This is a genomic window from Streptomyces sp. AM25 (genome assembly GCF_058146165.1).
Window position 1 is genome coordinate 392,881 of sequence record NZ_JBKIWN010000002.1, and the last position, 56,750, is coordinate 449,630.

Below are 56,750 nucleotides of genomic sequence, written 5' to 3' on the forward strand. Positions count from 1 at the left end.
CAGCCCGGTCAGGGCGCCGAGCCCCGCCCCGGCCAGGCCGGCCCTGGCCGGCTGCACCGCCTCGGCGTCCCGTGGCAGTTCCGGGCCGGCGGGCCGCAGCATCCTGACGGCCGCGAGCGCGGCGACGGCGGCGAAGGCGCCGGTCAGCACCGGCTGCGGCAGCCGGCCCGCGGCCGCCCCGGCGGCCGCCGCCGGCACCAGCCCGGCCGCCGCGAACAACGCCCCTGCCTTCCAGCGGACGTTGCCGGCCCGGGCATGGGCGTACAGGGCGGTCGCCGAGGTGGCCGTGACGATCAGCAGGCTGGCGGTGGTGGCCGTCCCCGGCGCGAAGCCGAGCAGGTAGATCAGCGCGGGAACGGCCAGCACACTGCCGCCCCCGCCCAGCGCCCCGAGCGCCAGACCGACCACGGCACCGGCGGCCAGGGCCAGGATCAGCGCGCTCATGCCGTGAGCGGGCCGACGAGGACGAGGCCCGCCCCGGCGGCGGTGCCGAAGTCGTCGTCGACGGCGACCACTTCACGGCCGGCGGCGTCGAGCAGCGATGCGGCGATCGCCGCGCGCATGCCGGCCGAGCAGTGCACCCACACCACCCCCTCCGGGACCTCGCCGAGACGCTCGCGCAGGTGGTGGAGCGGGATGTGCACCGCCCCGTCGACGAAACCGCCGCCGCGCTCGGACGCGCGTCGCACGTCCAGCACGACCACGTCCTCACCGCGCCGCCGCGCCCCGGCGAGATCGGCGAACCGGGCACGCGGGAAGGAACGGAGACGTTCCTGCGCACGGATCCAGGTACGCGGGTCTCCCGTGGCGGCGGCCGCCGGGCGGTCGATGCCCACCCGGACCAACTCCCGCTGCGCGGCGGCTATCCGCTCCGGTGTGTCCGCGAGCAGGGTGACCGGCCTGCCCCACGGGATCAGCCAGGCCAGGTAGGTGGCGAGCCGGCCGTCGCCCTCGAAGTTGAACGATCCGGCGACATGGCCCGCGGCGAACGCCGCACGGTGGCGCAGGTCCACCACCCATTCGCCGCCGGCCAGCCGGGCCGCGATGGCGGCGGCGTCCGCAGGCCGCGGAGGGGTGAGGTCGACCGGCGCGGGGCCTGCGGCGTTCACCGGTCCCATATGCGCGTAATAGGCGGGCACATCGTCCAGCCCGGCCAGCAACTCGGCGACGAAGACGTCCACTTCCTTGGTCAGCGCATCGTTCCTGCGGCGCTCCGCACCGATCGTGGTCGCCTCCCCCCGGGCCTGCGCGCCGGAGCCGGAGCAGAAGCTGCCGAAGCCGTGCGTGGGCAGCACCTGCACGGCGTCGTCCAGCTCCCGCGCCAGGCGGCGGGCGGAGGCGTGCTGGGCGCGGGCCAGCTGCCCGGTCAGGCGCGGTTCGACCAGGTCCGGCCGCCCCACCGTGCCGATCAGCAGCGAACCGCCGGTGAACGCCACCGTGGCCCGGCCGTTCTCCTCCAGGACGTAGGAGAGATGGTGCGGGGTGTGGCCCGGGGTGGCGACCGCCCGCAGGGCCAGGCCCTCGTCCACGGGCACGGTGTCGCCGTCCGCGACCGGCACCCGCTCGAAGGCGACCGACGCCCCGGCCGGCACCGCATAGTGCGCACCGGTGAGACGCGCCAGCTCCAGGCCGCCGGAGACGTAGTCGTTGTGCACGTGGGTCTCCACCACGGCGACGAGGCGCACCCCGCGCCGGGCGGCCGCCGCGACGACCTGGTCGACGTCCCTCGGCGGATACACCGCCACCGCGGTACGGGGCCCGCCGGCCAGGTAGCTGCGGTTGCCCAGTCCTTCGAACTCCAGGGTGTCGACGAAGAACACGGCCTCGACTCCTTCCGGTTGCCTGTCTCCACAGGTGGGTGCACCCACCCTTACCGAACATATCTTCGGGGGTATGGTGTCCGGCAGTGGCACCAGGGCCTGTCCGATGGGTCAGCACAGGCCCTGGGGAAGGAGCCGGATCGTGATCCACATGACCGAGACCCTGGCCGTTCAGACCGTCGAGGGCTTCCTCGACCCCGACGAGACCGCCCGGCTCACCGCGATGCTGGACGAACACCTGCTGGCCACCGGCTGGGCACCGGCGCGCCCCAGCGAGGGCATCACCCCGCCCGAGGACGTCCAGGCGCTCCTGGAGAAGGCGATGAAGCGGGCCCTGCCCGCCGTCCGCCGGGTCTTTCCGTCGGCGGCCCGGGTCGCGCCGTGGCTGTACCACGACCTCAAACCGGGCGACAAGATCCGTCCGCACGTCCACGGGGTGGGGGACCCGGAAGCACGCCCGCAGATGATCGCGCGTGTGGCGTTCAACCTCCAGGACGCGGACAGCGGAGGCGAGTTCTACCTCGACACCTGTTCCTCCGACGCCGTGTGGTCCGACCGCACCGCGGGACCGGAGAGCGGGTTCGCGCCGGAGGCGCGCTTCGTGCACGAGATCACGGCGCGTACGGGACCGGTCGACCTCAATGACATTCCGCGGACGCGGTGGATCTGCATGCCGCCCGCCGGCACCACCGTCGTCTACGGCAGCCAGCTCGTCCACGGGGTGCGGCCCGTCCTTGCGGGACGGGTCCGCAAGCTCATCACCAATCTGCTGGCGGAGAGTTGAGCAGGGTCTTCAAGGCGGACAGCCCGCGATTGAGCTGGGCGACGGCCGCGTCGGGACTGCCGAGGAGGGTCCCCGACGGCAGTCTGCGCAGCCATGCGCGGGCTTCTTCCGCCGCGTCCTCGCCGAAGCCGAGCACGGCACGGTAGTACCCGCCGACGTACGGGCCCTGGTTGGCCGGGTTCCCGGTGAAGGGCTGCAGGGTCGTTCCCGGGGGAGCGGGCGGAAGCATCGTGCCGTTCTCCACCGGAAGTTCGAGCGCGATCCGCTCGGGCCGGGGCGATGGGAGGGGCCGGCCGAATACGGCTGCGACATGGGCGACATGCGGATCGCACCGCGTCGCTACCCAGCTCATGTTGGACACGCCGCCGAAGCGGCCGTTCACTTCGAGGAGGCGCAGCTGTCCGTCGCGGTCCACGGCGAGGTCGATCTGCCAGGGGCCCTCCGGCCCGGACGCGGCCACGATGTCCCGGACCGTGGCGGCGAGTTGCGTCATCGCCCGACGGGGAAGGAGCGCCGGTGCCACGCGCATGCGCCGCCCCGGCGCGCAGTCGCCGTCCAGCGTGTCGAGCGAGGCGACGGGCCAGATGAGAGTCCTGCGCGAGGGGAGCGTGAGGAGCTCGACCGCGAATTCCTCTCCCTCGACGGCCTGTTGGACGAGGGCGGGGTACACCACCTCACGGCAGACCCCGTCGAGAGCCCCCTCGGCGGACACATGGTGCCGTCCGGCGTGGAACTCGCTGCGGGCCTCCTTGACCAGCACCGGGAGGCCGAGCGCGGCGACGGCGGCCCGCAGCGCACCCGGATCGTCGCAGATCGTCCCGCGGGGGACGGGCCAGTGCCGCGCCTCCGCGGTCCGGTGGAATGCCACCTTGTCGCTGGCCAGCACGGCGAACTCCTCCGAGTGCACCGGCACCTTGCGGCCCGCCGCCCGTCGGCGGGCCCCGACGCGGGCGTAGACGGGAAGCATCTGCTCCTGACCGAGCCGGCCCATGTTGGGGATCGCGACATCGGCGCCGCAGTCGTCGAGGAGCGTCTCGAGACCCTGCTCGGTGAGGCGGTCCGGGAGTCTCCCGCAGGTGACGTCCGGCCCCAGGAACGAGGCCAGGTCGGCGAACCCCAGGACGACGACATCGGCGCCCGCTCGCCGCAGCGGTGGAACCAGTCGGTCCGCACGGAACTCGCCCAGGACTACGACCCGCATTCCGTACCCCTTCCGCCTCGGTCCTCGCCGGCCCAGCGTGCCAGGGTCCGGCGCCGGTCCGCCCGGAGGACGCCCCCGTCCGTGGTCCGTGCCGCCCACGCGATGTGACCGTCAGGGCGGATCAGGACCTCGCTCACCCCGGCGAGGGCGGGGTGCTCCTCGTACGCGGCGGCGGTCACCGCACGGACCCTGGGGTGCACGGGAGCCGGTGCGCTGCGGGCGGTGCGGGGGAGGTGCAGCAGGACGAAGCGGCCGTCGTGCAGAAGCTCGTACACGCGCGTCGCTTCCAGGCCCGTGGCGGTCAGCCCGGCGTCCGGCATGCGCTGCCCGGTCAGCGGATCGGCCTCCGGATCGGCGGACGGATAGACGGTGTCGAGGGCGGAGATCCGTCCGGCGAGGTACCGGTTGACGTCCTGCAGGCCCAGCAGCGTGTCCATCAGTTCGCACAGGAGGGTCGCCGATTCCCGGTACCGCTCGACCAGGGGCAGCTCCACCAGCAGGGTCTGGGCCCTGGTGAGCGTGGTGACGGACCGGCCGGCCGGGTGGCGCTCGTCGTGGTAGGAGTCAAGCAGCCCCGGCGGTGCCCAGCCCCGGACGGCGGCCGCGAGCTTCCAGCCGAGGTTCATCGCGTCCTGCAGCCCGGTGTTGAGCCCCTGGGCGCCGACGGGAAAGTGGACGTGCGCGGCGTCGCCCGCCACCAGCACCCGGCCGCACCGGTAACGGTCCGCGAGACGCGTGGCGTTGCCGAACCGGGACAGCCACCGCGGCCGGCCGATACCGCAGTCGGTGCCGCAGACCCGGACCAGCGAGGCCCGGAACTCCTCGGGCGTCACGGGCACGGTGGAGGGCACCCTGATCCGCAGCGGGTCCATGATCACGAACCGGGTCAGGCCGTGCTCCAGCCGTGCCACGAGCACGCCGTGCTGCCGGGCCCGGCCGATCCCGGCGTGGTCCGCGACGGCGAAGTCGCCCACCACCGCGGTCATCGACTCGTCCGTGCCCGGAAAGCCGATGCCGGCCGCCTGCCGCACGAGGCTCCGCCCGCCGTCGCACCCGACCGCGTACCCGGCACGGACGGTGACCGGGCCGCCGGGGCCGCGCAGGTCCACCTCGACGCCGGAAGCGTCCTGCCGCAGGGCCACGGCCTCGTATCCGCGGTGGACGGACACGCCCAGTTCCGCGGCCCGTTCCTCCAGCAGGGTCTCGGTACGGGCCTGGGACAGCAGCAGGGCGTACGGGTGCCGGGTGTCCAGCCCGGCGAAGTCGAGACGCGTGCCGAGGGAGGCGGCGAACTGCCAGCCGGGCACCGTCCGGCCGGCGGCCAGGAAGCGGCCGGCCAGGCCGCGTTGGTCCATCAGCTCCATGCTGCGCGGGTGCAGGTTCAGGGCCCGGGAGTCGCGGTGGGGCGCAGGGCGTTTCTCGACGACCTGCGTGCGTATGCCGGCCAGCGCCAGTTCGCAGGCGAGCAGCAGACCGGTCGGGCCGGCGCCGACGACGACCACCTCGGGGTGCACGCCGGGCGGCGGGCAGGGAGCGATGCTCGGCAGAGTCATGGCCGCATCCTGCCCGCGAGGGAACGCAGGCGACCCCCGTCTCTGGCGGCGGACCGGTGCCGGTGCTCCACTGCGACCATGCCCCCTGTGCCCCCGGCTCCCTGGCTGCTCGCCACCCCGCGCGCCGTCCTGTACGCCGAGCATCTGTGGCCGCTGCCCGCCGCCGCCCGACCCCGGACCGGACCCGGGCAGTTCGCCCGCCTCGCGCGCACGGCGGACGATGTGCTCCGCCACGCGCCCGCCGGCTGTGTCCTCGTCGGGGCCCTCCCGTTCGACGAACGCACGGCGGCGGTAGTGGCGTTGGCGCACCTGAGACGCAGACCGCGCCCTCCGGCGAGCTGTTGTGCGCCTTGTCCTGCCGCCGCGGGGCTCCCGGGCGACCCCGGATACCTCGGAGCGGTCAGTGCGGCGATCGACCGGTGCCGGGACCGTACCGTGCAGAAGGTCGTCCTGGCGCGCAGCCTGCTGGTTCCCGGCCCCACCCCGGACGACGCCCCCGCCCTGGTCGGCCGCCTGCTGCGGCAGCAGCCCGACGCGTACGTCTTCTGCGTCGACCTGGCACCGGCCGGGGTGCTGATCGGGGCCTCACCCGAGCTCCTGCTCTCCCGCACCGGGGACCGGCTGCTCCTCAACCCCCTGGCCGGCAGCGCTCCGCGCCACGCCGACCCGGACCGGGACGCCGCAGCCGCACGCGCCCTGCTCGGCTCGCCGAAGGACCGGGGCGAACACGGCATCGTCGTCACGGAGCTCCGACGTCAACTCGGTCCTTTGTGCGTGGAATTGGATATACCGGCCCGGCCCTCGCTCAAGGCCACCGGCCAGTTGTGGCACCTGTCCACGACGATCCGCGCCCGGCTCCGCCGGCCCGCCCCCAGCGCCCTCGGCCTCGCCGCCCTCCTGCACCCCACCCCTGCGGTGTGCGGAGCGCCGCGCAACGCCGCCCGGCGCCTCATCGAGGCGCTGGAAGCCGGGCCGCGGCGCTACTACACCGGCCTGGTGGGGTGGACGGACCGGCACGGGGACGGGCAATGGGTCATCGCCCTGCGCTGCGGGGAGCTCTCGCCGCAGGGACTCCTCCTGCACGCCGGGGCGGGCATCCTTGCCGCATCGGACCCCGAGGCCGAACTCGCCGAGACGGATGCCAAACTCGCCACGTTGCTGGGGGCGCTGGCGCCGATCTGAGGCTTGTCCGGTGGATCGGTGCGGGGGCCTCGTTCCTCCACGGACAAGTCCTGGCGCGATCCCCGAAACCGGGTGACCCGCTCCTGGCTCCCTGGCGCCCTGTCGGCCCGCAGGCTCGGAAACACGGCTGTGACCTGCAGAATCGGGGAATTGCAACGGGAGTACCAGGGCCAATGGCGGTGGCGGTCCTGGTCTTGCGGAGGATGCGCGGTGCGGAGTCGGAGGCCTAACGTGCGGTATGTCCCCAGATGTCGCATCAAGCAGGCACATATAGCACTGCATCGCACCCGAAGGATGGCCGTATGCACCTCGTCGAACCAGTCTCGCAACCGTCGGGCCTCGCCTTCTGCTCCGGATACGCCCTGGACGCGGGAGCCCAGCTGGTCTTCCTCAGCCTGATCACGCCGGAACGGCACGGCCGGGTGGCGGTGTCGAGCCACGGCCAGATGCATGCTTGCCTCGACAACCTCGACGCCGCAATGGATTTGGTGGACGACGGTGCCGCTCCGGTGAAACTCAACTACTTTGCGACCGAGGGCCGCGAGATCGCCGTGGCGGGACAGGCATGGGACGAACGCTACGGTCGGCAGCTGGCCGCAGCCTGGCTCGAAGGACCCGCAACTCCCGTGTACGGGGCCCGGATCACCATGGACCTGTGGGCAGTGGCGCCTCCCGCTGCCGCGCCGCAGGGACTGCGCCGGGTATGGGGCGACGGACCGGTGCCGGTGGCGACCGTGGCCGACAGCGCGGTGACCCTGCACACCTTCACCGTCTCCGCCGAGAGCCCGGGCCACGAGGACGGCGCGGTCCAGGACATGACGCAGTGCCTGGACGAACTCGACCGCCGCCTCTCGGCCCTGCTCACCTCGCCGGCCGGCCTGGCGAAGCTGGTCGTGTACGTGCGCGACGCACGGTCCTGGCCGGCCCTGCGCGACCTCGTGATCGCCCGCTACGGCCGGGACTGCCCCGCGCTCAGCCCGGTCGTGGTGGCCAAGACAAGCCATCCCGAACGCTGGGTGGAGCTCGCGGCGTGGGTCGCGACGGACCACGGCGTCCGACCGGGCCCGGAGCTGAATGCGGGGACGGTCGACCTGCGGGGGCGGATCCTGGCTTCGGCCGGCACCGGCTCGATCCCGATCTTCATCGGCGGTACGGCCGAGGAGATGTACGCCGGCTATGCACCTCCGTCCACCATCGAGGAGCACACGCACATCTCCCTGCGCAATCAGATCGCCATCCTCGAGGCGGCCGGAACCTCCCTCGATCACGTCTTCAAGTCGACGTGGTACCTGTCCGACCTGCGGGAACGCGCCGGCGTCGAAGCCGTCGCCCGCGAGTACTTCGGCCGCGACCTGCCCGCCCCCACCTTCGTGGAGATCTCCCGCTTCGCCCCGGTGGGTGCCAGGCTGGAGCCGGACCTGTGGGCTCGCATCCCCGACTGAACGGGCCACGGTTGGGTGCTCGCAGCGGCCGTGATGCGGGTGGCGCAGACCCCGTGGGCCTTGCGCTCGGGGGCCCGGCCGTGTCGGCGGCGGGGGCGGCGCTCTGCTGCAGTGCGGTGCGGTGGGGTTCGAGCGGGGCGGTGATCCGGAGCGAGTGGCCTTGGCCGCGGCGGATGGTCCGTCCGGAGGCGAGCGCCTGGCGGACGGTCTCGTCGCCGATGGTGGCGAGGTGGTCGGCGAGCCCGCCGCTGCGGTCCATGCCCCGGTGTGGGCCGGCCGGGTGGCTCTGTCGATATCTGTCCGTGCTCGGCCCGGTGGAACGGCTGGACGGGGGCTCGAGGTGGTGCGCTGGAGGTGTCCAGAGAGAGCTTCCTTCGGAATTCGGATCGGACGGTGTGGCGTATGCCCACGGACCTCCTTGCCAAGCCCCTGACCGGCCGCGTGGCGGTGGTCACCGGCGCCTCCAGCGGTATCGGTGAGGCCTCGGCCGAGCACTTGGCGCGCCTGGGTGCCCGGGTCGCCGTGCTGGCCCGGCGCGCGGATCGACTGGACGGGCTGGTCGCCCGGATCGAGCGCGGCGGCGGCACCGCTCTGGCGCTGGCCGTCGATGTGACCGATGCCGCGGCGGTACGCGCGGCCGCCGGCCGGGTGGCGGCCGAACTGGGCACCGCCGACCTGGTGTTCAACAACGCGGGGGTCGGGCTGCCCGCCCCGATCGAGGCGGCCGTCGATCAGTGGCAGCGGGAGATCGATGTCAACATCACCGGGCTGATGAACGTCATCGGGGCGTTCACCCCGCAGTTGGTGAAGGCCGCCGCCGAGGGCGCGGTGGCCGATCTGATCAACACCTCCTCGATCGCGGCGCAGAACATCTACCCCCACTTCGCCGTCTACTCCGCCACCAAGGCGTACGTGAGCCACCTCTCACGTCATCTGCGGGCGGAGCTGGGCGCGAAGAAGGTACGGGTGTCGGCGCTGGAGCCGGGCATCGTCGACACCGAGATTCAGAGCCATGTGACGGACGAGGCGGCGCTGCAGTGGCTGGCGAGCACCAAGGAGACGATGGAGTACCTCACGCCGCAGGACATCGCCGAGACCATCGGTTTCCTGGCCGCGCTGCCGGCGCGGGTGAACCTCCAGCAGGTCACGATCATGCCTACCGGGCAGCCCAGCTGACCCGCTGAGCGGGGAGATCACGGGGCCCGGGCCGGCAGCGGTCCGGGCCCCGGGTATGGGGATGCCGTCAACGATCCCGTCAGGAGCCCCAGATGGGCCGACGGCTACTCGGCGGCCGTGATGCGGGTGGCGTAGACCCGAGGCCCCCAGAGCCATGATCAATCTCAGCGCCAACCACGGTTCCGTTGATCCCCGAGGTCGAACTCCTGTGCCGCGCACGTCACTTCGCCGCCACATCGTCGCGCGGCGGTCGATGGTCTGGTGTTCGGATCGAATCGAAAGTGTGATTTGACTGTCGGTCACGGAATTTCGGCACAGCCCCGTGCGACTCTCCTCCCGCAGGAGCACAGACAACCCCAAGGGGGGCCCATTGAATGTGGAGATAACCCGCGGCAGGCCGCTCGCCCGGCTGCTGGCCGTGCTGCTCGCACTGACGCTCGGACTGGGAGCCGGCCTCGCCGCCCCCAGCCACGCCAGGGCCGACACGGCCGACGGCCGCATCACCAACGCGACGATGACCGTCACGCACGCCGGCCCTGAGCAGGCGCAGGATTACGTCAGGTTCATCCGGGAGGTGCAGGACCGGGCCGGCCACTACTGGGCCAGTCGAATCCAGGAGACGCAGCACAACAGAGCCGCGCTGCTGCGTGCCGACATCGACTACGCAGGGCAGCGGCTGCAGCTGTGGATCACACCCGACAACATGTACCTGCGCGGCTTCACCAACGCCGTCGGCGAGACCTTCGCCTTCAACGATTATCCGCTCGAAGCGGAGATGCAGGCGTTCGTGAACCGCCACTCCCCGGACGTCGGCCTGCTGCCGAGGGGGCGTTTCAGGACGCTCCCGTACGCATCCACCTACGGCGCAATCGCCCATGCCGCCGGGCGTAATCGGGAGGACACTCCGCTGACCCACCAGAACCTGGTGGGCTCGACGGTCAACCTGCTGGAGCCGAGAAACCCCGACGCGAACACCGCCAGGGCGCTCCTCTTCTTCATCCAGTTCGTCCCGGAGGCCGCACGCTTCCGCCTCGTGGCGGAAGACATCGGCCGGGACATCGTGGGCGACAACACGGCCTCGCACCGCTCGTTCGCCGTCCGGAAGACGCCCTCAGACCCAGCGCCGTTGCCGCTAGACCAGCGTGTCGATGTGCCCGCTGCACGCCGCCCGGATCACCCGGAGGCGCGAGAGCGCGACGCGGTGCTTCACGGCATCGAACTCCGGCGCGTCGACCGCGGCCATGACGGCCGTTTCGAGACTCCTTATCGCCGGACCCGGCAGGACGAACGTACCCTGGAGATGGAATCCCGTCTCTATCCGGTTGCGCAGAACCACGTGCAGCGTGTCCCAGGACCGGCGCGCGCCCGGCCGCAGGCTGCGTCTCTCGTCCGGCCCCGCGGCATCCCGGATCTCCTCCAGCGAGCGGATCACGTCCTGGGCGCGCCGGTGGAGTTCGGTCGACAGCTTCCGCACCCGGGCGAAGATCTTCAGTGAGGCCGCCGTTCCGGCCACCAGCAGCGTCGTGCTGGCGGCGAACATGGAGGGCCGGTACGTATGGGCCGTGTGGCTGCTGGATGTCAGCAGGAGCAGCCCGCCCAGTCCGCACCACAGGGCGAAGACCCGCGCACCGGCCGCCCGTACCAGTCGGCCCCGCAGGCGGTGCAGCGGGAAGTCGGTCGGCTCCGCCAGCCCGGCACCGGAGAAGTTGAACGCCCAGACGCCGAACAGGGAGAAGGCCGCCAGCGTCTGGTCGGTGGTGCCCGCGCACAGCACCGCGACCGTCGCCACGACGGCGAAGAGCACGCCGACCACGACGACCGGAAGAGAAGTGAGGCGCCAGCGCCACGCGGCGGGCAGTGCTGCCAACCAAGGGCGGGTCAAGAGTTGCTGCCGCATGGTCAAAAACCGCAGGCGTTCGAGCAGAAGAGTCATTCGGATCCGGTCCTTCCTTACCGGACCGGATTCCTACCAGATCGGACCGTCATCGCGGCAACGCCCCTTCGTTGCCGTCGGGGCTGGACAGGGGGCGGGTCGGGCGGGGACCATCTGTCGGTCGCGCATGGCTACATGGGCTCTGATCTGGGCAAAGTTGTCATGTAGCGTTCACGTCGCGTTCACCCCGCCATCGGAGAGTACGGAGCACTCACATGTCAGCTTCCCCACGCCGCCGTTGGCCGGCAGCCGGGACGTTCAGAGTGGCTGCGGCGGCCGCCGCAGCCGCAGCGCTGGCCTTCGCCGGTCCCGGAGCGTCGCCCGCGTCCGCACACGACACGCACGCGAACGGCCCGAAGAAGCCGGGCCATGTGTGGACGATCATCCTGGAGAACAAGTCCTACGAGGCCGCGTTCACCGGACTGAACCAGAACAGCTACCTGTGGAAGACCCTGCCCAGCTACGGGGAATTGCTGCGGCAGTACTACGGCACCGGCCACTACAGCCTCGACAACTACATCAGTGCCGTCTCCGGCCAGTCCCCGGCCCCCGACAACATGGACGACTGCCCGCAGTACAAGGACGTCACCCCGGGCACGCCGGCCGCCGACGGGCAGACCCTCGCCTCGCACGGATGCGTCTACCCGCAGCGGGTCAAGACCCTGTTCAACCAGCTCGACGACCACCGCATCCCGTGGAAGGTCTACGCCCAGGACATGGGCAACGACGACAAGCGCGAAATGCCCTACCAGTGCGGCATTCCCGGCAACCCGGCCGGATCCGGCGTGCCCGACCCCGGCGGCGCCACGCCGAAGGACCAGTACGTGGCCAAGCACAACCCGGCCGTCTGGTTCCACTCGGTGATCGACAACCCGAAGGACTGCGCCCGCGTCGCCCCGCTGGACGGCAGGCCCGCGCAGGCCGGGCACCGGGCCGTGAGCGGACTGGCGCAGGACCTGAAGAAGGAGTCCACCACTCCGCGCTTCAACTGGATCACGCCCAACAACTGTTCCGACGCCCACGACGCCACGTGCAAGGGCGACAACCTCTCCGGCGACCCGAAGAGCCACCAGGGCGGCCTGTACGCCGCGGACAAGTTCCTGGAGAAGGTCGTCCCGCAGATCATGTCCTCGCCGGCCTTCCAGCGCGACGGCATGATCCAGATCATCTTCGACGAGGCGGTCCCGCCCTACAAGATGTACGGCGACTCCATCGGCGACTACACCGGCAACAGCGACCCCAAGCTCAACGTGCCCACCGACACCGCCCAGTCGATCGTGGCCTGCTGCAACGAGCTGCCCGGTCCCAACACCGCCCAGCCCGGTCACCAGCTGTACGGTCAGGACACCACGCCCGGCGGCGGCATCACCGGCTCGGTCGTCATCTCCCGCTTCGTCAAGCCCGGTTCGATCAGCGACCAGCCGTACAACCACTACAGCTGGCTGCGCAGCATGGAGGATCTCTTCGGCATCCGCCACGGCGGCACCGACGGGCACGGACACCTCGGCTACGCCGCGGCCGACGGGCTGCGGCCCTTCGGCGCCGACGTCTACAACAACCCTTCCGGCCGCGCCCTGCCGCCCGCACTCTCGGGCAGCATCGTCTACCCGGCCGTCGCGAGGGCCGGCGAACCGGAGCACCCGATCGTGAACCCGTCCCCGGCCGGGAGCACTCCGAAGCGATGAACACCCCGCGCTGCACGGCGCCGAGCCGGGCGGGCCTCGGCCTGCCCGGCCTCCGCCGCCTCACCCGTACGATCGGCCGTCTCGCGCTGGCGGCGGCCGTCCTCACCGCCGCGACCGGCTGCGGCGGCGGTCACGCCTCGTCCTCCCGGACCGCCGACGACGGCTCCCGCACCGTCCGCGACCTGGGCGCCGTCCCGATCCCCTCGCCGCCGACCGCCCAGGCCACGCCCACCGCCGGCGAGAAGCACCTGCAACTGGTCGCCGTGGGATCACCCGTCCGTGCCGAACTCCCCGAAGCCACCGCGGTGGTCCGCGCGTCCGGCCCCACGGAGGACCTCCCCACCCCCATCCCCGGCAGCAGGCCCCCCGAGCGCGTCACCGGCACCCTCACCGTCACGCTTGACCAGGCCACGGCACCGCTCACCGTCCAGGCCGGGGACTTCAGTTCGCGCGACGAGGACGGCAGGGACATCGCCCTGACCCCGGCCGGAGCAGGGACCGTCACCGCCGCCCCCGGGCACCCGGCCACCCTCGCGCTCAACGGCACCTTCGAAGCGGGCTCCGCGCAGTTGACCTGGCGGCACGACGGAAAGACCGTGGCCGTCTGGGACTTCAGCATCGAACTCGACTGAGGACTCGGCTGAGGACCCGACCGGGAACCCGGCCTACGAGGCCGGGGCGGCGGCGTTCCCGGCGGGCGGGACGACCATGACCGGGCAGGTGCAGTGGCGCAGGCAGTAGCGGCTCACCGAGCCCTTTATGAGGCGGTGCAGCACACCGTGCGTGCCGCCGCCCACGACGAGGAGGTCCCCGTCGTCGCCGGACGCCTGCACCAGCAGCTGCGCGGGCTCGCCGAACGCGGTGATCGGGGAGAACCGCACGTCGGCGGGGAGGCCGCCGAGGGCGCGCTCGCAGGCGCTGATGAGCTGCCGGTACGCCGCACGGTCCAGCTCCCCGGCCGTCCGCTCGTCCGGCGGCCAGAGCATGTCGACGTAGTCGCCCATGGGGGACGAGTAGGCGATCACCGGCTGGAGCGTGGCGTTGTGGCGCAGCGCCTCCTCCGCGGCCTTCCGCAGTGCGGCGAGACTGTTCTCCGATCCGTCGACCCCGACGACGACGCGGCGTACCTTGCAGCTCATTTCTCCTCCGTTTCCGCCCGCCGGCCGTATTGCGGCGCGTGAATTCCTTGCGCATCACGCATTTCGTCCGTACGGCGCGGGCCGAATTCCGTGGTTCCAGCCTGCGGGACGTGCCGGGTGCGGAGCATCGGCCGATCGGTCATCGGGGCGGGGGATGCTTCCGTCCATCGGCCGGGGGACGGGGCCATAGGCCACGCCTATTCCACTGTCGAGGAATTCTTCTTGACCTGCCCTGCGGATCGGGATTGTCTTTCGGCAGCGGAAGGGCGAAGTCCGCCGGTTCCGCAGTTCATTCCTCTCGCACTCCGAAAGATCACGGGTGATCAACGTGTCGAAATTCCGGAAGACGCACGGCAGGAGAATCCTTCTCGTGGGGGCGGCCGTGGCCGTCTCGGCCGGTGCCACCGCACTGCCCGCCGCAGCGGCCGACAAGCCGACCATCGGCCAGCTCATGGCGGACTGCGCCAGCGGCACGGGCAACTGCACCTTCAACGACCCCCAGGTGAAGAAGGCCTACCTCGGCGCCTACCACCAGGTCTCCGACACCCTCTACAACTGCAGCACCTCGGATGCCACACAAGGCCTGAGCTGGTCGGACTCCGTGGGGTCGACCGACACGGCCGAGTTCTCCATCACCAGCGGCGGAAAGATCGCGGGAATCGTCGACCTGAGCGTCACCGCGAAGTACGGGCACACCTGGAAGACCGAGCACAGCGACGGCGGCAGCATGGGGATGACGGTCAAGCCCGGCGAGGTCGGCTGGATATCCCGGGCCCAGGTGATGCACCAGGTCTCGGGCATGTGGCAGACCCACTACGACAACCCGCACTGGGGCCACTACTACTGGTACTGGAAGGACACCATCAACAGCCCCGCGCCGAACGACACCGACGGGGTCAAGAGCGCCGTCGTCATCAAGTCGCGCCCCATGACCGCCGACGAGAAGGCGTCCTGCGGCGCCCGCAACGCGCGTGTCTTCACCTCGACCAAGAAGGTGGAGGTTCCCCCGCCGGCGCAGCACGGTCCCGCGGCGGGCTCCGGCGGGTCCGCTCCGCGACCGGGCGACGACAAGACGCCACCGCCCGCGGTCGAGGAGAAGAAGGACAAGGACAAGGGAGCCGGCGCGTAACCGCCGCGGAGGGCTGTGGGCGTCCTCCGATCGGAGCCGGGGGCGGCCGACCGGAGGAACGCCGCCAGGGCCGCACCGTCGTCCCCGCGGCCGAAGCTGGAATCCGCGGGGCCCGGCCAGTCTGGCATGACGCACTCTTTTGTCCCGTCTCCAAGGAGTGGCTCATGAACAGGACTTGGCGTGCAGCCCACCCGCACCAGGGGCGGGCACGGTGCCCGGCGGATGCGGCCCTGGCCCTGCCCTGGCTGCTGATGGCCGCCATCGTGGTCGTCGACGTCCTGCTGCCGGTCTGGATGATCCTCTCGCCCGCGTTGGCGGCGGTGCCCGCCCTGGCAGCGGCCGTGGGGCGCCGCTCCGGATACCCGCTGCAGGTCGGCGCCGTCACCCTGGCCGCCAGCTTCATCAACGCCTGCCGCAACCACGACGTCCTGGCCGACACCCACGTGGCCACCCTGATCGGCATCACCCTGACCAGCTTCATCGGCTGGGCCATCGCGCTCTCCCGGACGCGCCGGCAGACCGAACTGGCGCAGGTCCGCTCGACGGCCGACGTGGCCCAGCGCGTTCTGCTGCGTCCGGTGCCCGCACGCCTCGGCCCCGTGAGCATCGCCGTCGACTACACGGCGGCGGCCGCGAACGCGCGCATCGGCGGCGACCTCTACGACGTGCGCATGACCCGGTGGGGGCTGCGCGCGCTGATCGGGGACGTACGGGGCAAGGGGCTGCCCGCGGTGGCCACGGCGGCCGCCGTGCTCGGGGCGTTCCGCGAAGCGGCCCACGACGAGCGGCAGTTGACCGGTGTCGTGCACCGCATCGCCGTCGCGCTCGACCGCGATCTGCCCGCCGGGACCGAGGAGTTCGTCACCCTGGCCGTGATCGGCCTCACCGGGACGCCCCGGGCCGGCGTCTCCTGCGCCGAGGTCGTCAACTGCGGACATCCCGCACCGCTCCTGCTGCGGCCCGGCCGTGCCCCGCTGGCCCTCGCACCGCCCGAGACGGTCCCGCCGCTGGGCGTGCTCCGGCCCGAGGACGTCCGTCCTCCACTGTTGCGGCACCTCGTGCGGGAGGGAGACGGCCTGCTGCTCTACACGGACGGCATCACCGAAGCACGTGACGCCGAAGGGGAGTTCTACCCCCTGGCCCGGCGCCTGGCGGCACTGGACACCGGTACGGGCGGGCCCGCGGACGTCCTGGAGCGTCTGCGCGCGGACGTGCGCGCCTACGCCGGGCACGCGCCGGACGACGATGCGGCCGCACTGTTCCTGCGTTACGACGGCGGGTGAGCGGCCGGGGCGGCGCCGTGCTCCCGCTGCAGGTTACCGTCGCAGGAGCGCCACTTGTGCCCGGGGGAGTCGGGCCAGGACCGCGGGCTGCACCTGAAGGGTGCGGTCCGCGGTTCCGGCACCGCAGAAGACCGGCTGTCCCGATGCCATGACGGCGGTGTCGATCAGGCACGGCACGCCGGGGCGGTGGCTGACCGGCGGGATGCCTCCCGGGACCAGGCCTTCCGTGCCGAGCAGATCGGGGCCGGCGACGCACAGCCGTGAGCGGCTGGTGCCGACGGCGGCCGCGACGCGGGCGAAGTCGAGGCGGTCCTGCGCGCGCAGCACCACCAGGAGCAGCGGGACCTCCGGGACGCTGAAGGCGAGTGTCTTGACCGCCTGTGACCAGGGGAAGGGCAGCGCCTGGCGCTCGGCGACACTGTGCGCGGGGACGTGCTCGTGGACGGTGTACGCGCCGCCGTCCGCGTCGAGCACGGCTTGCCAGGATGCTTCACGGAAACTCATGGGGGAAGGCTGAAGGAGCCGGAGAGGCCCGATCAACTGATTGTGAAATCCTGCAATCGTGATCACGATGCGCTTCGCCGAGACGGCCGAGGAGGACCTCGCCTTCTCCGTCTCCCCTCTGCTCGAAGCCGTCCACTCCTGGCACGTCCTCACCGACCCCGGACACCACGCCCTGCACGTCCCTTGGGTGCGCCGGTGCCGCCGGCTGCCCGCCACGCTGCGCCGGCACCTGCGCGAGCACGGTTTCGTGGTGGCCGACTACATCCCGGCCTTCTTCGAGAGCCGGGCGAACGATCACGATGCGGACTTCGCCGGGCAGCTCGCCGCCGTGCGCGCGCTGCCGCCCGCGCAGCTGGCCGCCGAACTCGCCCGGACCCTCGTCGACACCACCCGCTACCACGGGCACGAACTGGTCGAGAACGCCGCCACCCGGGACGCGGCCATCGCCGATCTCCACAAGGCCGACCCCGCCCGGGCCGCACGACTGAGCGACATCCTCACCGACCCCCTCCCCACCCTGGAGGGCGCGCTCACCGCGCTGGAGGACTACTGGAGTGCCGCCTTCGCCCACGAATGGGACCGCGTCGAACCCACCCTGCACGAGGCGATCACCCACGCGGGACAACGCATCGCCCACCAGGGCGTCTTCCCGATGCTCCGCACCCTCGTACCGCAGATCCGCATCGACCCCGCACACCGCACACTGCGCCTGGACCGCCCGCACCACCACGACATCACCGTCACCTCGGCACGCCCGGTCACCTTCACCGCCAGCCACTACGTGTGGCCCCACGTGCGCGTCACCTGCGATGCCCCCTGGCCCCTCCGGGTCACCTACCCCGCGCTGCCCCTCGCGCCCGCGTCCGCACCCCGCCCCGCGAGCCGGACGGAGATCCTCACCGCGCTCCAGGCCCTGGCTGCCGCTCCACGCCTTGAGATCGTCAACTGCCTCGCCGCACAGAGCCGCAGCACCCGGGAACTCGCCACTCTCCTCGGTCTGTCGGAGCCGGCCGTCTCCCGTCATCTGCAGCAACTGACCCGGGCGGGACTGACCACCGCCCGGCGCGAGGGCTACTACGTCCTCTACTCCCTCGACCCCACCCGCCTCGACCGGATCGCCGCAGCACTCACCGGACTCACCACCCGGGACTGACGCTCCGCCTACCCGTCGTCCTCCACGGCCCACAGCCAGCGGCTGGCCAGTACCGCGAGGGTCCCCCCGGCCAGGACCATCGCCGCCCTGACCACCGCCGCCCACCAGGGCAGGGGCCGGCCGTAGTCGCTGAGCAGGAGGAGCAGGACGGGCGAAGCCAGCGACCAGTAGGCGTAGTTGGCCGGCCGGAACGTGTAGGCCACCGCGCCGGAGACGCCGACGATGACGGCGACGGCCGCCGGACTCGGGCGGCAGAGCAGCAGCGCGGCCGCCACCACTCCGCCCAGCGCGTTGCCGACCAGCCGTTTGAGGGCCTTCGTGCGGGTCTCCCCGTGCGTGGGCCGGAGGCTGAGCAGGAGCGAGGTGACCAGCCAGTGGCCCTGGCCCCACAGCGAACCCTCCCAGCCGGTGGCCGCCGTGGCCGCGCCGGTCAGGAGACCGGTACGGCCCGCGTGCCGGAGCGCGGCGCCGGAGGGATGCGGGCGCTGCTGCCGGTCCTCCGCCGCCCTCCGCGGGCGCGGCAGCAGCAGGAGAGCCGTCCAGGCGCAGGCCGCCGCCTCGGTGACCCCCGGCCACGGCAGCGGGCTCCCGCCGTCGCCGGTGATGCCGAGGAGCAGGACGGCCAGCGCCGCCGTCGTCCCCACCCGGGGCAGCAGCGCCCCGGCGAAGGCGGCCACGGCCACACCGGGAGCGAGCGCCGCCACGGACCGGCCCGCCAGGGCCACGTAGACCCCGGCCGCCGTCGTCCACAGGCCACGGGCGGCCAGATGCCGTGCCCGCTCGGCGGTCCCGGCCCCCGGCGGCAGCGGCATGGCCATGAGCACCGCGCACAGCGCAGCCGTGGCACCGATGTCGGACCGGCCGGTGCGGATGCCGAACGCCAGGGGACCGGCCAGCGCCACGCCCGCGGCGATGCCGTCGGCGTATGCGGGCCTCCCCTCAGGGCGCAGGAGCGCGGCGAACGCGCCCGCGCAGCGGCCGGTCATCCGCCGTAGGCGGCGCCTGCACAGAGTCACGGCCACGGTGCGACAGTACCCGGCGTACAGGCCGACTCGTCCGTCGGTCGACTGAAGCAGGGCCCTCTGACCAGCAAATTTGCAGGTCAGAGGGTCTTTTGCTTCCTCGGGGCCGCGTAGCCGCTTGCTGACTCTTCGTGTCTATTGCGGCCTGTTTCTCGGTGCTGTGTGGCGATTGTGCGGCGGCGAGAAGGGGCTCCGCGGGCACCTCGACCTGGCAGATCTACGGTTGAGACGTGGACTTCAAAATCGACGCGGATGAGGAGCGGGTGCTCTTCCTCGTCCTTGGACACCTGAATGCAGGTGACACCCCGTCCGTGGGTGAACTGTCCGAGGTTGCAGGCCGGGCCTGCGATGTGGACGGCTGCCCGTCGGTCACAGGGCTATCACCCGTGGCGATAGCCGCCGCACGCGGCCATCGTGTGAACTTCCTGGTATAGACCGGCACTTCGACCACAAGCGCGAGCGTTCGGGTATCTCCAGCCTGCTGGGTGGTTTGCGGTCCGCGGTTCGCGATACCTCTCTGTCGAGGACGGCGTATCTACGCAAAATGAGATGAGAGCTGCGGGTGCGTCACCTCCGGACTCGGATCGTGACGCCCGGCCCATGAAAGCTTCTTACCCAACCCCGGCTGCCACGCCGGGCCATCGGGAAACGATCTCGAAAAACGAGAGGGGCGATCAATGTCAGCCAGTCGTAGCGCCCGACCGCCCATCGTGTCGCTATCCCTGAGGAGAACACTGTCGTGATCGGAACATCGCCTGCCGGGCGGGTAGCCGACACTCTGGTCCTGCTGGGAGCACTGATGATCGGCACCGCAAGTCCGGCTGCGGCTGCTGCCGGCCCGGCTCAGGTTTCCAGTCCGGCTCAGATCAGCCAGCTTCTGCCATCCCTTCCGCAACCAGTCAGGGATGCCCTCATGGCACTCAAGGGTGGATGTGACGAGACAAAGCTTGGCGAACTCAAAGCCGCGGCGAGCCGCACCCGGGTGATCGGTCCGGCCCTCAGCAGGATCCCTGACTGCGCGACCTTTGAGAGGCTGGCGAACCGCGGAGGGGGGAGTTGATCTACTCGTAGCAGACAGCTGAGAGCACGTCACAACATGCTGGCAGGATGGCTATTCGCAAGAGTGCAGCATGCTCTGGTTCCGGACTTCGCTCATCTGAAGACGGTGGATCATGTGGCCGCAGGGGACGGCCGTCCGACGGCTGTGGGTCTCTCGCCCGTGGCGGGAGCCACGGTGCGCAACCTTCGATTCGGGCGGCGCGGGGGCCCGGAGTGACCATCGGACCTCCCGGAGAGGCCTTGGACATGCCGTTGGGCCTCTCCCCAGAGCCGCTTCCGGACAGCTCTTCCTGCGCCGTCAATGCCGACTGGGCAAGGCGCAGTTGTGGAGGCGGAGCCGGGTCCGGCCGCGGCCATCGTTCCGCCTGCCGCGTCGAGCAGGGTGTCAGTCACTCAGGCTCTCTTCCTGGCGCAGTCGGTGCCGGTACGTGCGGATAGTGGATGCGGATACATGGTGTCCGTAGCGGTGGAGGATCCAGACGAGTTCCTCGGCCGAGGTGCCGGCCAGAAGATGCCCCTCGAACGTCGTGCGCTTACGGTCGTCGAGGGCTTCCCAGATCGCCAGTTGTCGGGGGCCGGGCCGTCCCAGCAGGGCATCGCTCATAAGGAAGGCGCGGCCCCGCTCCGAGGCCAGGCCCTGGGTCGGCCACGCGAACGAGGAGGAGACGGAAGGCACCTACAAGCACCAGGCGGCCGGCTCGGCTTCCGAAGGCCGTACCGCCGTCCCACGGGCGGACCTCTCCGCGCGTACGCCCGTGACGAGGACGCCTGCCGCCGCCACCGCCGCACCGCACCCGGTGATGATCCACCACACGGGGTGTGCTGCGGCCGTGAACCCCGCCGCGCCGGCGGCGGCCGCGGAGCCGTGCAGTCCGGAGGAGAGCACCGCGCCGAGCACCGCCACCCCCATCGCCACGCCCACCCGGCACGTCGCCATGGTGATGCCCGAGGCCACCCCGGCCTGGGAACGCGGCATGCCGGAGACCGCGAGGGCGGTCGCGGGGACGTCCACGAGCCCGATTCCGGCACCGAACAGCCCGTACGCCACGAGCAGCAGGACGGCGGAGTGCTCCGCGTGGAAGACGGCGCACGTCAGCCCGCTCAGCGCCATGGCGGAGCCGGCGAGGACCAGCGGCAGCCGGGCTCCGCGGGCGCCGGTCAGCCGCCCCGCCACCGGGGCCAGGAGCATGGTCATGACCGGCATCGGCAGCATCCACAGCCCGGCGGGCAGGGCGGACAGCCCGCGCACGTCCTGGAGGTAGAGGGTGCTGATGAACAGGAAGCCGCCCAGCGCCGCGAAGGAGACCAGGGAGACGGCCACCGAGCCGCTGAAGGGGATGCTGCGGAAGAACCGCGGATCGACCAGAGGATCACGGCGGCGGCGTTCGCAGGGGACCAGGCAGAGCAGGGCCAGCGCGGCAGCCGTCAGGCAGCCGTACACCGCAGGGGCGTCCCAGCCCAGGCGGGGCGCCCGGATGACGGCGAACGTCAGACAGCCCAGGAGCACGACGACCAGGGCCTGGCCCGGCGGATCGGCCCGGCGGGGCGTCGCCGTGCGCGACTCCGGCAGGCAGCACGCGGTGAGCACCAGAGCAGCGAGCCCGATCGGCACGTTGACCCAGAAGACCGACCGCCAGCCGTCACCCGCCACCAGCACACCGCCGAGCAGCGGACCGGCGGCCAGGCCGATCCCGAACGAGCTGCTCCAGGCGCCGATCGCCCGGTCGCGCTGCGCCTTGTCGGTGAAGGTGTGTGTGAGGACCGAGAGCGAGACGGGGCCGACCAGCGCACCGCCGAGCCCCTGCAGCACCCTGAAGCCGACGAGACCGTCCAGGCCGGAGGCGAGGCCGCACAGCGCCGAGCCGAGGACGAAGACGGCGGAGCCGGCCAGGAACATACGCCGGCGGCCGAAGCGGTCGCCCAGGGAGCCCGCGAGCAGCATCAGCGAGGCCACGGTCAGGTTGTAGGCGTCGATCACCCACTGCATGCCGCCCACGGAGGCGTGCAGGTCCCTCTCCAGCGCGGGCAGCGCGATGCCGACCGCGGTGCTGTCGATCCCCACCATGAGCGTCACCAGGCAGCTGACCGTCAGCACCAGCCTGCCCCGGGCGGAATTCAGCGTGATCACGTGCGGACCTCCCGTCCGGCTGCGGATTCGGCGGACGAAGCCCTGATCCGGGCCTCGTCGTCGACCGTAGGCAGCCGCACCGCGCCTCCTGTGTCCACCGACCGGTGGACGGACCGGGGGAATCGCGGCTACGTGCCGGGCAGCCGCACCTCGACCGTCGTGGACCGCCCCGGGGCGCTGTCCACCGTGAACCGGCCGCCGGCGCTCTCGATCCGCACGTAGTGGCTGGCCAGCCCGATGTGGCCGGACGCCATCCGCTGCCGGACGACGGCCGGGTCGAACCCGCGGCCGTCGTCGCGCACCGTCAGGACGGTGTCGCCTCCGTCCCGCGCCAGGGACACCCGTACCCGGGTCGCACCGGCGTGTTTGACGACGTTGTTCAGGAGCTCCCTGGCCGTGGAGTACAGCAGCGCCTGGCCCGGCACCGGGCCGTCCAGCCGCAGGTCGTAGTGGACGGTGAAACCGCCGCGGCGCGCGGCGTGCTCGCCGGCCGACTCGAGGGCGGCCGCGAGTCCCACCGAGGTCAGGACCTGCGGGTGCAGGTCGAAGATGACCTCGCGCAATTCGCGGACCGTGCCCCGGACTTCGGCCGCGGCGCGCGCGAGGGTCTCCGACGGGGCCCGTTCCGCCTCCTCCTCCACGTCCTGCAGGGCCGCCAGCAGGTTCTGCACGGCGCTGTCGTGCAGCGCATCCGCCAGATCCGCACGCTCCCGCTCCTCGGCGTCGAGGGCGTTCCGCAGCAACGCCTCCCGGGTGTCCAGGAGTTCGGACACCCGGCTGCTCCGGTGCTTCAGCAGCGCGGCGATCAGCACACCGGCCCCGACGTCCCACAGCAGGTACGCCTCGTCGACGACGACCGGCCAGACGGCCGGCGCGGCGTCGGAGAACAGGTGGGGGAGGGCCATGGCGGCGTAGGCGGCCATGCAGGCCGCGCCGAGCCAGGCCGTCACCACCGGCAGCTGCCACAGGCCACTGGCCATGGGCAGCACGAAGTAGGCGTAGCGCACCGCGGATTGGGGGCCGCCGGACAGGGCCGAGAGGACGCCGACGGCCACCACGTCGATCGCGGCCGCCCGGACCGCGCCGTGCACTCCGGCCAGCGGATGCCGGTGCACTCCCACCAGCCGGGCGACGCTCCAGCAGGCGTACGCCGCCAGGGCGCCGTAGAACCAGGGGACCGTCACGGGCGCCGACGGTTCCAGGGCCGCGAGCAGGACCGGGACCAGCAGGGGCAGCCGCAGCCATGCCACGTAGCGCGTCGTCAGCTCCGCCACGTCGCCGAACTGCTGCTCACGCCACCGAGTCGTCATCGCACCATCCGGAACGGCACGCAGGGGCACCACACCACACATGCGGCACGGGCGACGCTACCCGTCCGGACCTTTCTCCGCCGTGCAGCGGCGCAGGGCGGCGGCGTGCGCGAGCGTTCCGGCCGGGGCGTCCGGGGCCGCGAAGAGGACGATGTCCGCCGTGGCCCGCGGGACGAGGGCCACGGTCTGCGAGCGCAGCCCGGGCGGCAGGGAGCCGAGCGGGACGGCGGTGAGGCCGGCGCCGGACGCGGCGAGGGCGACCGCGGCGTCCGCGGTGGGCACGGAGAGCGTCGCCGGGCGGGGAACCGGGCTGTCCGGGCGGCTCTGCCCGAGGAGCGACAGCGGTGCCCCTCCGTCGCCCGGGTAGTGGATCCAGCGGCGGCCGAGCAGATCCCGCACCGGCACGGTCTCCCCGCGCAGGGGGTCGTCCTCGCCGCACACCACGACGATCTCCTCCACCTGCCAGGGCCACACCTGCCCGTGCCACCTGGCCGGCCGGGGGCCGACGGCCAGGTCGGCGGTGCCCGAGGCGAGGGACTCCTGCAGCAGCCGCCGGCTCCCGTGCACGCCGACGGCGAGGCGGGTGCCCGGGTGCGCGAGCGCCCAGGAACGCAGCGCGGGGAGCAGACCGGTGAGGAGCGAGGGCAGGGTGGCGACCCGCAGGGTCTCCCCGTCGCCGCCGGCCGCGGCCAGGGCCGCCGCCCGCCCCTGCCCGGCGCTGCGCAGCGCCGTCCGGGCGTGCGGCAGGAGTGCCTCGCCCGCGGGGGTCGGCCGCACGCCGTCGGGGCCGCGGACGAGCAGGGGAGTGCCCACCGCGCCTTCCAGGGCCTTGAGCTGCTGCGACACCGTCGGTTCGGTCACGTGCAGGCGGCGCGCGGCGCGCGTCAGACGGCCCTCGCCGACGGTGACGACCAGGTATTCGAGCTGGCGCAGGGAGAGGCTGCCGGCGCCTTCGGGTTCACGCACCGCGGTCCACCTCCTCCTCGCACGGCACCCGGCCAGCCTGCCGCCGCCCGCCGCGCAGGGATGTCCGCCGATCGGCGGAGGGGCCGTACGGCCCGCCCCTCCCTCGTGCGGCGCAGCGGGAATCTGCCTATCGTCGAAACGGGGGCGAAAGGGAAGGCGGTGTCGGCGTGCCCGATTCCGACGCGCGCGTGACGGTGGTCGTGGCCGACGATCACCCCGTCTTCCGTGAGGGCATCACCCGGGGGCTGGAGCAGAGCGGACAGGTGCAGGTCGTGGCCGAGGTCGCCGACGGCGAGGCCGCGCTCGAAGCGATCCGCGCACACGAGCCGGATGTCGCGCTCATCGACTACCGGATCCCCAGACTGGACGGCATCGCCGTCGTCCACGCGGTGGTCCGCGATCAACTGCGCACCCGCACGCTCCTGTTGTCCGCCACCACGGACAGTGCCGTGGTCTACAAGGCGATCGAGGAGGGGGCCTGCGGCTACCTTGCGAAGGACGCCAAGCGTTCCGAGATCGTCGACGCCGTGCTGAAGGTGGCGCGCGGCAAGCGGGTGGTGGCCGAGGAGCTGACGAACGGCCTGGCGGACGAGATCCGGCTCCGCGCCGACCGCGGCACCGTGGTGCTGTCCGAGCGCGAACGCCAGGTCCTTCGCGGTTTCGCGAAGGGGCAGAGCATTCCGGAACTGGCCGCGGAGCTGTACCTGGGGGTGAGCACGGTGAAGACGCACGCGCAGCGGCTCTACGAGAAGCTGGGGGTCTCGGACCGTGCCGCCGCCGTGGCGGAGGCGATGCGGCACGGTCTGCTGGAGTGAGGTCGCAAGCGCACGACGTGCTGCCACGCACCGCGTGGGCCGCTCAGAATCCCGCCGGAGCGTCCTCGATGTCGGAGATGAGCTTGGTGCTCAGGTCGCTCTGCACGGCCAGTTGGGTGTGCCCGGCGTCCGGGCCGGTGCCCCAGGTGAGGGTGACCGTGGTGAACAGGTGCCCGGCGCCGGAGTCGTGGTACTGCACCTCCCAGCGGGTGGGCACGTCCTGGGCGCGCAGGACGCCGTCGGCGTGGTTGGCCTCTTCCCACGCGGCCAGCCGCTGTTGGAGGTCCTCCGTCAGGTAGTGGGCGCGCAGTCGGTCGGACAGGTCGTCGGTTCCGTCGTCGACGGCGTCGATGTACGCCCCGTAGAAGTCGGCCACCCGGTCCACCGCGGAGTCCGGGCTTCCGCTGCGGCTCGGGGCGCCCTGGGCCGTGGTCGTGTCGTCGTCCGGCATGAAATCCCCCCTGGAGCAATGTGGTTCAGGTCCTGCTCTTGGCGACATACTTCCCTGTTCCGGAGGAACTAGTCCTGTACGCCAGCTCTCCTCACCATCCGGGACAAGGCGGCCACAGATCATCACCCCCTCCCGTCCCACCCCCAAACTCGGCCACGATTGCTTCACTTGATCCTCACCGCAACCGGACGGAGCACCCGTGGCCACCACCCCCACCGACCTGAGCAGACGCACCGCCCTCGTCACCGGCGCCGCCAGCGGCATCGGCCACGCCATCGCCCTGCGCCTCGCCGAGGCCGGAGCGCACGTCCGCGCGCTCGACCTCGATGCCGATGCGGTGCGCGACGTCGCCGCGCTCACCGGCGGCGAGGCACTCGTCGCGGACCTGTCCGACCTCGGCCGTCTCGACACGCTGGACCTGCGCGCCGACATCGTGGTCAACAACGCCGGACTCCAACACGTCTGCCCCGTGGAGGAATTCGACCCCGAGCGCTTCTCGCTCATGCTGCGCATCATGCTGGAGGCACCGTTCCGGATCATCCGCGCCGCGCTGCCGGGCATGTATGCCCAAGGCTGGGGCCGGATCGTCAACATCTCCTCCGTGCACGGCCTGCGCGCCTCCGCGTACAAGAGCGCCTACGTCGCGGCCAAGCACGGCCTGGAGGGCCTGTCCAAGGTCGTCGCCCTGGAAGGCGGCCCGCGCGGGGTGACCTCCAACTGCGTCAACCCCGGCTACGTTCGGACCCCGCTCGTCGACGGCCAGATCGCCGCGCAGGCCCGCGTCCACGGCATCGGCGAGGACGAGGTCCTCAGCGCCGTGTTGCTGGAGGGCGCGGCGGTCAAACGGCTCGTGGAGCCCGAGGAGGTCGCCGAAGCGGTGCTGTTCCTGTGCGGCCCGCACTCCGCCGCCATGACCGGCTCCTCCCTGGTCATCGACGGCGGCCACACGGCACGGTGACTTGTGGTCAGAAATGTCGGGCAGTAACTGGCGCCTCTTAAAACCTTCTTAGAAGCACTCCGTATCACTGTGTCATGCACACCGTCACCCGGAACTCGCCCGCCGCAGGACCGTCCCGTCGGTACGGCCGGCGCACCGTCCTCGCCCTCGCCATCGCGACCGCTCTGGCGGCCACCACCATGGAGGCCGCCAACGGCCTGATGCCCGCCTCCGGCTCCTCCGCCGGGGCGGAGGTGCGCATCCACGACGGCCAGGTCGCCGTTCCGGTGGCCGGCGGCACCGCCACCATCGATCCGGCCACCCTGCGGGCCGAGGCCCGCACCGGGGACGGCCGCACCGTCCTGCTGTCCGCCCCCGCGCCCAAGGCTCCCGGCGAGCCGGCGGGCCTGGCGGCGACGGAGCACGGCGCCACCTGGTCGTACCCGGGCAACGGGCTGAAGGCGGAGGCCCGCGCGGACCACGGACGGCTGCTGGTCACCTTCACCGCCACCGGCGGCGACACCTCCCTGCAGTGGCCGGTGACCGCCACCGACCCGGCCGCCGAGAGCATCCAGTTCCCGCGCGGCGAGGGGCTGAACCTCCCCGTCACCGACGCGTTCTGGAACTCCGCCGACGGCGGCCTCGTCGGCGAAGAGCAGGACATCGGCTCACAGCTCTCCATGCCCATGTGGGGCCATTCGCTCCGCTCCGGTCACGGCGGCGTCAGCTACATCACCCCGACCGACATCGGCAGTTCGCTGACCTTCACCTCCCAGGAGGGACGCCTGCGGGCCACCGCCAAGCACGAGTTCTCCGCGCGCAGCGGCACCCGCACCTACACCGTGGCCCTCTCCCTCACCGACGGCTCCCCGGTGGCACCGGCCGTGGACTACCGCAACTGGCTCTCCGAGCACGGGCAGCTGGGCAGCCTGAGCGAAAAGATCAAGAAGAACCCCGAGACCGGGAAGCTGCTGGGCGCCTTCCACGCCTACGCCTGGGGCGGCGCCCGGCGGCCCGACTACCTCAAGCGGCTCAAGGAGCTGGGGGTTTCGCGCCTCTGGCTCGGCTACGACTCGGACGACGCCCCGATGACGAAGCAGGACATCGAGGCAGCCAAGGCGGCGGGCTACCTGGCGGGCCCGTACGACTCCTTCGCCGACGGCCAGCAGAAGACCCCCGACTCCTCGCCCAACACCGTCTGGCCGGACGACGTCTACCCCACGTTCTGCGTGCAGAAGGCCGACGGGAAGCCGCAGCCCGGCTTCCGCAAGAAGGGCTGCTACCTCAGCTCGCAGGCCTTCGAACAGGCCGAGCCGCACAAGCACTACCTGGCCGACCGCACCCGCCCGCTGGTCGCCAACGGGGCCGACAGCTATTTCCTCGACGTGGACGCGGCCGGCGAGCTCTTCCAGGACTTCGACGCCAAGCACCCCATGACCAAGGCCGAGGACCGCACCAACCGGCTCGCCCGGATGAAGCGCCTGGCGGACGGCACCTACGACCCGTCCGCGAAGAAGCCCCACCCGCTCGTCCTCGGTTCGGAGTCCGCCGGCTCCTGGGCGAACGAGGTGCTCGCCTTCAGCCACGGCTCGGCCACACCGGTGGACGGCCGGCTGTGGGGCATGGAGACGGGCCACTTCGACTCCAGGCTGACCGACCCCAAGGACGACGACGCCTGGGGCGGCTACATGCCGGCAGGGGCCGTCGCCACCTTCTTCAAGCCGGTGCGCACCGGCGACTTCAAACCGGAGCACCGGGCCAGGGTGGCCGACACGCTGAAGGCCATGTACGACCCGCAGTACCGCGTCCCGCTGTACGAAACGGCGCTGCACGGCTCGCTCGTCAACGTGGAACGCTGGGAACTGCCCTTCGGCAAGCTCCCCGACCAGAAGCAGCCCCGGGCCCTGCTGGCGATGCTCTACAACACCCCGCTGAACTTCGTGCTCAGCGACAAGGACCAGCGCAACGAGCAGAATCTGCACGAACTGGCTGCACTGCAGAAGTACTTCGCCCCGCTGCACCAGGCCGCGGGAACCCGGCAGCTGACCTCCTTCCGCCGGCTGACCGACGACCACCTCGTCCAGCGGACCGTCTTCGGCGACGGCACCCTGACCGTCACCGCGAACTTCGGCACCCAGGCCCACGACGGACTGCCCGGCGGCTGCGTGGACGCGAAGCTGCAGGGGAAGCCGGCCCAGCGGCTGTGCCCCGGCAAGGTGACCTCGTAGCCCGCCGACCGTTGGAGCCCGGCCGACCGGTGGAGGCGGCCGTCCTCCCGCACATCCTCCAGCCGGCCGACCGCCGCGGGCCGGCGCCCGTCCCACCGTGAAAAGGGGGATCCGAACCGGAGGAGGGCGAGAGCGATGGCGCAGACGGTGCAGCGCGTCGTGGTCGGAGTCGACGGATCGGCCGGCAGCGTCGAGGCGCTCCGGCAGGGCGCGCGGGAAGCGGAACGCCACGGCGCGGTGCTGTGCCCGACGTACGCCTGGGCGCCCCCGGGCGGGGAGGCGGCGGACGCCCGCTGCCCCGCCCCGCCGGACGTGTGCGCGTACTGGGAGAGGGAGGCCGACGGCGTCCTGGCGGACGCGTGCCGGGAAGCGTTCGGCACGGCGTCGTACGGTGCACGTGTCCTGCCCATGACCATCCGGGCCCGGGCCGGCGCAGCCCTGGTGGCCTGCGCCGGCCACGACACGGACCTGCTCGTCATGGGGACCGGCCGCCACGGGGCCCTGGGCCGCCTCTTCCACGGCGCGGTGATCCGCTACTGCCTCAGGCACGCGCGCTGCCCCGTCCTCGTGGTGCGGCCCGGCGAGGAGGACCGCCCGCGGATGCGGCAGGGGCCGGCTCGCCGGACCCTGGACAGTGGGCCTCGGCACCGTTCCCGCCACGCAACCCACCAGTAGGTCGCAACATGTCGGAACTCGTTCTCGGACAACGGCAACGACGCCTGGTACTCGTGGTGTGCTGCGGCGCCCTGCTGCCGCTCGGCATCGACATCACCGCGCTCAACGTCGCCCTGCCGGCGATGGAGCGGGAGCTGGGCGCGACGATCTCGGGCATGCAGTGGGTCCTGGACGCCTACAGCCTGGCGATGGCGGCGCTGATGCTGCTGGCCGGCTCGGTCGGCGACCGGGTGGGGCGGCGGCTGGTGATGCAGGCGGGATTCGCGGTGTTCACGACGGGATCGGTGCTGTGTGCGCTCGCCCCGTCCCTGGAGCTGCTCGTGCTGTTCCGGGTGGTGCAGGGCATCGGCGCGGCGAGCCTCAGCCCGGTGTCCCTGTCGATCGTCGCCCAGGCGTTCCCGGGGAAGACGGAGCGGTCCCGTGCCATGGGCGTGTGGATGTGCGCCTACGGGCTGGGCCTGGCCGTGGGGCCGCTGCTGGGCGGCGTGTTCGTGGACAGCATCGGATGGCGTCCGCTGTTCTGGCTGAACCTGCCGCTGGGCCTGCTGGCGATGGCGGTCACGGCCCGCTCCGTGCCCGAGTCACGGGCGGCGCGGCCCCGGCGCCTGGACGTCACCGGGCAGCTGCTGGTGATCCTCTTCCTCGGGTCCCTGACCTACACCGTCATCGAGGCGGCCCACCGGGGCTGGACGGACCCGGCAGTCCTCGTCTGCGCGGCGGCTGCCGTCGCCTCCTTCGGCGCCCTCCTGCTCTGGGAGCACCGCTGCCCGGAGCCGCTGATGGAACTGGGCCTCTTCCGTGACCTGCGGTTCAGCGGGGCCATCGTCGCGGGGATGTGCGTCTTCGGGACGTTCGGCGGGTTCTTCTTCCTCACCTCGCTCTACCTCCAGCACCCGCTGGGCCTGTCCGCCCTGCAGGCGGGGCTGTGGATGCTGCCGCCGTCCGTCGTGCTCGGCGTCTGCTCACCGCTCGCGGGGCGCCTGGCCGCGCGGTACGGCACCCGGCGGCTGCTCGTACCGGCCGGGCTGGCCCTGACCGCGAGCGCGGTCATGCTGGCCGTCCTGAGCACCGACGCGTCCAGGATCCTGTTGTTCGTCGAGTACGTGCTCTTCGGCCTCGGCGTCGGCCTGGCCGCCCCCCTGCTCATCAGCACGGCGGTCTCCGGCATGCCGGACGACCGGGCGGGCTTCGCCTCCGGGCTGTTCACCACGGCGGGCCGGGCCGGCTTCGCCCTGGGCGTCGCCGTGCTCGGCGCGGTCCTCGCCGCGGGGCTGGACCACCGGCCGCTGAGGGACGCCGCCGCCTTCGAGGCGGCGGCGCGCCCGGCCTGGTGCCTGGTCGCGGTCGGCGGTCTGGCGGTGACCCTGCTCGGCCTGCTGATCACCGGGCGGCGGCCGGCGGGGAGGGACGTGCGGTGAGGGGCTCCGCGCAGCGCATGCGCCTCGCGGTGGTCGTGCTGGTGGCCGCCTCCGGCGCTGTGGAAGCCCTGTCCTTCACCGCGCTCGACCACGTCTTCGCCGGCGTGATGACCAGCAACCTCGCGCTGCTGGGCATGGCGGCCGGCCAGGCGCGCGGCGCCGGGGTGACCGCGGCCCTGCTGGCCCTGGGCGGCTTCGGTGCCGGCACGGCGGCGGGTGCCTGGGTCACCCGGGGCGGGGAGGAGACCGAAGACGGCTGGTCCGCACCGGTGTTGTCCTGCCTCGTCGGCGAGGCGGTGCTGCTCGCGGCGGGCGCGGGCGTGTGGGCCGCCTCGGACGGCGCGCCCGGCGGCGTGACCCGGGACGTGCTGCAGTGCGGGGCGGCAGCGGCGATGGGCGCCCAGTGCGCGGCGATGGTCGCGGCGGGCCGGGCCGCGGCCCCCACGACGTACCTCACCGGCACGCTCGCCACGTACATCGTGCGCGCACCGGGCGGCGCCCCGGCGCGCTCCGGCCCGTGGGTGCCCCTCCGCCTCGCCGCACTGATCGTGGGTGCGGCGGCGGCCGTGGTCCTGCACCGGGCCGCCCCGGCCTGGGCGGGTGCGCTGCCTCCTCTGCTCGTCACGGTGGCCGTGCTGACCGCGGGGCGGCGCCGTGAGAGGTGAGGTCAACTGCCCTTCGGGGCCGCCTCGGTGCGGTGGACGTGGCCGGCGATCAGGGAGGTGAGCCGGGGCCACGCCCCGCGGGGGAAGTTGTGGCCCAGGCCGTCGACGACGACCAGTTCGGCACCGGGAACGGCGGCCGCCGTGGCCCGCCCGCCGCTGACGTCGCACATGATGTCGGCGCTGCCGTGGACGACGAGGGTGGGGACGTCCAGCGCCCGCAGCCGTTCCGTGCGGTCCCCACTGGCCAGGGTGGCGACGGCCTGGCGGGCCATGGCCAGGGGGTCGTGGCCCCGGTCGTGGGCGAGGGCCGCCCGCTCGGCCACGGCGTCCTCGTCGAAGGCGAACCCGGGGGACCCGATCGTCCGGATGGCCTTCACCTGCCAGTCGATGTAGCCCTGGCGGTCCTCCGGCGGCGCCCCCAGGCTCCCCAGCGCGGCGAAGTCCGGCCGGCCCACGCCCGGGTCCCCGGTGGAGGACATCATCGACGTCAACGACCGCACCCGGCCGGGGTGTTCGATCGCGACCGTCTGCGCGACCATGCCGCCCAGGGACGCGCCGACGAAGTGGGCACTGCCGGTCCCGAGGGCGTCGAGCAGGCCGACGGTGTCGGCGGCCATGTCGGAGAGCGTGTAGGACGCCGACGAGAAGTCGCCCGCCATCGCCGCCGGGATGTCGGGCGCCGGTGCGTCGTGGAAGTGTGTCGACCGCCCGGCGTCGCGGTTGTCGAACCGGGTCACGTGCAGGCCGCGGCCGGCGAGTTCGGTGCAGAAGCCGTCCGGCCAGTTGATCATCTGGGCGCCGCCGCCCATCACCAGCAGCACCGGCGGTGCCCCCGGGTCGCCGAAACTCTCGTAGGCCATCTCGATCCCCGACGGGCCGACGCCGAAGGCCTTCTTTTCGTCCACCGTCACACCAACTCCTCACCCTTGTCAGAGGCGTAGCACCGCGACCCCGAGACTCATTCCGCTGCCCACGCCGATCAGCGCCACCAGGTCACCCTGCCGGACCCGGCCGAGGGCCCGGGCGCGGGCCAGTTGCAGGGGCAGCGTCGCGGCGGCGAGGTTGCCGTGTTCGGCGATGGTGGAGAGGGCCAGATGCTCGGGTATCCCCAGGGTCCGGTGCACCTCCTCGCGGTAGGGGGACGACACCTGGTGGACGCCGACCAGGGCGAAGGCCGACCAGCCCGGCCGGCTCAGCCAGTCCTCCGCCAGCATGACGGCCAGGATGCCCGGGGCGGTCCGGCGGACCAGGCGCCGGCAGGCGTCGTACAGTGCGCGGCTGTCGGCCTGGAAGTACCACTCGTCGTCGTCCGCCGAGGACTTCTCGCGCCGCCAGCGCGAGCCCCCGCCGACCGTGGCGAGGGGCCAGGCGGTGGAGTCCGCCCGGAACACGGTGCGCAGCACGCCCGCGTCCTGGGGCCCGTCGGGGCCGGCCGTCAGGACCAGGGCGGCCCCGGCGTCGGAGCAGGTGTAGCCGGCCAGTGAGCGGTTCAGCGCCCGCTGTGCGGGCAGCGTCCAGCGGACCGCCCGGGAGGAGGCCTCGCCGCAGGTCACCAGGATGGTGCGGTAGGCGCCGACGGTGATGAACGCGGCCGCCACCTCGAGGGCGTTGAGGACGCTGTTGCAGGCGTTCTTGACGTCGAAGACCGGGCAGTCCAGGCCCAGTTTGGCGGCGACGACGTGTGCGGTGGCGGGTTCGAGCAGGTCCTGTCCGGTCGCCGCGAACAGCATCAGGTCGACGTCCCCGGGGGCCGTGGCCGACTCTGTCAGGGCCTGGCGGGCGGCGATCACGGCGAGGTCGGAGGACTCCTGGTCGTCCTCCATCACATGGACCCCGCGCACCCCGGTGGCCCGGGCCAGGAAGCCCGGGCGGAAGGAGATGCGCGCGCCCGACATCCGGGCGATCTTCTCCTCGGTCTCCTCGGACGACCGCCACCGGGCGGGCAGATGGACGCCCAGCCCGGCCAGGCGGGCACGGCACCCGGTCACCGGCCCGGTCCGTCGGCAGCCGGGCCGGCCGCCGTCTGCGGGGCGTGGCCGAGGCGTTGGAGGAGCCGTCGGCCCAGTTCCGGCAGGCCGGTGAGGCCGACGAGTTCCATGGCGGGGAGCCGGCAGCCCAGCCGCCTGCTGATGAGCGAGGCGAATTCGGTGCCCATCAGCGAGTCCAGGCCGAGCTGGTCCAGCCGCCGGGTGCGGTCGATGCGCTCGGGCGTCGTCTGCAGCACCTGGGCCAGCAGGCCCACCAGCGCGTCCAGCATGACCCGTTGGGCCTCCCCGGGCGTACGGGCCGATGCCAGGGCCACCCGCAGCCGTTCGTCGGCGTCCACTTCGTCCTGGTCCGGCAGCAGCCCGGCCGAGCGCGGGGCCGCCAGGGTGGGCAGAACGCGGCCCAGCCTGCGCCAGTCGACACGGCCGACGAGGGCGACTGCCGTGTCCTGCCGGACCAGCAGCCGGTCCAGAGTGCTCAGCGCCTCCTCGGTGGACATGCCCTGCAGCCCGGCCGCGGCCAACTCGGCGAGCCGGCCGGTGCGGTGGACGTACCCGGTGTCGGCGATCACCCCCCACTGCACGGCCAGCCCGGGAAGCCCGGCCCGCCGGCGGTCGCGCACCAGGGCCTCCAGGGCCACGTTGGCCGCGACGTACGGGGCCTGGTAGACGTTGCCGACCAGTGCGGCGACCGAGCTGTGGACCACGAAGACGTCCAGGTCCCGGTCGCGGGTGAGCTCGTCCAGCAGGTGACCGGCCGTCAGTTTCAGGGCCAGGACGGCGTGCAGGCGCTCGTCGGTGAGCTCGGTGAGGGGTGCGTCGTCGAGCACCATCGCCGTGTGGAACACCCCGGCCAGCCGGCGGCCGGTGGCGTCCACCTCGGCCAGCAGGCTCCGCAGGGCCGCCGGATCGGTGGCGTCCGCCGGCCGCGCCAGCACCTCCGCCCCCGCCGCCCGCAAATCGTCCAACAGGGCCTGTGCGCCGGGGGTGTCCGGTCCGCGGCGGCCGACCAGGGTCAGGTGCCGGGCGCCGTGCGCGGCCAGGTGGCGGGCCGTTGCCGCACCCAGCCCGCCGAACCCGCCGGTGATCAGGTAACTGCCGTCGGCGGTCACGGGCGGCCGCTGCGGCCGGGGCTCCACGGCCGGCGGTTCGTCCTGGCTGACGACGACCTTGCCGATGTGGCGGGAGTGCCGCAGCTGGGTGAAGGCCTCCGCGATGTCGGCGGCCGGATAGGTGCGGTGGGGGAGCGGCCGGGCGGCGCCGGAGGACAGCGCCTCGCGCAGTGGCGAGAACCAGTCCGGGTCGGGCGAAGCAGCCGTCAGCAGTGCGGTCGGGTCGACGCTGAAGAACGCGATGCCCCGCAGGAACGGCTCGCCGGGCAGCGCACGGCCGGCCAGGAAGTCGCGCTTGCCCAGCTCCACGAACCGCCCGCCGCTCGCGAGCAGGCCCAGGCTGCGGGTCAGGGCCTCTCCCGCAAGGGAGTTGAGCACCACGTCCACGCCCCGGCCCCCGGTCAGATCGAGGACCTGGTCGGCGAAGTGCAGGCTGCGCGAGTCCAGGACGTGCGCCACGCCCAGCAGGCGCAGCAGGTCGCGCTTGGACGGGCTGCCCGCGGTGGCGACGACCCGGGCGCCGGCGGTACGGGCCAACTGCAGTGCCGCCAGCCCCACTCCGCCCGCGCCGCCGTGGATCAGCAGCGTCTCGCCCTCGGTCAGCCGGGCCAGCCGGTGCAGACAGTGCCAGGCCGTCAGGAACGCCACCGGAAGAGTGGCCGCCTCGGTGCAGGACAGGGAATCGGGCAGCGGTACCGCCCACGCGGCGCTGACGACCGCGTGCGAGGCGAAGCACCCGAGCACCGGAGCCACCACGCGGGTGCCCACAGGAAGACCGGTGACACCCGGACCCACGGCCGCCACCGTCCCCGAGCACTCCAGCCCCAGCGGCGCGACGTCCGGCCGCAACCCGGCGGCCATCGGCGGCACCAGCCCGGTGACCGTGGTGATGTCCCGGTAGTTCAGGGCCGTTGCGGCCACCTTCAGTACCACCTGGCCGTCCTGCGGCTCCGGGACGGGCGCCGGCCGCCAGGCCAGCCGGTAGTGCAGACCGGCTTCGGCCAGGGACAGGGCATGCCCGGACTCCCGTCCCGGAGAGGGCAGTACGCGCTCCGGAGGCAGCGGCCGGATGCGGGAGACGAACCGGCCTGCGTCGGTGAGCACGACCTCGTCGTCCTCCGGCCGGGTCCGCAGCTCCTCGGCCAACCGGGCAGCAGCAACGCCGAGTTGCTCCGGAGACGATCCTGTCCCGGCCAGGGCCACCCTGCGCACCGTCAGCGCCGGGTGCTCCTGGGCGAGACTGCGCGCCGCGCCCCAGGCCGCCGCCCCGGCGCCTGCGGACACCGGCGGACAGTCCCCACCGCACTCCGCAGAGGTGACGGTCACCAGCCACACCGTCGGCGGAACCGCCTTCGCGCAGGCGGCGGCCAGGTCCCGCAGCACCGCCAGGTGCCCCACGGCCCGTTCGGTGGTCGCCCCGGCAGCGGCACGGCCGTCCGCGACGATCAACACCACGTCGCACCCGTCCGGTTCCGCGGACAGCACGTCGCCCCACGGCACCGGCCCGTCCGCCGCCGTCAGCGTACGCACCGGACGGTCCGGTGCGTTCGAGCGCAGCGCGGCCGCCACGGTCGACGCGGCCACGGAACCGGCCTCGTCGAGGCCCACCACGATCCGGCGCGCAGGGCCTTCGCCCTCGGCGGCAGGCTCCGGCCCGGCCTGCCTCGGCTGTCGCGCGGCGAGCAGCACCGAGACGTCGCCGCGGGCCGGCTCCCGGTCGTCCCCCACCTGCACCGTGCCCGTGAACCCGCACTCGTGCAGCAGCGGCGGCCAGGCCTGCCGCGGCAGCAGCGGCCCGTCCGGACGCAACGTGGTGTTGGCGGAGGCCCAGTAGGAGTCGTCGACCCCGAACACCGGCGAGAACAGATGGAGGTTGTGGGACTCCAGCGCCAGCAGCTGCCCGCCGTCCGCCAGCAGACCGGCCACCCGCCGCAGCGCGGCGGCCAGGTCCCGGGCGGTGTGCAGCGCGTCGGAGGCGACCACGAGGTCGTACGAACCCGGCGTGAGCCCTTGTCCGGCGGGGTCCGCATCGAGGTCGAACTGCCGGAACTCGACGAAGTCCCGGTCGGCGAACCGGCTCCGGGCCGGGGGCAGCAGGGCGGGGTCGAGGTCGGTGACGGTGTAATGCGTGCGCTCCGGCGGGAGTTCGGGCAGCAGCACGGCCGTGAGGGCGCCGGCCCCGGCGCCGACCTCCAGCACGCGCAACGGGCGCTCTTGCGGCCACCCCGCCACCAGGCCCCGCACCAGGGCCCGGACGATCCGGTGGTGGAAGCGCAGCACCGACGCGCCCTCGGACAACTGGGCGGCCAGTGACTCGGGTTCGGCGAAGAGCACCGCCGACGGCCCGCCCTCCCCGCGCAGCACCTCCGCCAGTCGGCGGGCCACCACACCGTAGGCCCGCAGGGCGACGGCCTCGGCGGGAACGTCCCCCAGCACCTCGGTGAACACCCGCTCCGGGCACGGGTCAACCAGCGGCCGCCAGCTCCGGGAATCCGGACAGGCACCCAACACCCCCTGTTCCACGGCCAGGTCCAGCAGGGTCCGCAGCAGCCGCAGGCGGCGGGGCGAGAGCCCGGCGATCATCAGGTCGTCCAGGGTGAAGGACGCTGTGCCGGGCAGGAACTCCCGCACTGCGGCGAGGGTGGCGTGTGCCATCAGCTCCAGGATCCGCCCGCGGGCTACGGGGTAGGGGCAGCTGTCGTGCCAGTGCCGGACCAGGCCGGCCAGCTCCTCCCGGCAGGCCTCGACGACGGCGGCGGGAGACGGCAGCGGTGACGGACGGGCCGGCAGGCCGGGCAGCGGGGCGGCGCGCAGCACCTCGGTCAGCACGGCCGGCCCGGCAGGCCGCCCTGCGTCGAACCGCCGGGCCCGGCAGCCCAGCAGCTCCAGGGCCACCTCGCCGTCCTCACCGGTGATCGTCAGGTCCCACACCACCTCCAGCACGGACCGCGACGCACAGCGCGCATGGAAGTACCCTGCGGCCGGCAACGGCCCCCAGCAGCGCACCACTTCGAACCGCACCGGCAGATAGGGCGCCTCGGTCTCCGCGACGCCGCGCACCAGCGGCATAGCGGTCTGCACGGCCGTGTCCAGCACTGCGGGGTGCGCCACGTGCTCCCGGCCCATGTCCACCGCGGCGCTGTACTGCGCCAGCACCTCGTCCTCGCCGGCCAGCAGCCGGGTGAGCGAGCGGAAGGCCGGACCGTAGAACAGACCGGCACGGGCCATCGTGCGGTAGTGCTCCTCGCCGGTGAACGCCGTGGTCGGCCGGGACCGGAGGGCGTCCGGCGAAACGCGCGGCGGGCGCTCGCGCAGCAGCCGCCGGGCCCGGCACCGTGCATGCTCCGCCCAGACCGAACCGATCCCGTTGCCGGCGGCGACAGTCAGTGCGCCGTCCTCCGTCATGGCCGTGTGCAGCAGCACGTCCATCCCCGGGTCGTCCGGCTCCAGCGCCAGCGCCCGCCCGATCGTCAACCCGGTCAGCTCCGCCGGGCCGTCGAACACCTGCTGCGCGGCGGCGAGCGCCATGTCCACGAAGGCGGCCGCCGGCATGACCACCGTGGTGCCCACGACGTGGTCGCGCAGCCAGGGAGCCCTGGCCGGCTCCAGCCGCTGCTGCCAGGACGGCCGGTCGGCACACTGCCGGGGCCCCAGCAGCGGGTGCGGCGCCTCGTCCGTCTCGTCGACCACCGCGGTGCGCCACCAGGTGTGGTGGCCGTGCCAGTACCGTTCGCGCTGCCAGGGGTAGCGCGGCAGCGAGACCACCCGGCCGCGCTGCGGGAAGAACCGGTTCTCCTCGATGCGTCCGCCGACCGCCAGCACCTGGCACAGCGCAGAGTCGACGGCGTCCGGCCCGGCGGCCTCGCGGGTCATGGTCCGCACCACGGCGGCCCGTTCCGCCCCCCGGCGCAGATAGCCGGCCAGCACCGGGCGCGGGCCGACCTCCACCAGCACATCGCATCCGGCCCCGCCCGTCAGCGCCGCCAGGGCCTCGGCGAAGCGGACGGGCTCGCGGACGTTGCGCCACCAGTACCCGGCGTCCAGCGCCGCCCCGTCCAGCGGCCCGCCCGTGACCGTGGAGACCATCGGAATCCGTCCCGGGCCGGACTCCAGCCCGGCCAGCGCCCGTTCCAGGGGGACCTGTACGGCGTCCATCGCAGGGCTGTGGAAGGCGTAGTCCAGCCCCAGGTCCCGGAAGAACACGTCCTGGGAGGTCAACTCCTCGCCCAGTTCCGCCAGTTCCGCCGCCTGCCCGGCAACCGTCACATCCCGCTCACTGTTGACCCCCGCGATCAGCAGACGGTTCCGGTACCGGGGCTCCGCCAGCAGCCGTCCCGCGTCCGCCGGGCCCAGGCCGACGGCGGCCATCCGGCCCTGCCCGGCCATCGGCGCCTGTGCGGCACCCCGCGCCGCGATCACCCGGCACGCGGCGGCCCGGTCCAGCCGCCCGGCGCAGTAGGCGGCCGCCACCTCGCCCACGCTGTGCCCCGCCACCGCGGCGGGCACGACACCGCGCGCGGCCAGCGCCGCGACCAGCCCAGCCTGCAGCGCGAACAGCATCGGCTGGGCGACCTCCGTACGTCCCCACCGCTCCTCGCCGCCCGGCTTGCCCATCTCCTCCAGCACCGACCAGCCCAGCAGCGGCCTCAGCTCCCCGTCGACCGCCGTGACCTCCGCACGGAACACGGCGTCCGCCTCCAGGAGTTCGGCGCCCATGCCCGGCCACTGGGACCCGTTGCCGTCGAAGACGAACGCCACGCGCCCGTGCTGCACGGCCCGCCCCACCGCCCACCGCGCGCCCGGCCCGCCCTCGGACCCGGCGGACGCCTCCAGCGCCCCGGCGGCCTCGGCGGCATCCGCCGCCAGCACCACCAGACGGTGCTCGTACCGGGCCCGGCGCCGGAACGCCGTGAACGCCACGTCGTGGAACGTCCCGTACTCCTGCGCGCCGTCGCGCAGAAAGGCCGCCCAGTCCCGAGCGGCCCCGGCCAGGGCCTGCGCGCTGCGGGCGGAGACCAGCAGCGGCTGCCGCCCGCCCAACGGGCCGTCCGGAAGCGGCTTTTGAGGAGCGTGCTGCTGCTCCCCGGGCGGCGAGGCCAGCACCGCATGGGCGTTGGCGCCGCCGAAGCCGAACGAGCTCACCCCCACCACCACCCGGCCGCTGCCGTCCACCGGGCGGGCCGCCGCCACCGGCTCCAGGCCCAGCCCCGCGAAGTCGATCGTGTCGTTGAGCGGCGTGCAGTGCACGGTCGCGGGAATGCGCCGACGCCCGATCACCAGCAGTGCCTTGAGCAGCCCCGGCACCGCCGAAGCCGCCTCCAGGTGCCCCAGGTTCGACTTCACCGACCCGACCGGCAGCGGCACACCGCCGCGCCGCCGGCCCAGGGCCCGCCCCAGCGCCTCGCACTCGACCGGGTCCCCGACCTGGGTGCCGGTGCCGTGCGCCTCCACGTACGCGACCTCGCCCGGCTCCACCCCGGCCGCCGCATGCACCTGCCGCAGCAGCGCCTCCTGGGCGTCCGCACTGGGCAGCGGCAGGCCGGACGTCCGCCCGTCGGCGTTCACCCCGCTGGCCAGAACCACCGCGTACACCCGGTCGCCGTCCCGCAGCGCGGCCGCCAGCGGCTTGAGCACCACCACCCCGGCCCCCTCGGACCGGACGTACCCGTCGGCGGCCGCCGAGAACGGCCGGCACCGCCCGGTGGGCGAGAGCAACCGCGCCTGCGACAGCCCCACCCAGCTCCCCGGCGACAGCAGCACCTGCACCCCGCCCGCCAGAGCCAGCCGGCTGCGCCCGGAACGCAGCGCCTCGCACGCCTGGTGCACCGCGAAGAGCGCCGACGAACAGGCGGTGTCCACCGCATGGGAGGGCCCGTGGAGGTCGAACAGGTACGACAGGCGGTTGGCCGTGTTGCACTTCGCCGCCCCGCTCATCCCGTACGGGTTCGACTCCCGCACCTGCCGCAGGCGGAGGTCCCCGTACTCGTGCGAGGAGACGCCCATCACCACGGCGGTGTCGCTGCCCGCGAGGCCCGCCGGATCGATGCCCGCGTCGTCGAACGCCTCCAGCGCGCACTCCATCAGCAGCCGCTGCTGCGGATCGAGTGCCCGGGCCTCCTTGGGGGAGACGCCGAAGAACTCCGCGTCCAGCCCCGAGACATCACCCAGGAACCCGCCCGCCACGGTGTAGGTCCGCCCCGGCCGCGGCTCCCCGGGGGAGAGCACCTCCGTCGCCGCGAACCGCTCCGCGGGCACCTGCCCGATCAGATCCCGTCCCTGCTCCAGCGCGGCCCACAGCCCGTCCGCGGACGCGATGTCCCCGGGCAGCCGGCAGGAGACGCCCACGATCGCCACCACGTGGTCGGTTTCAGCCATGGTCCCCAGAGTTGGTGCGCTCCGGAACCCCGGCAAGAGGCGCGGACGGCACCTCCCCGCCACAGCATCCATCGGGCCAATGCGCTCACCCTCACGAGTGGATCCGGGTCTCCTGTGTCGAAATCCCGTACGGTGCCTCACTCATGGGTGAGCATCACCTCCCCGGCGAAGCGGGAGACTCGGGTCGAGGGGCAACGACGGCGAGAGGAGCCCGCCCATGACCACGACGAGCGCGAAGCTGCTGACCGACGGCTTCGGCCGGGTCCGGGAGGGGGTGCACGGGGTGCTGGACGGGCTCGCGTCCGAGGAACTGACCTGGCGCGGCGAGGACGGCGAGGCCAATTCCATCGGCTGGCTCGTCTGGCACCTCGCGCGGGTCCAGGACTGCCAGATCGCCGACGCCGCAGGGCTGCCGGAGGTGTGGCACGCGCAGGGCTGGCAGAAGGACTTCGCCCTGCCCTACCCCGCCGACGCCAGCGGGTACGGCGCCTCCAGCACCGAAGTGGGCGCCTTCTCCGCCCCGGCCGCCAAACTGACCGGCTACCACGACGCCGTGCACGAGCAGACCGTCGGCTACCTCAGGACCCTGCACGAGAAGGACTACGCCCGCATCGTCGACGACGCCTGGGATCCGCCCGTCACCCTCGGCGTCCGCCTGATCAGCATCCTGGACGACGACCTCCAGCACGTCGGCCAGGCCGCCTTCGTCCGGGGCGCGCTGATGCGCCGCTGACCCAGCGGCCAGGCCCTAGCCGTTCTCGGCGGCGAACGCGCCTCCGGCGGCGAAGACCAGCCCGGCGAAGCGCTCGCCGATGCGGCGGTGGCCGGCCGGGTCCGGGTGCAGCCCGTCGGGCAGCGGCAGTTCGGCGGCGTCCGCCTCGCCGTACAGCGAACGGCCGTCGAGGTGGTGCAGGTTCGGGTCGTCGGCCGCCCGCTGCGCCGTGATACGGGCCAGCTCCTCCCGGACGACACGGAGCGTCAGCTTCCCCGCGGCGCACTCCGCCGGGTCGCCGAGGGCGCGGAACCGCACCGTTCCGCCGTCGAAGTCCGGTGCGAGGGGACCCGGGGTGTCCTCCTGGACAGGACACAGCACGGGGGAGACGACCAGCAGGGGCGTGGCGGGGTGCCCCTCGCGGATGGTGTCCAGGAATCCGTGGACCGCGGGGGTGAAGGCCCGCAGGCGCATCAGGTCGGCGTTGACCACGTTGATGCCGAGCTTCACGCTGATCAGGTCCGCCGGCGTGTCCCGCACGACCCGCGCCATGAACGGGTCGAGTAGGGCGTTCCCGCCCAGACCCAGGTTGACCAGCTCCACGCCGCCCAGCGCGGCGGCCAGCGCCGGCCAGGTCGCGGCCGGGCTCCCGGCCGTGGAGCCCTGGCTGATCGAACTGCCGTGGTGCAGCCACACCCTGCGGCCGCGGTCCGGCACCGCCTCGACCGGGACATCGGTGCGCAGGGCGATCAGCTCGACCGCCTCCGTCTGCGGCAGCCAGATCTCCACGTCCTTCTCGTCCGGGGACAGCCCGGTGAAACGAACGGTGACCGGCGGGCCCGGGTGGACGGACGCGGACTGCGTGAGCATGTCGACGGTCAGGACGTTGCCGCCGGACACGCTGACCCGGTCCGTCGGACGGCCGTCGACACACAGTTCGTACACGCCCTCCGGAGCGGGCGGGGCGCCCTTGAAGACCGTCTTCGTGGGCAGCACGTCCAGGTCGACGGCCGTGGCCCGGGTACGGAAGGCCAGCCGCACGCCGGAGGCCTGGGCCTCCGTCCTGCACAAGTACGGGTCGGGGAACCGCTTCCGGACCCAGGCGGGCAGCCGGTGCGGCACGACGCCGTGCTCGGTCCGCTCCACGTCCAGCGCACCGCGCAGGAAGCGGGGGTCGACGGGGACGGTGATCCAGTCGGGCACGTCGGCATCCTTGCGGGGTGGGGGCATCGTGCGGAAGGGCAACGGGCCCCGCCACCCTATCCGCGGCCCCGCCGCGCCGTCAGCCCTCGACGGCCATGCGCACGCCGAGCAGCAACAGCACGCCCCCGGAGACCTGTTCCAGGCGCCTGCGCACGCCTGCCCGCGAGATCAGGCCCCGCAGCCGGCCGACGAACCACACGTACACGCCGTAGTAGCCGACCTCGAAGACCGCCCAGACCGCGGCCAGACCGATCATCGTGGGCAGCTTGGGGGCGCCGGCGGGCACGAACTGCGGCAGGAACGACATCGCGAACACCGCCGCCTTGGGATTGGCGAGGTTCATCAGCAGGCCGGAACGGTACGCCCGCCAACCGGACCGCACGGCCGGCGATCCCTCCGGCTCCGCCGGCTGCGCGTGTCCGCGGCGGGCGGCCAGCAACGCCTGGACACCGAAGCCGATGAGGACCGCGGCGCCGCCGATCCGCATGACGTCGTAGGCCAGCCGGGAGGCCGCGAGCAGCGCCGTGAGCCCGAGGGCGGCGACGACACCCCAGACGAACACGCCGGTCTCGTTCCCCAGCACGGTGAGGAACCCGGCCCGCCTGCTGTGCAGGGACTGACGGATGATCAGCATCGTGCTGGGGCCGGGCGAGGCGGCGATCAGCGTGCACGCCCCGAGGAAGGCGAGGAGCGTGGTGAACATCTAGGCCGCCCTCGCCGCTCGCCACTCCGGGGCGAGCACCGACCAGATCTCCACGTCGTACCGCTTCCCCCGGTACACGGAGTTCTCCCGCAGCACGCCGTCCCTCGTCATCCCGAGCCGCCGGGCCACGGCGATGCTGGGCGCGTTCTCCGACGCGGCCCGCCACTCCACGCGGTGGATGCCCCGCTCCTCGACGGCCCAGTCGATGATCGCGCGCGCGGCCCGGGTCACCAGACCCCGGCCCGCCGCCGACGGCTCCAGCCAGCAGCCCGCCTCGGCGGTGCCCTGCCCGACGTCCATCGTCCGGAAGAGGACCCCGCCGACGAGCCTGCCGTCCGTCCGGATGCCGTACAGACGCCCCGTGTCGGCCGCGGTCTTGTCCGCGTACCTCTGGAGATAGGCCCGGCCCGACTCCAGGTCCGTGACGATGTCGGCCAGTTCGATGAACTGCCCGATGAACTCCCGGCCCCGGTCCATGTGGGCCAGGAACTCCTCGGCCTGCCACGGCTCCAGCGGACACAGCTCCGCGCCGTCGTCGCCCAGGGATATCGCGTACATGCTCACCTTTCCACTGCCGAACCGAACCACCGTGCACAGTGCGGAGGGATCTTCTCACGGGTATTGCCTCATATAGCCTGAGCCGAGGAACGCCGCGGTTCGGTACGCGGCCCTGGAGCAGGGGGATGCCGGCATGGCCGGGGGGATCGAGGAATTCGCCGAGCAGCTGCGCGCGCTGAAGGACCGTTCGGGACTCAGCTACGGGGCTCTGGCGAAGCGCTTGCACATGAGCACGTCGACCGTCCACCGCTACTGCAACGGCGGCGCCGTGCCCGCCGAGTACGCTCCCGTCGAGCGCTTCGCCCGGCTCTGCAAGGCCACCCCGCAGGAGCTGGTGGAGCTGCACCGCCGCTGGATCCTGGCGGACGATGCACGACGCTCCAGGGTGCAGGGCGAGGCGGAGGCGAGGACGCCGGAGCCGGCGGCGGCAGAGCCGCCCGCGCCGACGCCGACGTCGGCTCCCGCCGAGTCCGAGCCCAGCCCCGAGCCGAGTCCCGCACCTGAGCCCGAGCCGCAGTCCGGACCCGAACCTGAACTCAAGCCCATACCCCGGCCGCGGCCCGGCGAGCAGGTATCCGCCGCCGTCGGCGGCCGCCGTTCGCGTCGTGTGCGCTTGGGCATCGTCGCCGCAGCAGCCGTCGGCATGGCCGTGCCCACCGCCCTTGTCGCCTGGGCGGCCACCACCTCGACCGGCGCGCACCACGACGACACGGACGCGCACCGCGCCCGGTCGAACGTCTCCGGCGCACCCCTCGCCCCGTCCGGAGCCCCCGGCAACACCGCACCAGGCGGGGGTGACACCGCGTCACCGGACGGCCGGACACCGACCGACGGGACCGGCAAGACGGAGGACGGAGGCAAGAAAGCCGACGGCAAGAGCGGTGCGCGGGAGGAGGGCGGCGCCTCGGACAGCAAGGACAGCGGCGGCGGGAACGACTCCGGTGAGCCGCTGACCGCGGACGTCCAGCCCTATGCCCTGACCGACCGCTGCGACACCATGTACGTGTCCGGACGGAAACCCGCAGAGGTGCCCGAGCCGCCGTCCGACGGGGATGCGCGTGCCTGGGTCACCGGACTGCGGGCCGTGCCCGGCGGACGCATGCACATCACCGTCGATGTGCAGGGCAAGAACGGCCAGGCCGTCGTGCTGCGTGCCCTGCACGTACGCGTCGTCAAGAGCACAGCGCCCCTGGCCTGGTCGGGGTATTCGATGGGCGACGGCTGCGGCGGCGGTCTCACCCCGGCTTTCTTCGACATCGACCTCGACCGCGACCGGCCCACGGCCCGTCCCACGGCGGGGGAGCAGGGCGACGTCAAGATCCCGGCCACCGACTTCCCGTACAAGGTCTCCTCGACGGACCCGCAGCCGCTGGACGTCCTCGCCCGCACGACCGGCCACGACGTGACCTGGTACCTGGAGCTGGAGTGGAGCAGCGGCGGCCGCTCCGGGACGATGAAGATCGACGACCACGGGCAGCCGTTCCGCACGACGGCGGTCAAGGACCGGCCGCAGTACGGCTGGCAGTTCGACCAGAAGGTGTGGCAGCCGCTGCCGGACTACGGGCGCAGATAGGTGTCCGGCCCCTTGGGCCACAGACCGCTGCCCTGCTTGCGCAGGTGAGGAGGGGGCTCCTGGTTCGGGGGTGCTCCTTTCGGTCGCCGGACAAGCACCAGGTCGGAGTGATTGCGCCGCAATCATTCCGGCTGCGAAATGGTCAGCCGAGTAGGGCCTGGTCCCGGTAGTAGGGGGCCAGTGCTGCCCGTGCACCGTCGCCCATGGCCACCGCGATCCGCTGCATGTGGGACCCCTTCAGATCGCCGGCCACCAGGATCCGCGGGTGCTGCTCGGCCGGCGGGCAGTACCCGTCCGCGCCGACGGCCAGCCCCGGTACGACGGCCGGCTTCGAGCCGATGTTGCCCAGCACGGTGTCGACGACGAAGGTGTGCGCGTCGCCGCCCGGGTGCCGGGCGGTGATCCGGAAGCCCTTCGGGACCGGGGCGACGGTGACACCCCCGACGAGGTCCAGGCGGATGCGCGGTTCACCGGCGACCTCGTCGGTCTTGTACTGGTCGGCCTCGGGGAAGAGCACGTCGAGGCGGGCCTTGGCCCGCGGATGCGCGCGCAGCCAGGTGCCCAGCGGCCGGTCCGCGCCCAGCACCACCACCCGGCGACCCTCCAGGTCATCGGCTGCCGCCCGCCACAGCGGCGGCAGCCACCCGGTCTGTGGTGCGTCGATCCAGGACACGTCTCCGGGTGCGAGCGCCGTCACCCCGGTGGCCACTACCACGGCTGACGCCGTCAGGAGGCGGCCGTCCTCGAGCGCGACCTCGGCATGGCTGTCGCAGCCGGCCACCCGTACGGCGCGGCCGGAGAGCACGCTGACGTGCCCCAGTTCCTGGTGCCGGGCCAGGTCACCAGCGAGTGCGTCGGCGAGCGCCGTTCCGGTCGACCAGCCGCCCGGCACGTTCTCCACCGCGCCGATCGCCCGCAGCTTCGCACCAACGCGCTCGGCTTCGACGACCACGCACGTCAGCCGCAGGCTCGACGCCATCACCGCAGCAGCCACCCCGGCCGGCCCGGCGCCGATCACCAGCAGGTCCGCGTCCCAACAGGGCTTCATGCACAGACCCTTTGCGAGTCAGTAGACGACGCGAACGACGGTCACCAGCAGAACGCTGGGATTGGAGCTCACGTAATACACGGCGGTCGCGGCGCCGCCGACGACGGCCTGACGCCGGTCTCTTTCCCCTCCGACGGCACGGGACCCGTGCCCGTACGGGTCGGCCGCCAGCTTCCGCATGCCCTGGTCGAAGCTGTTCCGCAGGCCCGGATCCATGGCTTTGAGGGCCGCGTTCGCTTCCCGCGCATACTGCACGCGATACTGGCTCACGCCATCCCCGCTTCGGGATTCTGGGGTACGCAGCCGATGAAGTCACCGGTCCGCAGTCGGGCGATGACCGCGTCGTCCTCCTCGCCCGCCGCGGGCGTGGTCGACAGCGACCAGGACGCGAGAACCATCTGCAGCTGGTCCGCGGGAGTGGAGCCGATCTCGGCGTCGAAGGCCGGGCGTTGGTCTTCCGGCAGCGCCGCGCGGATGCTGTCGATCGTTGCGGGGATTTCGACCAGCTCTCCGCCGATGTGGGTGGTCCAGGTAGCTGCGCTGATGTCGCTCACGGTGTACCTCCTCGTCAGGCGTCTCACGGTAGCCGTCTGTGGCAAGCGGCGTACTGGAATGCGGCTGTTCGCGCCGTACGACGGCGCAGGAGAGAGGGCGGGCCGGCGGGAAGCCGGCCAGACGTCTCGGCCCGGGCCGGGCACGGGGCAGCCGCTTCGGTTGCCGCGGCCTGACGGCGACGCTGCGCACGGGACACCTCGATCGCGGTCGGCGCATCGTCTGGTGCGGCCTCGGTCTTGGGGAACGCGCGGCGGCCCAGCTCCCGCATCGCGGCGGCCTGCCGCTCCGCCGCCTACGCGATGGCCGGCTCCACCCGGCGCTGCGGAGCCGCCTCTTGGCGCGCGGCGAGCGCGCGGCGGTAGCCGTCGCAGGCGTTCTCCCGGGTGCGCACCGGCCCGCAGGGCGCGGCCGTGGGCACTGGATCGGCGTCGGCCGGCTCGGGCACGGTGTCGGGCGGCAGGATCCGTAAGGTGCGGACGACCATGCGGCCGGCCGAGGTGTTGGCGGCGGCCGCGACGACGCGGGCCTGCTCCGGACGGACCTTCGTCGCCCAGGCCGTCGACTCCGGGCACACGGTGAGCGGTCGGAGTCCGCGTCGTAGCCGACGGCTGCCACGTGCCCGGCAAGTCCGACGGGTGGCCCGCCACTGTCCGGGGAGTGGGGATTTACGCCATCAGCGGGGTATCGGTCCGTGGGCTCAGGCGAGGGCGGTGACCAGCAGGGCGAAGGCGGCGATGAGGACGGCGACGCGGACGTAGTGGAAGCGGTTCCAGCGGTTCATCTGCTCCTTCCAGTCCTCGGGCCGGTTCTCGGGGGTCCACGTCTTGCCCCGGTTGTTGATGGGGACGAGCAGCACAAGCGACATGATCACGCTGAGGGTCAGCAGCGCGCCGGCGGTGACGACGAGGCCGGTGCCGTGGTGTTGCCATCCGGCGATGGCCCAGCCCACGACGAGGACGAGCGAGGCGATGTACCAGACCGGCATCACGGCGCCGAGCATCCGGCCCCCGTGGGCGCGGCCGAGTTGGCCGCTGTCCTCGGGGAGTGCGTCGAAGATCGGGTTCATGACGAAGGCGACGGCGAACTCCACCCCCACCATCACGCCGAAAACCACGGTGGTGAACACCTCGAGTGCGTTGAGCATGACGACCCCTCCAGAGATCTAGCGTTGCTAGCTGACGAGTCAACGCTAGTACTGCTGCCGCTCGATTGTCTAGCGATGCTAGGATCGGGTCATGTCGGTACAGGAACGCAAGCAGCGCGAACGGGCGGAGCGCGAACGCCTCATCGTGGCGACAGCCCGCGAACTCGCCGAGCAGCAGGGCTGGGACGCGGTCACCACCCGCCGGCTCGCCGAGCGCATCGAATACAGCCAGCCCGTCCTCTACAGCCACTTCCGCGGCAAACGCGAGATCATCGGCGCCGTCGCCCTCGAAGGCGCCGCCGAGATGGCCATGGCGGTACGGGCCGCGGCCTCCGCGGCGGACGGCCCGCGCGAGCGGGTCACCGCCCTCGCCCGCACCTACCTCGACTTCGCCGCACGCAACTCGGCGGTCTACGACGCGATGTTCCAGCTCGACGGCGGCCTGGCGTTCGCGAAGGAGGACACCCCGGAGCCTCTGAAGGACGCCTTCGCCGCCCTGCTGGAGTGCCTCGGCGAGGTCGCCGGGGACGGCGTCCACCCAGGGCTGTTCACCGAGGTGTTCTGGGCGGCCCTGCACGGACTGGCCACCCTGACCCGGGCGCGACGGCTCCCGCCGGAGGACACCGAGCGCAGGGTGGAACTGCTGGTGGACCGGCTCGCCATGATCTGACACACCGCCCCAGCGGACACCGGCTGGTGGTCGCGCTCGGCGCGGGCCCGCCGGTCGATGGCCCGCTGTGCCTCCACCCTCTGGGCATCGCCCTCCTCCGGCGCGAGTGCTCGGCTGCCATGCGCAGCATCATCGTGAGGCTGCTCAGCGTCTCGGCCTCGCCGCCGTCCCCCGTCAGGCGCGAGTCGAGGCCGCGGTGCGCCCGGCCCAGGACCTCGGGCCAGGCACCGGTGGTTGCCGCCGGGCCGACCCCGGTCAACGGCGTCAGCCACAGGTCGGCGTGGGTGGGATGCGTCGCAGCGGCGACCTGCACGGACGCGTGGTGGCGAGGGCTGCGCCGAACAGTCGTTTCCGGCGCTCGGAGAGATTGCCGATCTCCCGGCTGTTGCTTCCGGAACCCCGCACGGCCCTGTGCCGCTGAGCCGTGCCTCCTGCGGGAGGCCACTGCGCGGGACACTGCCTTTCATGACCGACTGGGCCATCACCACACTCGGGCCGTACGACCGGCAGGCGGTCATGGAGGCCGTCGACCTGTTCGAGACCGTCCTGGGCCACGGCATGCTCACCGTCGACCAGGTCCTCGAGGAGCTGCGCACGGGGTCGCTGCTCTTTCTGACCGCGCACACGGGCAGGCCTGCCACGGTGGCGGGGGCGGCGATCGCCCGCGTTCTGCATGACGACGACTACCGCGAGTTCATCGCTCCCATGCCGCACGGAACGCTGCTCGCCGTCCCGCCCTCCGTGGACGGCCGCCGGATCGGCCAGCTGAATACCTTGGCCGTGGCCGAACCGATGCGCCGACGCGGCCTCGGCGGAGCACTCACAGCACGCAGCACCGCGTGGTTGCGTGAACGGTGCACCCAGGCGTACGTGATCTCCTGGCTGCACGACCGGCCGGGCCGCAGCGAGGGCCCGTTGAAGGCTCTCGGCTGGGAGCCGGTCACTGTCCTCCACGATTACTGGCTGCACAGCGGCTGGGACTGCTCCCGGTGCGGCCGTCCCTGCCACTGCCCGGGCATGTTGCTGCGCCTGCTCGGTACCGTCAAGGCGCCGTAGCCGCGTCCCGTGCGGCGACCAGCTCCCGGATGTGCGGGTTGAGGCGATACCGATCGAGTACGGCAGTAGGCACTCCCCGGGCTCCATGGATACGGCCCAGGCACCTTCGGCTTGCGCAGGCACACGTGAACGGAGTGGCCAAGGCCCACTCCGTGGACGGGTAGAAGAAGGTCAGCGCCTCCCCTGCCCTCATATTCCTGGCGGCGGTGACCGCCAGGGACCGGACATCCACATGGGTGCTCGGGTCGCAGGAATGGTTGAGGTAGGCCAGGGCGTCCAGGTTGTCGATGTGCCGGTCGACTGCGATCTGGATGGAAGTGCGCGAAGGACGAGCCCGGAACCGGGGTGTGCTGATCCGGGCCACCACATCGCCTTCATCGAGGGCAGCCCTGGTCACCAGACCGCGGCCCGCCCCGGGCTGATCAATGATCCGAAGAGTCGGCATGGCTCGATCACACCCCGAACCGTCCCGCATCGCACCTTCGAAGGACCGAACACGTCGGCGGGCCGCAGGCCACCGTGGCCCCAGGTCTTCTCCGGTCCGCGGGGCCGAGCCGACGGACTCGACGAGCTCGTGGTCCACGCACTGCTGATGGCTTTCTGGGGTTCAAGGGTGCGCCGCCCGGTCACCAGGCCGACGCCGACCTCTCCGAGCAGCAGGCCATCCGTGACATCCGCGAACTGGTCCGTCTCGGCCGGCTCGAAGCGCAGGGCCGGGCGCGATCCTGCTACTGCGCCCCTGGCCCCCGCAGGGCCCGTGCGCAGGACCGGATCCGCCAAGCCGTGGAGCTCCACGCCCCCGGACCTGACCGGCACCAGCAGAGGGGGCTCGGCGAGAACGTCTGCTCGCCGAGCCTCTCCTTGTATGTGCTGTGATACGGGCCGCCGATGCCGCTCGATCGAACCGTTTCCGTGCACGTGCCTCTCGGATGCCGGCGATGCAGGGCGTGCTCAGCGGAACTAAAAATGCCCTTTCTCCTCTCTCTAGAGTGAAGAGACTTCTGTGGCGGTTTGGGATGCATGGTGGGTGGGGTCGCGGCCCGGCGTGGCGGTGGCCTTGCCACCGTCAGGCACTGGCCCGGTCGGCCTGCGCGGTACCGCCTGCCACCCGGCGGAAAGGACGCGCAATGGAACAGGAGAGGCTGCGCAAGGGCACCCCAGTGCTCAGGTACGGCACGGCTCTGGCCCGGGATGTTGTCGTGGTGCTCCTGGCGGGCGGCGTCTCGGCGTGGATCGCTGTGGCCGGTGACGGGGACGGCCTCCACGTGACCGCCTGGAGCAGGCTGGCCTCCGGATACCTCCCTTACGCGGTGATCGTGTGTCTGCTCGGGGCCACCGCACCGACGGCGCTCAGTACGGTCATCCGCACGGCCGGATCCCAGCTGATCATGGTGTTCGGCTACTACACCTGGGGCCCCATGACCACGTTCGCGAACACCCCCACCAAAGCGGCCCACTACGCGGAGCAATGGACGCTGGTCGCCCTCACTGCCGTGCCCCTGACCGGCCTGGCCGCGTACGCGGCCAAGTGCCTCGTACGCCGCTGCGCAACGGCCCGTGCCACGCCGCCCCCGCTTCCCACGCCGACGCGCGAGAACCAGGGCCGGGCACACCACCGCGTTCCGGCGACCTCCGAAGACACGAGGTAGCAACTCCGTGCCGCTGAAGAACAGCCTTGCCTTTGCCGAGGGTTCGCCAGGACTTCGACCGGGGGTCTCGTTCTGGTCCAGGAAGGTCTGGAATGCGGTCGGCGGTGATTGCTGACAGAGCCAAGTTAAGGGGCCGGACGATAGGTGCACACGTGCGCGCCCGTGCCGCTGGTGACCGAGGAGACCAGTTCCAGGGTGCGCAGCACCCCGTCGTCGGTGAAGATCCGCTTGCCGCCGCCGAGGAGCACCGGCGTGATGATGAGCCGCAGCTCGTCGACCAGGCCCTCGCTCAGGAGGGTGCGGACGAGCGTGGGGCTCCCCATGACCAGCAGGTCCCCGCCGTCGGCCGCGTGCAGCTCGCGGATGCGGGCGAGGGCCTCGCCGCCGGGGATGCGCGTGGTGTTGTTCCACGTCAGCTCCGCGTCCCCCAGGGTTCCGGTCACGACGTACTTCGGGATGGCGTTCATCTGGTCGGCGAAGGGGTCGCCGGCCCGCTCCGGCCACGCCGCGGCCATCGTCTGCCACGTGCGGCGCCCGAACAGCAGCGCCTGCGTCCTGCCCATGATCTCGGTGATGGTCCCGCCCATCACCTCCGGGTCGAAGAACGGGTGCGACCAGCCGCCGTGGGCGAAACCGCCGTCGGTGTCCTCCTCGGCTCCGCCGGGCGCCTGTACGACGCCGTCCAGGCTCATGAACTCACTGACCACGATGCGCACGGGACTTCACTCCTCGTTCCTCGTATCCGGTCCGGGTGTGCCGGACGGCACGGCACGTGTTCGCGCCGTCGGGACGATCGTCGCACCGACCACTGACAATGCCGCGAAGCCATGACCCAAACCCACTGTTCAAGCACCGCGTCCCCGATCTAGGCTGGCGCGTGCAGCTGGTTCGCCCCTGTCCGCCAGGCAGGCGCGTCGCAAGAGGGAACCCGGTGGGAATCCGGGACTGCCCCGCAGCGGTGAGCGGGAACGACCGCCGTCATACGCACTGGGTCCGTGACGGGCCCGGGAAGCGACGGCCATTAGGTGTCTGCCCCCGGCAGACGTGCCCGTGAGTCCGAAGACCTGCCCGTTGCCCGCGCGCGACCGTTCGTGCGCGGAGATCCCGGTGACCTCGAGGGCGGGTCGGCGCACATACCGAACGGGCAACCCACCGCTGTGGTGCGGCCCGTCCGCCACCCCTTCGCGTTCTCGCCATGCTCCGGGATCCCGGAAGAAGCTCGCGAAGGAGAGTTCCGTGACCAGCAAGTCCGCAGCCGCGGCAGCACGCGCCACCGTGTACGGCTACCCCCGCCAGGGCCGGGGCCGTGAATTGAAGAAGGCGATCGAGGGTTACTGGAAGGGCAGTGTCGGCGCGGACGCCCTCCGGGAGACGGCCGCCGGACTGCGCCGCACCACCTGGCGGCAGCTCGCCGAGGTGGGCATCGACGAGGTGCCGACCGGCGACTTCTCGTACTACGACCACGTCCTGGACACCAGCGTCATGGTCGGCGCGATCCCCGCCCGGCACCGCGCGGCCGTCGAAGAAGACGCCCTGGACGGCTACTTCGCCATGGCCCGCGGTACCCAGGACGTGGCGCCGCTGGAGATGACCAAGTGGTTCGACACCAACTACCACTACCTGGTCCCGGAACTCGGCCCCGACACCGTCTTCACCACCGACTCCGCCAAGCAGGTCGCCGAGCTCAAGGAAGCCCTCGCCCTCGGCCTGGCCGCGCGCCCCGTCCTGGTCGGCCCCGTCACCTACCTCCTGCTCGCCAAGCCCGCGCCCGGCGTCGCACCCGGCTTCGAGCCGCTCACGCTCCTCGACCGGCTGCTGCCCGTCTACGCCGAGGTGCTGGCGGACCTCAGGGCCGCCGGCGCCGAGTGGGTGCAGCTCGACGAACCCGCCCTGGTCCAGGACCGCACCCCGGCCGAGCTGAACGCCGCCGCCCGCGCCTACCGTGAGCTCGGCACCCTCGCCGACCGGCCGAAGCTGCTGGTGGCCTCCTACTTCGACCGCCTCGGCGAGGCCCTGCCGGTGCTGGCCAAGGCCCCGGTCGAGGGTCTCGCCCTCGACTTCACCGGGTCCGCCGCCGCCAACCTCGACGACCTCGCCGCCGTCGGCGGCCTGCCCGGCAAGCGCCTCGTCGCCGGCGTGGTCGACGGCCGCAACGTGTGGATCAACGACCTGGAGAAGTCGCTGGCCACCCTCGGCACCCTCCTCGGCCTCGCCGGCCGCGTCGACGTCGCGGCCTCCTGCTCCCTGCTGCACGTCCCGCTCGACGCCACGGCCGAACGGGACATCGACCTGCAGATCGTCCGCTGGCTCGCCTTCGCCCGCCAGAAGACGGGCGAGATCGTCACCCTGGCCCGGGCGCTGGAGCGCGGCACCGACTCCGTCGCGGCCGAACTCGCCGCCAACCGCGCCGATCTGGCCTCCCGGGCGGGCTCCGCCATCACCCACGACCCCGCCGTGCGCGCCCGCAGCGCCGCCGTCACCGAGGCCGACACGCACCGCTCGCAGCCCTACGACCTGCGCGCCGCGGCCCAACACGACCGTCTCCGGCTGCCGTTGCTGCCGACCACCACCATCGGCTCCTTCCCACAGACCACCGAGCTGCGCACCGCCCGCGCCGGCCTGCGCGCCGGACGCATCGACGAGGGCGCCTACGAGGAGCGCATCGAGGCCGAGATCCGCGAGGTCGTCGCCTTCCAGGAGAAGGCCGGCATCGACGTGCTCGTCCACGGCGAGCCCGAACGCAACGACATGGTCCAGTACTTCGCCGAACAGCTCACCGGCTACCTGGCCACCCAGCACGGCTGGGTCCAGTCCTACGGCACCCGCTACGTCCGTCCGCCGGTCCTCGCCGGCGACATCTCCCGGCCCGAGCCGATGACCGTCCGCTGGACCCGCTACGCCCAGTCGCTCACCGACCGGCCGGTCAAGGGCATGCTCACCGGGCCCGTCACCATGCTCGCCTGGTCCTTCGTCCGCGACGACCAGCCGCTCGCTGAGACCGCCCGGCAGGTCGCCCTCGCCCTGCGCGACGAGGTGAACGACCTTGAGGCATCCGGCACTTCGGTGATCCAGGTCGACGAGCCCGCCCTGCGCGAGACCCTCCCGCTGCGCGCCGCCGACCGTGCGGCGTACCTCGCCTGGGCCACCGAGGCCTTCCGCCTCGCCACCAGCGGCACCCGGCCGGACACCCAGATCCACACCCACATGTGCTACGCCGAGTTCGGCGACATCCTCACCGCCATCGACGACCTCGACGCCGACGTCATCAGCCTGGAGGCTGCCCGCTCCCACATGCAGGTCGCCGGCGAGCTGGCCGCGGCCGGGTACCCGCGCGAAGTCGGCCCCGGCGTCTACGACATCCACTCGCCCCGCGTCCCCGGCGCCGCCGAGGCGGCGGACCTGCTGCGCAAGGGGCTGGCCGCGATCCCGGGCGAGCGCCTGTGGGTCAACCCCGACTGCGGCCTGAAGACCCGTGGCTGGACCGAGGTGCGCGCCTCCCTGGAGCACCTGGTGGCGGCGGCCCGTGAGGTGCGGAAGGAGCTGGACGGCACGGCTTCCTGAAGGTCCAGTACCTGGCCGACGACCTGGTTCTTGAAGCCCTGGTCGACGAGGGCTTTGCGGACAGTGTGGCCGGTGTGCCCGGCGACCTGGTTCGAACGACCACTCACCGAGCCCGAAATCGATCTATCGGTCTGTGGCCAGAGTGACGCATGTGTCACCCTGGCCGCATGACGTGGAACGGTGACGAGTACCAGGCCCGATTCGACCGCATTGCCGCCGACGGCGGAGACGTCCATGGCGAAGCCACGCTGGTCCGCTCCTTCGAGCCCGGCACGGTCCTCGACGCGGGCTGTGGCACGGGCCGGGTGGGCATCGAGCTCGCCCGTCACGGCATCGCCGTGACGGGCGTGGACATCGACGAGTCGATGCTCGCCACTGCCCGGCGGCTGGCTCCGCAGATCCGCTGGTACCGGCAGGACCTGGTCGGCCTCGACCTGGGGGAGTCGTTCGACGTCGTGGTGGCAGCGGGGAACGTCCCCCTGTTCACCCCGCCGGGAACGGAACCGGCCCTGGTGGCCGGGATGGCCGCCCATGTGCACCCGGGCGGCCGCCTCGTCGCGGGTTTCTCCCTGGACCGCGGGTACACACTGGACGACTACGACGCGCACTGCCGGGCGGCGGGACTCACCCTGGAAGCCAGGTATGCGACCTGGTCCCGGGACCCTTGCACCGACGGGGACTACGCCGTTTCCGTGCACCGCAAGTCCTGACTTCCGCCCACCGGAGCGGAGTTCACGGCAGTGCCTGCCGGAGGGTGTCCGCCAGCTCCGCCGGGTGGTCGCGCAGCAGGTTGTGCCCCGCGGCGATCAGCGCGGTCGTATGACGGCTCGTCGTCAGCGCCGACCACGCCGCGACGTCCTCCTCGGTGACGGTCCGGTCCTCCGTGCCGCGGATGGTGAGGATCGGCGACGACACGGGTGTCCACCGTGCCGTTCCGGTGAGGTATTCGTGGGTGGCCCGGTAGTCCGCGCGCAGGGCCGGGGCCACCATCTCCAGGACGTCCGGGGCGTCGAGCAGTTCGGCGGGCAGGTAGCCGTCCGCGACGACCTGGGCGAAGAACTCGTCGTCCGGGCGGTTCCAGCAGCCGGCGGCCATGCGGACGGTTGTCCCCGGTGCCTGTTGTGCCGAGGCCGCGAGCAGGACGGCGGTCTCCGGCTCCAGCGCGCGGGCCGTCTCGTACGCCAGCAC

General features: G+C 72.6%; 50 protein-coding genes and 1 riboswitch (2 of these 51 only partly in view). Of the genes, 24 read left to right on the top strand and 26 right to left on the bottom strand.

The window, feature by feature from the left end; genetic code table 11:
- Both ACLHRZ_RS03770 and ACLHRZ_RS03775 read right to left on the bottom strand, forming a co-directional pair.
- Positions 1 to 444 carry the 5' portion of a sulfite exporter TauE/SafE family protein gene (locus ACLHRZ_RS03770; RefSeq protein WP_490416767.1) on the bottom strand. It extends 309 nt beyond the left edge of the window, so only the first 444 of its 753 coding nucleotides appear in the window; the start codon lies at positions 442 to 444; the stop codon falls past the left edge of the window.
- Positions 441 to 1,820, bottom strand: coding sequence for a rhodanese-like domain-containing protein (locus ACLHRZ_RS03775; protein WP_490416768.1), 1,380 nt, complete (start codon positions 1,818 to 1,820; stop codon positions 441 to 443). The genes ACLHRZ_RS03770 and ACLHRZ_RS03775 overlap by 4 nt, the downstream gene beginning before the upstream one ends.
- A gap of 142 nt (positions 1,821 to 1,962) precedes the next feature.
- Between ACLHRZ_RS03775 and ACLHRZ_RS03780 the strand changes: the two genes are divergently transcribed.
- Positions 1,963 to 2,604, top strand: a complete 642-nt coding sequence (locus tag ACLHRZ_RS03780; RefSeq protein ID WP_490416769.1) for a hypothetical protein — start codon at positions 1,963 to 1,965, stop codon at positions 2,602 to 2,604.
- Here ACLHRZ_RS03780 and ACLHRZ_RS03785 read toward each other — a convergent pair.
- Positions 2,579 to 3,805 carry an ATP-grasp domain-containing protein gene (locus ACLHRZ_RS03785; RefSeq protein ID WP_490416770.1) on the bottom strand — a complete coding sequence of 409 codons (1,227 nt, stop codon included), beginning with the start codon at positions 3,803 to 3,805 and terminating at the stop codon, positions 2,579 to 2,581. The genes ACLHRZ_RS03780 and ACLHRZ_RS03785 overlap by 26 nt on opposite strands.
- Positions 3,793 to 5,358, bottom strand: a complete 1,566-nt coding sequence (locus tag ACLHRZ_RS03790) for an FAD-dependent monooxygenase (RefSeq protein WP_490416771.1) — start codon at positions 5,356 to 5,358, stop codon at positions 3,793 to 3,795. The genes ACLHRZ_RS03785 and ACLHRZ_RS03790 overlap by 13 nt, the downstream gene beginning before the upstream one ends.
- A 78-nt stretch (positions 5,359 to 5,436) precedes the next feature.
- Here ACLHRZ_RS03790 and ACLHRZ_RS03795 point away from each other — a divergent pair, with 78 nt between their 5' ends.
- The 6 genes from ACLHRZ_RS03795 (at position 5,437) to ACLHRZ_RS03820 (ending at position 13,408) form a co-directional block, all read left to right on the top strand.
- Positions 5,437 to 6,540 carry an isochorismate synthase gene (locus ACLHRZ_RS03795; protein ID WP_490416772.1) on the top strand — a complete coding sequence of 368 codons (1,104 nt, stop codon included), beginning with the start codon at positions 5,437 to 5,439 and terminating at the stop codon, positions 6,538 to 6,540.
- A gap of 302 nt (positions 6,541 to 6,842) precedes the next feature.
- Entirely contained in the window at positions 6,843 to 7,982 is a 1,140-nt protein-coding gene (locus ACLHRZ_RS03800) for a Rid family hydrolase (RefSeq protein ID WP_490416773.1), read from the top strand.
- Positions 7,983 to 8,384: 402 nt separating this feature from the next.
- Positions 8,385 to 9,158, top strand: coding sequence for an SDR family oxidoreductase (locus ACLHRZ_RS03805; RefSeq protein WP_490416774.1), 774 nt, complete (start codon positions 8,385 to 8,387; stop codon positions 9,156 to 9,158).
- 376 nt (positions 9,159 to 9,534) lie between these two features.
- Entirely contained in the window at positions 9,535 to 10,653 is a 1,119-nt protein-coding gene (locus tag ACLHRZ_RS03810; RefSeq protein ID WP_490416775.1) for a ribosome-inactivating family protein, read from the top strand.
- A gap of 653 nt (positions 10,654 to 11,306) precedes the next feature.
- Positions 11,307 to 12,776 (top strand): alkaline phosphatase family protein, encoded by a 1,470-nt coding sequence (locus ACLHRZ_RS03815; protein ID WP_490416776.1) that lies wholly within the window; start codon positions 11,307 to 11,309, stop codon positions 12,774 to 12,776.
- Entirely contained in the window at positions 12,773 to 13,408 is a 636-nt protein-coding gene (locus ACLHRZ_RS03820) for a hypothetical protein (protein WP_490416777.1), read from the top strand. The genes ACLHRZ_RS03815 and ACLHRZ_RS03820 overlap by 4 nt, the downstream gene beginning before the upstream one ends.
- 33 nt (positions 13,409 to 13,441) lie before the next feature.
- Here ACLHRZ_RS03820 and ACLHRZ_RS03825 read toward each other — a convergent pair whose 3' ends face one another.
- Positions 13,442 to 13,915 (bottom strand): universal stress protein, encoded by a 474-nt coding sequence (locus ACLHRZ_RS03825; RefSeq protein ID WP_490416778.1) that lies wholly within the window; start codon positions 13,913 to 13,915, stop codon positions 13,442 to 13,444.
- Between the two features lie 370 nt (positions 13,916 to 14,285).
- On the opposite strand from ACLHRZ_RS03825, the gene ACLHRZ_RS03830 reads away from it, so the two are divergent.
- Together ACLHRZ_RS03830 and ACLHRZ_RS03835 are read left to right on the top strand one after the other, a co-directional pair.
- The gene (locus tag ACLHRZ_RS03830; RefSeq protein ID WP_490416779.1) at positions 14,286 to 15,044 is read left to right on the top strand and encodes a hypothetical protein; all 759 of its coding nucleotides are present in this window, start codon (positions 14,286 to 14,288) and stop codon (positions 15,042 to 15,044) included.
- A 164-nt stretch (positions 15,045 to 15,208) separates the two neighbouring features.
- On the top strand, positions 15,209 to 16,327 hold the full coding sequence (locus tag ACLHRZ_RS03835) for a PP2C family protein-serine/threonine phosphatase (protein ID WP_490416780.1): 1,119 nt from the start codon (positions 15,209 to 15,211) through the stop codon (positions 16,325 to 16,327).
- Between the two features lie 33 nt (positions 16,328 to 16,360).
- Here the strand turns inward: ACLHRZ_RS03835 and ACLHRZ_RS03840 are convergent, their stop codons facing one another.
- The gene (locus ACLHRZ_RS03840; RefSeq protein ID WP_490416781.1) at positions 16,361 to 16,831 is read right to left on the bottom strand and encodes an aminoacyl-tRNA deacylase; all 471 of its coding nucleotides are present in this window, start codon (positions 16,829 to 16,831) and stop codon (positions 16,361 to 16,363) included.
- Between the two features lie 67 nt (positions 16,832 to 16,898).
- On the opposite strand from ACLHRZ_RS03840, the gene ACLHRZ_RS03845 reads away from it, so the two are divergent.
- On the top strand, positions 16,899 to 17,984 hold the full coding sequence (locus tag ACLHRZ_RS03845) for an ArsR/SmtB family transcription factor (protein ID WP_490416852.1): 1,086 nt from the start codon (positions 16,899 to 16,901) through the stop codon (positions 17,982 to 17,984).
- Positions 17,985 to 17,992: 8 nt separating this feature from the next.
- On the opposite strand, the gene ACLHRZ_RS03850 is transcribed toward ACLHRZ_RS03845, so the two are convergent.
- Entirely contained in the window at positions 17,993 to 19,006 is a 1,014-nt protein-coding gene (locus tag ACLHRZ_RS03850; protein ID WP_490416782.1) for an FUSC family protein, read from the bottom strand.
- Positions 19,007 to 19,236: 230 nt separating this feature from the next.
- Between ACLHRZ_RS03850 and ACLHRZ_RS03855 the strand changes: the two genes are divergently transcribed.
- On the top strand, positions 19,237 to 19,440 hold the full coding sequence (locus ACLHRZ_RS03855) for a hypothetical protein (RefSeq protein WP_490416783.1): 204 nt from the start codon (positions 19,237 to 19,239) through the stop codon (positions 19,438 to 19,440).
- A 1,010-nt stretch (positions 19,441 to 20,450) separates the two neighbouring features.
- Here ACLHRZ_RS03855 and ACLHRZ_RS03860 read toward each other — a convergent pair.
- From ACLHRZ_RS03860 to ACLHRZ_RS03875, 4 genes are all read right to left on the bottom strand, one after another.
- Positions 20,451 to 20,741 carry a hypothetical protein gene (locus ACLHRZ_RS03860; protein WP_490416784.1) on the bottom strand — a complete coding sequence of 97 codons (291 nt, stop codon included), beginning with the start codon at positions 20,739 to 20,741 and terminating at the stop codon, positions 20,451 to 20,453.
- Positions 20,742 to 22,193, bottom strand: a complete 1,452-nt coding sequence (locus ACLHRZ_RS03865) for an MFS transporter (protein ID WP_490416785.1) — start codon at positions 22,191 to 22,193, stop codon at positions 20,742 to 20,744. It abuts the gene before it with no gap.
- 128 nt (positions 22,194 to 22,321) lie between these two features.
- Entirely contained in the window at positions 22,322 to 23,503 is a 1,182-nt protein-coding gene (locus ACLHRZ_RS03870) for a sensor histidine kinase (RefSeq protein WP_490416786.1), read from the bottom strand.
- Between the two features lie 57 nt (positions 23,504 to 23,560).
- Entirely contained in the window at positions 23,561 to 24,469 is a 909-nt protein-coding gene (locus ACLHRZ_RS03875) for a LysR family transcriptional regulator (RefSeq protein WP_490416787.1), read from the bottom strand.
- 167 nt (positions 24,470 to 24,636) lie between these two features.
- Between ACLHRZ_RS03875 and ACLHRZ_RS03880 the strand changes: the two genes are divergently transcribed.
- Positions 24,637 to 25,284 carry a response regulator gene (locus ACLHRZ_RS03880; RefSeq protein WP_490416788.1) on the top strand — a complete coding sequence of 216 codons (648 nt, stop codon included), beginning with the start codon at positions 24,637 to 24,639 and terminating at the stop codon, positions 25,282 to 25,284.
- Between the two features lie 43 nt (positions 25,285 to 25,327).
- Here ACLHRZ_RS03880 and ACLHRZ_RS03885 read toward each other — a convergent pair whose 3' ends face one another.
- Positions 25,328 to 25,735 carry a hypothetical protein gene (locus ACLHRZ_RS03885; RefSeq protein ID WP_490416789.1) on the bottom strand — a complete coding sequence of 136 codons (408 nt, stop codon included), beginning with the start codon at positions 25,733 to 25,735 and terminating at the stop codon, positions 25,328 to 25,330.
- Between the two features lie 199 nt (positions 25,736 to 25,934).
- Here ACLHRZ_RS03885 and ACLHRZ_RS03890 point away from each other — a divergent pair, with 199 nt between their 5' ends.
- The 5 genes from ACLHRZ_RS03890 (at position 25,935) to ACLHRZ_RS03910 (ending at position 31,658) form a co-directional block, all read left to right on the top strand.
- Entirely contained in the window at positions 25,935 to 26,693 is a 759-nt protein-coding gene (locus ACLHRZ_RS03890; RefSeq protein ID WP_490416790.1) for a 3-hydroxybutyrate dehydrogenase, read from the top strand.
- Positions 26,694 to 26,767: 74 nt separating this feature from the next.
- Positions 26,768 to 28,900: a glycoside hydrolase gene (locus tag ACLHRZ_RS03895; RefSeq protein ID WP_490416791.1), complete on the top strand. Its 2,133-nt coding sequence runs from the start codon at positions 26,768 to 26,770 to the stop codon at positions 28,898 to 28,900.
- A gap of 135 nt (positions 28,901 to 29,035) precedes the next feature.
- Positions 29,036 to 29,575: a universal stress protein gene (locus ACLHRZ_RS03900; RefSeq protein ID WP_490416792.1), complete on the top strand. Its 540-nt coding sequence runs from the start codon at positions 29,036 to 29,038 to the stop codon at positions 29,573 to 29,575.
- A gap of 8 nt (positions 29,576 to 29,583) precedes the next feature.
- A complete protein-coding gene (locus ACLHRZ_RS03905) occupies positions 29,584 to 30,993 on the top strand; it encodes an MFS transporter (RefSeq protein ID WP_490416793.1) in 1,410 nt (469 codons plus the stop codon).
- The gene (locus tag ACLHRZ_RS03910; protein ID WP_490416794.1) at positions 30,990 to 31,658 is read left to right on the top strand and encodes a DUF1275 family protein; all 669 of its coding nucleotides are present in this window, start codon (positions 30,990 to 30,992) and stop codon (positions 31,656 to 31,658) included. The genes ACLHRZ_RS03905 and ACLHRZ_RS03910 overlap by 4 nt, the downstream gene beginning before the upstream one ends.
- 2 nt (positions 31,659 to 31,660) lie before the next feature.
- On the opposite strand, the gene ACLHRZ_RS03915 is transcribed toward ACLHRZ_RS03910, so the two are convergent.
- The 3 genes from ACLHRZ_RS03915 to ACLHRZ_RS03925 are packed head-to-tail and all read right to left on the bottom strand — an operon-like array spanning position 31,661 to position 41,130.
- Positions 31,661 to 32,569: an alpha/beta fold hydrolase gene (locus ACLHRZ_RS03915; protein ID WP_490416795.1), complete on the bottom strand. Its 909-nt coding sequence runs from the start codon at positions 32,567 to 32,569 to the stop codon at positions 31,661 to 31,663.
- 18 nt (positions 32,570 to 32,587) lie between these two features.
- Entirely contained in the window at positions 32,588 to 33,646 is a 1,059-nt protein-coding gene (locus tag ACLHRZ_RS03920; RefSeq protein ID WP_490416796.1) for a 3-oxoacyl-ACP synthase III family protein, read from the bottom strand.
- Positions 33,643 to 41,130 (bottom strand): SDR family NAD(P)-dependent oxidoreductase, encoded by a 7,488-nt coding sequence (locus ACLHRZ_RS03925; RefSeq protein WP_490416797.1) that lies wholly within the window; start codon positions 41,128 to 41,130, stop codon positions 33,643 to 33,645. The genes ACLHRZ_RS03920 and ACLHRZ_RS03925 overlap by 4 nt, the downstream gene beginning before the upstream one ends.
- A gap of 217 nt (positions 41,131 to 41,347) precedes the next feature.
- Here ACLHRZ_RS03925 and ACLHRZ_RS03930 point away from each other — a divergent pair, with 217 nt between their 5' ends.
- Positions 41,348 to 41,863, top strand: coding sequence for a mycothiol transferase (locus tag ACLHRZ_RS03930; protein WP_490416798.1), 516 nt, complete (start codon positions 41,348 to 41,350; stop codon positions 41,861 to 41,863).
- 15 nt (positions 41,864 to 41,878) lie between these two features.
- On the opposite strand, the gene ACLHRZ_RS03935 is transcribed toward ACLHRZ_RS03930, so the two are convergent.
- Genes ACLHRZ_RS03935 through ACLHRZ_RS03945 form a run of 3 tightly spaced genes read right to left on the bottom strand, consistent with a single transcriptional unit; the run spans position 41,879 to position 44,306 of the window.
- The gene (locus ACLHRZ_RS03935) at positions 41,879 to 43,072 is read right to left on the bottom strand and encodes a GDSL-type esterase/lipase family protein (RefSeq protein ID WP_490416799.1); all 1,194 of its coding nucleotides are present in this window, start codon (positions 43,070 to 43,072) and stop codon (positions 41,879 to 41,881) included.
- 52 nt (positions 43,073 to 43,124) lie between these two features.
- Positions 43,125 to 43,748 carry a LysE family translocator gene (locus tag ACLHRZ_RS03940; RefSeq protein WP_490416800.1) on the bottom strand — a complete coding sequence of 208 codons (624 nt, stop codon included), beginning with the start codon at positions 43,746 to 43,748 and terminating at the stop codon, positions 43,125 to 43,127.
- Entirely contained in the window at positions 43,749 to 44,306 is a 558-nt protein-coding gene (locus tag ACLHRZ_RS03945) for a GNAT family N-acetyltransferase (protein WP_490416801.1), read from the bottom strand. It lies immediately after the preceding gene.
- Positions 44,307 to 44,439: 133 nt separating this feature from the next.
- Between ACLHRZ_RS03945 and ACLHRZ_RS03950 the strand changes: the two genes are divergently transcribed.
- Positions 44,440 to 45,879, top strand: coding sequence for a helix-turn-helix domain-containing protein (locus ACLHRZ_RS03950; RefSeq protein ID WP_490416802.1), 1,440 nt, complete (start codon positions 44,440 to 44,442; stop codon positions 45,877 to 45,879).
- A gap of 142 nt (positions 45,880 to 46,021) precedes the next feature.
- Here ACLHRZ_RS03950 and ACLHRZ_RS03955 read toward each other — a convergent pair whose 3' ends face one another.
- The 5 genes from ACLHRZ_RS03955 to ACLHRZ_RS03975 form a co-directional block, all read right to left on the bottom strand.
- A complete protein-coding gene (locus ACLHRZ_RS03955; protein ID WP_490416803.1) occupies positions 46,022 to 46,927 on the bottom strand; it encodes an FAD-dependent oxidoreductase in 906 nt (301 codons plus the stop codon).
- Between the two features lie 18 nt (positions 46,928 to 46,945).
- Positions 46,946 to 47,197 carry a type II toxin-antitoxin system RelE family toxin gene (locus tag ACLHRZ_RS03960; RefSeq protein WP_490416804.1) on the bottom strand — a complete coding sequence of 84 codons (252 nt, stop codon included), beginning with the start codon at positions 47,195 to 47,197 and terminating at the stop codon, positions 46,946 to 46,948.
- On the bottom strand, positions 47,194 to 47,481 hold the full coding sequence (locus ACLHRZ_RS03965; protein WP_490416805.1) for a hypothetical protein: 288 nt from the start codon (positions 47,479 to 47,481) through the stop codon (positions 47,194 to 47,196). Before ACLHRZ_RS03965 ends, ACLHRZ_RS03960 begins: the two co-directional genes overlap by 4 nt.
- Before the next feature lie 293 nt (positions 47,482 to 47,774).
- The gene (locus ACLHRZ_RS03970) at positions 47,775 to 48,056 is read right to left on the bottom strand and encodes a hypothetical protein (RefSeq protein WP_490416806.1); all 282 of its coding nucleotides are present in this window, start codon (positions 48,054 to 48,056) and stop codon (positions 47,775 to 47,777) included.
- A 123-nt stretch (positions 48,057 to 48,179) separates the two neighbouring features.
- Positions 48,180 to 48,626, bottom strand: a complete 447-nt coding sequence (locus ACLHRZ_RS03975; protein ID WP_490416807.1) for an anthrone oxygenase family protein — start codon at positions 48,624 to 48,626, stop codon at positions 48,180 to 48,182.
- A gap of 91 nt (positions 48,627 to 48,717) precedes the next feature.
- Here ACLHRZ_RS03975 and ACLHRZ_RS03980 point away from each other — a divergent pair, with 91 nt between their 5' ends.
- Both ACLHRZ_RS03980 and ACLHRZ_RS03985 read left to right on the top strand, forming a co-directional pair.
- On the top strand, positions 48,718 to 49,296 hold the full coding sequence (locus ACLHRZ_RS03980; RefSeq protein ID WP_490416808.1) for a TetR/AcrR family transcriptional regulator: 579 nt from the start codon (positions 48,718 to 48,720) through the stop codon (positions 49,294 to 49,296).
- Positions 49,297 to 49,761: 465 nt separating this feature from the next.
- On the top strand, positions 49,762 to 50,352 hold the full coding sequence (locus ACLHRZ_RS03985) for an N-acetyltransferase (RefSeq protein WP_490416809.1): 591 nt from the start codon (positions 49,762 to 49,764) through the stop codon (positions 50,350 to 50,352).
- Here the strand turns inward: ACLHRZ_RS03985 and ACLHRZ_RS03990 are convergent.
- Entirely contained in the window at positions 50,339 to 50,827 is a 489-nt protein-coding gene (locus tag ACLHRZ_RS03990) for an SET domain-containing protein-lysine N-methyltransferase (RefSeq protein WP_490416810.1), read from the bottom strand. The genes ACLHRZ_RS03985 and ACLHRZ_RS03990 overlap by 14 nt on opposite strands.
- 652 nt (positions 50,828 to 51,479) lie before the next feature.
- Between ACLHRZ_RS03990 and ACLHRZ_RS03995 the strand changes: the two genes are divergently transcribed.
- Positions 51,480 to 52,001, top strand: a complete 522-nt coding sequence (locus ACLHRZ_RS03995) for a hypothetical protein (RefSeq protein ID WP_490416811.1) — start codon at positions 51,480 to 51,482, stop codon at positions 51,999 to 52,001.
- A gap of 125 nt (positions 52,002 to 52,126) precedes the next feature.
- Here the strand turns inward: ACLHRZ_RS03995 and ACLHRZ_RS04000 are convergent, their stop codons facing one another.
- The gene (locus ACLHRZ_RS04000; protein WP_490416812.1) at positions 52,127 to 52,717 is read right to left on the bottom strand and encodes a dihydrofolate reductase family protein; all 591 of its coding nucleotides are present in this window, start codon (positions 52,715 to 52,717) and stop codon (positions 52,127 to 52,129) included.
- 151 nt (positions 52,718 to 52,868) lie between these two features.
- A riboswitch (cobalamin riboswitch) is annotated at positions 52,869 to 53,087 on the top strand.
- 150 nt (positions 53,088 to 53,237) lie between these two features.
- On the opposite strand from ACLHRZ_RS04000, the gene metE reads away from it, so the two are divergent.
- Complete coding sequence (gene metE, locus ACLHRZ_RS04005; RefSeq protein WP_490416813.1) at positions 53,238 to 55,562, top strand: 5-methyltetrahydropteroyltriglutamate--homocysteine S-methyltransferase; 2,325 nt, start codon at positions 53,238 to 53,240, stop codon at positions 55,560 to 55,562.
- A gap of 167 nt (positions 55,563 to 55,729) precedes the next feature.
- A complete protein-coding gene (locus ACLHRZ_RS04010) occupies positions 55,730 to 56,272 on the top strand; it encodes a class I SAM-dependent DNA methyltransferase (RefSeq protein WP_490416814.1) in 543 nt (180 codons plus the stop codon).
- 22 nt (positions 56,273 to 56,294) lie between these two features.
- Here the strand turns inward: ACLHRZ_RS04010 and ACLHRZ_RS04015 are convergent, their stop codons facing one another.
- Positions 56,295 to 56,750: the 3' portion of a thioesterase II family protein gene (locus ACLHRZ_RS04015; protein ID WP_490416815.1), read on the bottom strand. Its footprint extends 282 nt past the window's final position; only the last 456 of its 738 coding nucleotides appear in the window; its start codon lies off the right edge, out of view; its stop codon occupies positions 56,295 to 56,297.

Excerpts from the sequence above, each read along its gene's own strand:
- ACLHRZ_RS03785 (WP_490416770.1), bottom strand. The coding sequence starts at position 3,805 with ATGCGGGTCGTAGTCCTGGGCGAGTTCCGTGCGGACCGACTGGTTCCA.
- ACLHRZ_RS03790 (WP_490416771.1), bottom strand. The coding sequence starts at position 5,358 with ATGACTCTGCCGAGCATCGCTCCCTGCCCGCCGCCCGGCGTGCACCCC.
- ACLHRZ_RS03795 (WP_490416772.1), top strand. The coding sequence starts at position 5,437 with ATGCCCCCTGTGCCCCCGGCTCCCTGGCTGCTCGCCACCCCGCGCGCC.
- ACLHRZ_RS03800 (WP_490416773.1), top strand. The coding sequence starts at position 6,843 with ATGCACCTCGTCGAACCAGTCTCGCAACCGTCGGGCCTCGCCTTCTGC.
- ACLHRZ_RS03805 (WP_490416774.1), top strand. The coding sequence starts at position 8,385 with ATGCCCACGGACCTCCTTGCCAAGCCCCTGACCGGCCGCGTGGCGGTG.
- ACLHRZ_RS03815 (WP_490416776.1), top strand. The coding sequence starts at position 11,307 with ATGTCAGCTTCCCCACGCCGCCGTTGGCCGGCAGCCGGGACGTTCAGA.
- ACLHRZ_RS03820 (WP_490416777.1), top strand. The coding sequence starts at position 12,773 with ATGAACACCCCGCGCTGCACGGCGCCGAGCCGGGCGGGCCTCGGCCTG.
- ACLHRZ_RS03825 (WP_490416778.1), bottom strand. The coding sequence starts at position 13,915 with ATGAGCTGCAAGGTACGCCGCGTCGTCGTCGGGGTCGACGGATCGGAG.
- ACLHRZ_RS03835 (WP_490416780.1), top strand. The coding sequence starts at position 15,209 with ATGAACAGGACTTGGCGTGCAGCCCACCCGCACCAGGGGCGGGCACGG.
- ACLHRZ_RS03840 (WP_490416781.1), bottom strand. The coding sequence starts at position 16,831 with ATGAGTTTCCGTGAAGCATCCTGGCAAGCCGTGCTCGACGCGGACGGC.
- ACLHRZ_RS03845 (WP_490416852.1), top strand. The coding sequence starts at position 16,899 with ATGCGCTTCGCCGAGACGGCCGAGGAGGACCTCGCCTTCTCCGTCTCC.
- ACLHRZ_RS03870 (WP_490416786.1), bottom strand. The coding sequence starts at position 23,503 with ATGACGACTCGGTGGCGTGAGCAGCAGTTCGGCGACGTGGCGGAGCTG.
- ACLHRZ_RS03885 (WP_490416789.1), bottom strand. The coding sequence starts at position 25,735 with ATGCCGGACGACGACACGACCACGGCCCAGGGCGCCCCGAGCCGCAGC.
- ACLHRZ_RS03895 (WP_490416791.1), top strand. The coding sequence starts at position 26,768 with ATGCACACCGTCACCCGGAACTCGCCCGCCGCAGGACCGTCCCGTCGG.
- ACLHRZ_RS03900 (WP_490416792.1), top strand. The coding sequence starts at position 29,036 with ATGGCGCAGACGGTGCAGCGCGTCGTGGTCGGAGTCGACGGATCGGCC.
- ACLHRZ_RS03905 (WP_490416793.1), top strand. The coding sequence starts at position 29,584 with ATGTCGGAACTCGTTCTCGGACAACGGCAACGACGCCTGGTACTCGTG.
- ACLHRZ_RS03925 (WP_490416797.1), bottom strand. The coding sequence starts at position 41,130 with ATGGCTGAAACCGACCACGTGGTGGCGATCGTGGGCGTCTCCTGCCGG.
- ACLHRZ_RS03930 (WP_490416798.1), top strand. The coding sequence starts at position 41,348 with ATGACCACGACGAGCGCGAAGCTGCTGACCGACGGCTTCGGCCGGGTC.
- ACLHRZ_RS03935 (WP_490416799.1), bottom strand. The coding sequence starts at position 43,072 with ATGCCCCCACCCCGCAAGGATGCCGACGTGCCCGACTGGATCACCGTC.
- ACLHRZ_RS03940 (WP_490416800.1), bottom strand. The coding sequence starts at position 43,748 with ATGTTCACCACGCTCCTCGCCTTCCTCGGGGCGTGCACGCTGATCGCC.
- ACLHRZ_RS03945 (WP_490416801.1), bottom strand. The coding sequence starts at position 44,306 with ATGTACGCGATATCCCTGGGCGACGACGGCGCGGAGCTGTGTCCGCTG.
- ACLHRZ_RS03950 (WP_490416802.1), top strand. The coding sequence starts at position 44,440 with ATGGCCGGGGGGATCGAGGAATTCGCCGAGCAGCTGCGCGCGCTGAAG.
- ACLHRZ_RS03955 (WP_490416803.1), bottom strand. The coding sequence starts at position 46,927 with ATGAAGCCCTGTTGGGACGCGGACCTGCTGGTGATCGGCGCCGGGCCG.
- ACLHRZ_RS03975 (WP_490416807.1), bottom strand. The coding sequence starts at position 48,626 with ATGCTCAACGCACTCGAGGTGTTCACCACCGTGGTTTTCGGCGTGATG.
- ACLHRZ_RS03980 (WP_490416808.1), top strand. The coding sequence starts at position 48,718 with ATGTCGGTACAGGAACGCAAGCAGCGCGAACGGGCGGAGCGCGAACGC.
- ACLHRZ_RS03985 (WP_490416809.1), top strand. The coding sequence starts at position 49,762 with ATGACCGACTGGGCCATCACCACACTCGGGCCGTACGACCGGCAGGCG.
- ACLHRZ_RS03990 (WP_490416810.1), bottom strand. The coding sequence starts at position 50,827 with ATGCGGGACGGTTCGGGGTGTGATCGAGCCATGCCGACTCTTCGGATC.
- ACLHRZ_RS03995 (WP_490416811.1), top strand. The coding sequence starts at position 51,480 with ATGGAACAGGAGAGGCTGCGCAAGGGCACCCCAGTGCTCAGGTACGGC.
- ACLHRZ_RS04010 (WP_490416814.1), top strand. The coding sequence starts at position 55,730 with ATGACGTGGAACGGTGACGAGTACCAGGCCCGATTCGACCGCATTGCC.